Consider the following 57424-nt stretch of genomic DNA (forward strand, 5'->3'; position numbering starts at 1 on the left):
CCTACAGCGCGGTACCCACGGGAGCAAGAACGGAGCGAGGGAACCCCGGAGCGAAGCGTAGGGGCCGGATGAATGGAGCGAGCGGTTTTTGCCTCCTTTTGCCCGCGTGCAAAAGGAGGTCGCCGTAAAGGCGAAAAGGTGACTGTGCGTCGATATAGCCAATAAATGCGCATATAACTTTCAAAACCCACGCTCTGAAATTAAAATTTAAATTCAAAGTCGGTCAACGTGGGTTCCTACAGGTGTAAACTGCGGCGGGTTACTTTGGCCGCAACACGCCGTCCGCGACCAAAGTATCCAAAGCCGTTGGCGCTCCATTCTTCGATCAAGATCAAGATTCAAATCGCGGCGGCATTTAGTTCTTCGCCTTCGAATGCCGCCAGCCCTGGTCAAAGAACGCAAACACCACGACCAACACCCCCGCCACCGCCAGGATCAACGTCACCCCATCGGTGGAGTGGGTCGCCGAACCCGCCACCAACGCCAACCCACCCAACGGCGCCAGTCCGCCCGCCACCGCGGTGCCCACCTCGCGCCCGGTGCCGAACCCGGACGAACGCGTCTGCGTCGGAAACTGCCGGCTGAGGAACGACCCCTGCGGGGCGAACATCATCGGCGCAAGAATCCCTGTGCCCACGGCAATGGCCACATAGATCAACAACGGCTCGCCAGTCGACAGCAAATGCAGGAACGGATACGCAAACAACGCCGACAGCACGCCACCGAGCATCAGCACTGTCTTGCTGCTCCACTTGTCGCACAACCAGCCAAAGAACGGCACGGCAAAGATCGCCACCAGGCTGGCCAAGGTCACCGACAGCGAGGTGACATGCGCCTCGACACCCTTGAACTGGGTCAGGTAGGCCAACGAGAACGTCTTGAAGATATAACTCAGGGCGTTGTAGCCCACGGCCACGAAGAACACCACCGCCAGCCCCTTGAGATCGTTCCTGAACAACAGCTTGAGCGGCGACACCTGCGGCTTGTCATCGGCCTGGCCCAGCTCCTTGAAGTCCGGCGTCTCCGGGATGCTCTTGCGCACCCACAGGCCCACCGCCACCAGGGCGATACTGGCGATGAACGGGATGCGCCAGCCGCCAGCCAGCAGGAACTCGTTGCCGTTCATGGTCAGCAGGTACACCGTCAGCGACGACAACAGCAGGCCCAGGTTCAGCCCCAGCGCCGGCCAGGCACCCTGGCTGCCGCGCTTGCCTTCGCTGGCGTGCTCATACGAGGTAACCGCCGCGCCCGACAGTTCGGCGCCAGCGCCCAGGCCCTGGATGATGCGGATGATCACCAGCAGGATCGGCGCCCAGATGCCGATCGTGGCGTAGCCGGGGATCAAACCGATCAGCATGGTGCACAGGCCCATCATGCAGAAGGTGATCACCAGCACGTGCTTGCGCCCGAAGCGGTCGCCCAGGTAGCCGAACAGCACGCCACCGAACGGACGGGCGATGAAGCCGATGGCGAAGGTGGAGAACGCCAGCAACGAGGCCACCGCCGGGTTGCTCGGGTCGAAGAAGACCTTCGAGAAGACGATCGCCGCCATGGTGGCGTACAAGTAGAAGTCATACCACTCCAGCATCGAGCCGAAGATGGTCGCCGCTGCCACCTTGCGCAGGCGCTTGCGTTGCTGTTCGGGGGTTTCGCTCGCGGCCAGGGCCGCCTCGTGTACCGACATGGGGTTTTCCTTGTTGTCTTTGTAATTGTGGGTGCAGCGGGTGGATCAGCGGGCCTTGAGGATCTTTTCGGCGATCATCTGGCCGATGGGGATGGCCGAGGTGGCGGCAGGTGACGGCGCATTGCACACATGCACCATGCGCGGGGTCTCGGCGAACAGGAAGTCATGCACCAGGCTGCCGTCGCGCATCACCGCCTGGGCGCGGATGCCGGCCTCATAAGGCAGCAGGTCCGCGACCTCGAGCGACGGGCAGTACTTGCGGCACTGCTCCAGGTAGCCGCGCTTGAACAGCGAGTTCTTCATCTCGCGCGTGCCGGAACCCAGGTTGTTCCAGAGGGTTTTCCAGAAGCCTGGGAAGCCTGCGTACTCGGCCACGTCGCGCCAGTTCACCGCGAACTTGCGGTAGTTCTCCCGGCCGAACCCGAGTACCGCGTTGGGGCCGACGGTGACGCTGCCGTCGATCATGCGGGTCAAGTGCACGCCGAGGAACGGCAGCTCAGGGTCGGGGATCGGGTAGATCAAGTGGTTGACGATCTGGTTCTTGCTGGCCGGCAGGCGGTAGTACTCGCCGCGGAAGGGGATGATCTGGTGGTCGATCTGCACCCCGGCCAGGCGCGCCAGGCGGTCGGACTGCAACCCGGCGCAGGCCACCAGCTGGCGAGCGCGCCAAGTGTGGCTGTCGGTGCCGATGGCGACGTGGTCGGCATGCTCCTGGATGGCGCGCACGGCGGTGCACAGCCGCACCTCGCCGCCGGCCTGGCGGATCACCTTGGCCATGGCGTCGCACACCTGGGTGTAGTCGACGATGCCGGTGGCATCGAGGAACAACGCGCCCTTGCCGACGATGTTCGGCTCCCGTTCGCGCAGGGCGCCGGCATCCAGGCGCTCGACTTTCAGGCCATTGTGCTGCGAGCGCTGGTACAGCGCCTGCATGCGCTGCACCTCCAGGTCGTTGGAGGCCACCAGCAGCTTGCCGCAGACCTCGAAGGCGATGCCATGCTCGCGGCAGAAGTCCTTGGTGGCCTGGGCGCCGCGCTTGCACAGCTCGGCCTTGAGGCTGCCCGGGGCGTAGTAGATGCCGGCATGGATCACGCCGCTGTTGTGGCCGGTCTGGTGGCGGCCGAGGCTGGCCTCCTTCTCGAGAATCAGCAACGAGGCGCCGGGACGCTGGGCGAGCAGGGCCATGGCAGTGGCGAGGCCGACGATGCCGCCGCCGATGATGCAGTAGTCGTAGGTCATGCAGTTGTACCTTGGAATTCTTGTCGGTGAATCTGCTTATCAGGTTGTCAGACTAACTAGTGCGCGTGAAAGCCTCGCCAGGCTGCGATGGGGTTTTCTCCGGGGTCAGTCGAGGGCGGGGAGGTCGAGTTTCAGGCGTTGCGCCGAGGCGCGCAGGTGCGCTTCGGCACAGGCCGCCGCCGCCTGGCGGTCGCCGGCGGCGATGGCCTGGTACAGCGCTCGGTGCTCGCGCAGGGCATCGGCCGAACCGCCCACCGCCGCAGTGGCGGAGTTTTCCCAGGCGGTGCGGCGCGCGGCGGCCAGCTGGCCGCCGAGGAAATCATGGAAGGCGACGAAATAGTCGTTCTTGCTGGCTTCGGCAATGGCACGGTGGAAGGCCACATCGGCGGCCGAGGCGCTGGCAAAGTCGCTGCGCGGGTCTTCCATGGTGCCCAGGGCCGCGTCCATGCGCTTGAGGTCGTCGGCGTCGCGGCGGCGGGCGGCGATGGCGGCGGCCTGGGTCTCGATCCACAGGCGCATCTCGAACATCTGCACCAGGTCCGGTGTGCGCCCCTGGCTGCCAGGGAAGCGGAATACCGTGCCGCTGGGGGTCTGTGAGATATACGAGCCGAGCCCGCGGCGGGCGATCAGCACCCCGTCGGCCTTGAGCTGGGCCACCGCCTCGCGTACCACCGAGCGACTGACGTTGAGCTGTTCGGCCAGTTGCTGTTCGGTGGGCAGGCGCGATTCGGCGGCCAGGCGGCCGGAATCGATTTCGGCGCGGATGGCGCCGACGACGCGTTCGACGAGGGTGTCGGGGCGCTGGAGCTCGAGCATGGACAAAGGTTCTTTCAAGTCAGGTTGTCAGACAATGCCTGTGTCGAGAGTGGCCTGTCAATGTCCCGAAGCCTTGCGCGCTCCCTGTAGGAGCGGCCTTGTGTCGCGAAAGGGCCGCATAGCGGCCCCGGTGATATCGGCTTGATGCACAAAATATGGGGGGCGCTACGCACCCCTTTCGCGACACAAGGCCGCTCCTACAAGGGGCGATGTCTTGGCTCAGAGCATGGACACGAACGTGCCGGTGCCGGCAAGGATATTGCGCAAGGTCAGCGCCACTTCCTCCAGGTCGGTCCCGGTACTGGTCAGGACGATTTCCAGCGACTCATCCCCCTTCAGCGCATCGCGATCCCCCGGCGCCACCTCGATCAACAGGCGCTCGGCGCTCAGGGTCACCTTCAGCCCGTCCAGGGTCGACGGCTCGTCGTCCAGGGTCAGGTCGACGGTGTCCTCGTCCGGGTAGCGGGTCAGCAGGAACATCTGCCCCTTGTCGCTGTGGCAGCACAGGGTCGCCATGTTGTCTTCCTCGTCGTCGCAAGGGGTGGCGAAGAGCAGGGCGGTTTTCAGTTGCATGGGGGTCGACCAGTGTCCGGGATGATGCGACGCATGCTACCGCGCTGTCTGGCACGCGGCCAGCGGTGCGTCGATAGAGCGCCCTGATCGGCGCTTCGCTACTTTCGATTGGACGCCCCGCTGCGCGGGCCCTAGGGTGGCGGCGTAGCGGCATGGGGCCGCGGATCGGGAGCGAAGGTGGCACACAGGAAGACGACAGCATCCAGCCAGTCGGACGAGGCCCCGTCGCATGGCGACGAGTTCACCGAGAGCCTGCGGGAACTGATGGGCTGGTACGGCAAGACCTATGTCGAGGTGATCGAGATCGCCGCCGCCGAACTGGCCCGGGGCCGCGCGCCGCTGCCCCAGGCCCCACCCAGCAAGCGCATTCACTGACCGCCACGGCGCAAGGGGAAATCTTGGAAGTCCGTCAGCAACAGCTGGTTCGTCATCTGCGCCAGCGCTTCGTCGCCTTGGTGGCGCTCTCCTGCTGTGCCTGGTTGGGCATGGCCGGGATGCTGGTGTTCGTCTGGCTGCACCGGGCGCAGCTGGGCATCGCTTCGTACGCCTGGTTTGTCGCCGGCGTGGTGCTGAGCCTGGCGTTGCTGCTATGCCTGGTGATCATCGCGGTGCGCCTGAAAACCACCATGCAGGTGCGTTCCAGGCTGCTGTCGCGGTTGGAGCATGCCTCGGGCCACGACGAACTGACCGGGCTGCTCAATCGCCGCGGTTTTGACTGCGCCCTGGCCCAGCAGCTGGAGGGGCGGCGCGCGTTCACCCTGCTGTACCTCGACCTGGACGGCTTCAAGCAGGTCAACGACGGCCACGGCCATGACCTTGGCGACCAGGTGCTGCGGGCCGTGGCCCAGGGCTGGGAGCGCACGTTGCGGGCCGGGGATGTGCTGGCGCGGCTGGGCGGCGATGAGTTCGTGCTGATCACCCAGGCCAGTGGCGCACAGGTCGATGCCTTGTGCGAGCGGCTGATCGCGGTGGCCGGGCTGGCCCTGGCCGAGGAACTGCCGGGGCTGCGCATTGGCGTCAGCATTGGCATCGCCGCCTGCCTGGGGCAGGGCTGTGAAGCCCGGCGCCTGCTGGCCAGCGCCGACAGCGCGATGCTCGCCGCCAAGGCCCAGGGCAAGTCGCGTTATCAGCGGGCGTTGTGCGAATCGTCCTGTTCGGCCAACTGAGGGGACACGTTCTGACCGAATATGTCGCAGGGCTGCAAGCCGTGGTGACCGCTCAGTCGTTAAGCTGCCCAGTCGATGGACACCCGTAAAGCCACCGCCATCCGGCTGTCGGCTTTGCAGATGCCCATCCCTGGAACAGATGGACGTGTCGCCACGTCCAACGCCTGGTTTACCGTCCGGCTGCTACGGGTTGGCTATCGTTGATCCGTACACGGCGCACGTACGCGACGCTTCACCTATAACAAAGCCCAAGCGGAGTACCACAGATGGCGTTCTTCACCGCAGCCAGCAAAGCCGACTTCCAGCATCAACTGCAAGCGGCCCTGGCGCAGCACATCAGCGAGCAGTCCCTGCCACAAGTGGCACTGTTCGCCGAGCAGTTCTTCGGCATCATCTCTCTGGACGAACTTACTCAGCGCAGGCTGTCGGACCTGGCCGGCTGCACGCTGTCCGCCTGGCGCATCATCGAGCGCTTCGACCCCCAGCACCCGCAAGTGCGGGTCTACAACCCCGATTACGAACGCCACGGCTGGCAGTCGACCCACACCGTGGTCGAGGTGCTGCACCACGACCTGCCGTTTTTGGTCGACTCGGTGCGCACCGAGCTCAACCGTCGCGGCTACAGCATCCACACCCTGCAGACCACCGTGCTCAGCGTGCGCCGCGGGGCCAAGGGCGAGCTGGTCGAACTGCTGCCCAAGGGCACCCAGGGCGAGGGCATTGGCCATGAATCGCTGATGTACCTGGAGATCGACCGCTGCGCCAACGCCGCCGAGCTCAGCACCCTGGCCAAGGAACTGGAACAGGTGCTGGCCGAAGTGCGCGGCGTGGTCGCCGACTTCGAGCCGATGAAGGCCAAGATCCGCGAGCTGCTGGAGCTGGTCGAGGGCAACGCCTTCGGCCCGGCGCAAAACGACAAGGCCGAGGTGAAGAGCTTCCTGGCGTGGCTGCTGGACAACCATTTCACCTTCCTCGGCTACGAGGAATTCACCGTCGAGGCCGACGCCGCCGGTGGCCACCTGGTCTACGACGAAGACTCGTTCCTGGGCCTGGCCCGCCTGCTGCGCGCAGGCCTGGGCGCCGACGACCTGCGCATCGAGGACTACGCCGTCGCCTACCTGCGCGAGCCGCGCCTGCTGTCGTTCGCCAAGGCATCGCAGCCGAGCCGCGTGCACCGCCCGGCCTACCCGGACTACGTGTCGATCCGCCAGATCGACCAGGACGGCAAGGTGGTCAAGGAATGCCGCTTCATGGGCCTGTACACCTCGTCGGTGTATGGCGAAAGCGTGCACACCATCCCCTACATCCGCGGCAAGGTCGCCGAGGTCGAGCGCCGCTCGCACTTCGACGCCAAGGCCCACCTGGGCAAGGAGCTGGCCCAGGTGCTCGAGGTGCTGCCGCGCGACGACCTGTTCCAGACCCCGGTCGACGAGCTGTTCAACACCGCCATGTCGATCGTGCAGATCCAGGAGCGCAACAAGATCCGCGTGTTCCTGCGCAAGGACCCGTACGGCCGCTTCTGCTACTGCCTGGCCTACGTGCCGCGCGAGATCTACTCCACCGAAGTGCGGCAGAAGATCCAGCAGGTACTGATGGAGCGGCTGAAGGCCACCGACTGCGAGTTCTGGACCTTCTTCTCCGAATCGGTGCTGGCCCGGGTGCAGCTGATTCTGCGGGTCGACCCGAAAAATCGCATCGACATCGACCCGCAGCAGCTGGAAAACGAAGTGATCCAGGCCTGCCGCTCGTGGCAGGACGACTTCTCGGCGCTGGTGGTGGAGAACTTTGGCGAAGCCCAGGGCACCAACATCCTCGCCGACTTCCCCAAGGGCTTCCCGGCCGGTTACCGCGAGCGTTTCGCCGCCCATTCGGCGGTGGTCGACATGCAGCATGTGCTGGGCTTGTCCGAAGCCAAGCCGCTGGCCATGAGCTTCTACCAGCCGTTGACCCAGCTCGGTGAGCGCCAGTTGCACTGCAAGCTGTACCACGCCGACACGCCGCTGGCGCTGTCGGATGTGCTGCCGATCCTGGAAAACCTTGGCCTGCGCGTGCTCGGCGAGTTCCCGTATCGGCTGCGCCACGCCAGTGGGCGCGAGTTCTGGATCCACGATTTCGCCTTCACCTACAGCGAAGGCCTCAACCTGGATATCCAGCAGCTCAACGACACCTTCCAGGACGCCTTCGTCCATATCGTCAAGGGCGACGCCGAGAACGACGCCTTCAACCGCCTGGTGCTGACCGCCGGCCTGCCATGGCGTGACGTGGCGCTGCTGCGCGCCTACGCCCGCTACCTCAAGCAGATTCGCCTGGGCTTCGACCTGGGCTACATCGCCAGCACCCTGAACAACCACACCGACATCGCCCGCGAGCTGACCCGGTTGTTCAAGACCCGCTTCTACCTGGCGCGCAAGCTCACCCAGGACGACCTCGACGACAAGCAGCAGCGCCTGGAGCAGGCGATCCTCACCGCCCTGGACGACGTCCAGGTGCTCAACGAGGACCGCATCCTGCGTCGCTACCTGGACCTGATCAAGGCCACCCTGCGCACCAACTTCTACCAGCCGGATGCGAACGGCCAGAACAAGTCGTACTTCAGCTTCAAGTTCAACCCCAAGCTGATCCCCGAGCTGCCGAAGCCGGTACCGAAGTTCGAGATCTTCGTCTATTCGCCACGGGTCGAGGGCGTGCACCTGCGCTTCGGCAATGTTGCCCGTGGCGGCCTGCGCTGGTCGGACCGCGAAGAAGACTTCCGCACCGAGGTGCTGGGCCTGGTCAAGGCCCAGCAGGTGAAGAACTCGGTGATCGTGCCGGTCGGCGCCAAGGGCGGCTTCCTGCCGCGACGCCTGCCACTGGGCGGTAGCCGCGACGAGATCGCCGCCGAAGGCGTGGCGTGCTACCGCATCTTCATCAGCGGCCTGCTCGACATCACCGACAACCTCAAGGACGGCGGCGTGGTGCCCCCGGCCAACGTGGTGCGTCACGATGACGACGACCCCTACCTGGTGGTGGCGGCGGACAAGGGCACCGCGACCTTCTCCGACATCGCCAACGGCATCGCCATCGACTACGGCTTCTGGCTGGGCGATGCGTTCGCCTCGGGCGGCTCGGCCGGCTACGACCACAAGAAGATGGGCATCACCGCCCGTGGTGCCTGGGTCGGCGTGCAGCGCCACTTCCGCGAGCGCGGCATCAATGTGCAGGAAGACCCGATCACCGTGGTCGGGGTCGGCGACATGGCCGGCGACGTGTTCGGCAACGGCCTGCTGATGTCCGACAAGCTACAACTGGTGGCCGCATTCAACCACCTGCACATCTTCGTCGACCCGAACCCGGACCCTGCCACCAGCTTCGTCGAGCGCAAGCGCCTGTTCGACCTGCCGCGTTCGGCCTGGAGCGACTACGACACCAGCATCATGTCCGAAGGCGGCGGGATCTTCCCGCGCAGTGCCAAGAGCATCGCCATCAGCCCGCAGATGAAAGAGCGCTTCGCCATCGAGGCCGACCGCCTGACCCCCACCGAGCTGCTGCACGCGTTGTTGCAGGCGCCGGTGGACCTGCTGTGGAACGGCGGTATCGGTACCTACGTCAAGGCCAGCAGCGAAAGCCACGCCGATGTCGGCGACAAGGCCAACGACGCCTTGCGCGTCAACGGCAACGAACTGCGCTGCAAGGTGGTGGGCGAGGGCGGCAACCTCGGCATGACCCAGCTCGGCCGGGTCGAGTTCGGCCTGCATGGCGGCGCCACCAACACCGACTTCATCGACAACGCCGGTGGCGTGGACTGCTCCGACCACGAGGTCAACATCAAGATCCTGCTCAACGAAGTGGTGCAGGGTGGCGACATGACCGAGAAGCAGCGCAACCAGCTGCTGGGCAGCATGACCGACGAAGTCGCCGGCCTGGTGCTGGGCAACAACTACAAGCAGACGCAGGCGTTGTCGCTGGCGGCGCGCCGCGCCCGCGAGCGGATCGCCGAATACAAGCGCCTGATGGCTGACCTCGAGGCCCGTGGCAAGCTGGACCGCGCCATCGAGTTCCTGCCCACCGAGGAGCAGTTGGCCGAGCGCCTGGCCGCCGGCCAGGGCCTGACTCGCGCGGAACTGTCGGTGCTGATCTCCTACAGCAAGATCGACCTCAAGGAGCAACTGCTCAAGTCGCTGGTGCCGGACGACGACTACCTGACCCGCGACATGGAGACTGCCTTCCCGCCGTCGCTGGTCAGCAAGTTCGCCGACGCCATGCGCCGCCACCGCCTCAAGCGCGAGATCGTCAGCACCCAGATCGCCAACGACCTGGTCAACAACATGGGCATCACCTTTGTCCAGCGCCTGAAGGAGTCGACCGGCATGAGCCCGGCCAACGTGGCGGGTGCCTACGTGATCGTGCGCGACATCTTCCACCTGCCGCACTGGTTCCGCCAGATCGAGGCCCTGGACTACCAGGTTCCAGCCGAGATCCAGCTGACCCTGATGGACGAGCTGATGCGCCTGGGCCGCCGTGCGACCCGCTGGTTCCTGCGCAGCCGGCGCAACGAGCAGGATGCCGGGCGTGACGTGGCCCACTTCGGGCCGAAGATCGCCCAGTTGGGCCTGAAGCTCGACGAGCTGCTCGAAGGCCCGACCCGCGAGCGCTGGATGGTTCGCTACCAGGGCTTCGTCGAGGCCGGTGTGCCCGAGCTGTTGGCGCGCATGGTGGCGGGGACTACCCACCTGTACACCCTGCTGCCGATCATCGAGGCCTCGGATGTCACCGGCCACGACCCGGCGCAGGTGGCCAAGGCGTTCTTCGCCGTGGGCAGCTCGCTGGACCTGACCTGGTACCTGCAGGAAATCAGCAACCTGCCGGTGGAGAACAACTGGCAGGCCCTGGCTCGCGAGGCGTTCCGCGACGATATCGACCTGCAGCAAAGGGCGATCACCATCTCGGTGTTGCAGATGGCCGATGCGCCGGACGACATGGACGCTCGCGTGGCCCTGTGGTGCGAGCAGCACCGGGTGATGGTCGAGCGCTGGCGCGCCATGCTCGACGACCTGCGCAACGCCACCGGCACCGACTATGCGATGTACGCGGTGGCCAACCGCGAGCTGGTCGACCTGGCGATGAGCGGGCAGGCGACGGTGGTGCCGTCCTGATCTTCGCGCTGAAATGAAAAAGCCCCGGCAGTAATGCCGGGGCTTTTCATTTGGCGCTTGCGCAGTCTCTGTAGGAGCGGCCTTGTGTCGCGAAAGGGCTGCACAGCAGCCCCGGCAATATCCGATTGAGGCACAAATCATGGGGGCGCTTCGCACCCCTTTCGCGACACAAGGCCGCTCCTACAGGGACCGCGCAGGCCTTGAGGGTTATGCAGGTCTACTTGAACCGCCGCTCCACGCCTTTTTCCACGAGGATCTTCGCCGAAATCTCTTCCACCGAAAAATGCGTGGAATTGATGTTGGGAATGTTCTCGCGGCGGAACAGGTTCTCCACCTCGCGCACTTCGAACTCGCATTGGGCGAAGCTCGAATAGCGGCTGTTGGGCTTGCGCTCGTGGCGAATGGCGGTCAAGCGGTCAGGGTCGATGGTCAGGCCGAACAGCTTGTTGTGGTGCTTCTTCAGCACCGCTGGCAGTTGCAGGCGCTCCATGTCGTCCTCGGTCAGCGGGTAGTTGGCCGCGCGGATGCCGAACTGCATGGCCATGTACAGGCAGGTCGGCGTCTTGCCGCAGCGCGACACGCCCACCAGGATCAGGTCGGCCTTGTCGTAGTAGTGGGTGCGCGCGCCATCGTCGTTGTCCAGGGCGAAGTTGACCGCCTCGATGCGCTCCATGTAGTTGGAGTTGCCGCCGATGGAGTGGGATTTGCCCACGGAATACGACGAATGGGCGGTCAATTCTTGCTCGAGCGGGGATAAAAACGTGGAAAAGATGTCGATCATGAAGCCATTGGACGTGGCCATGACCTCACGGATGTCCTGGTTGACGATGGTGTCGAAAATGATCGGACGCACCCCGTCGCGCTCGGCCGCGGCGTTGATCTGCTGGACCATGGCCCGGGCCTTGTCCAGCGTGTCGATGTAGGGGCGCGTGAATTTATTGAACGGAATGCTCTCGAATTGTGCGAGCAGGCTCTGGCCCAGCGTTTCTGCAGTGATGCCGGTACCGTCGGAGATGAAGAACGCGGTTCGTTTCATTTGCACCTGGGGGCCTTAAGCTGCCGAAGATTTCTGGATATGATAGGTTCGGTTTGCCGAACGCGGTTGCTCGGCATTCTCACTTATTTTCCAGGTCCAGGCCACAAGCGTCCGGCCCAGTCATTCCGGCAGGCGGGCGCCCTTGAGCTTTTCCAATACAGTTAGTGGAGAGATCACCTTGGTAGAGTACGTAGTTTCCCTCGATAAGCTCGGCGTCCATGATGTAGAGCATGTGGGGGGCAAGAACGCATCCCTGGGCGAGATGATCAGCAATCTTGCCGGTGCCGGCGTCTCGGTGCCGGGCGGCTTTGCCACTACGGCTCAGGCGTACCGTGACTTCCTCGAACAGAGTGGCCTGAACGAGCGCATCCACGCCGCGCTCGACGCACTGGACGTCGACGACGTCAACGCCCTGGCCAAGACCGGCGCACAGATCCGCCAGTGGGTGATGGAGGCCGAGTTCCCGGCTCGCCTCGATTCGCAAATCCGTACCGCCTTCGCCGAGATGTCCAAGGGCAACGACAACATGGCCGTTGCCGTGCGCTCGTCGGCCACCGCCGAAGACCTGCCGGACGCCTCCTTCGCCGGCCAGCAGGAGACCTTCCTCAACATCCGCGGCGTCGATAACGTCATCCGCGCGGCCAAGGAAGTCTTCGCCTCCCTCTTCAACGACCGCGCCATCGCCTACCGCGTGCACCAGGGCTTCGACCACAAGCTGGTCGCCCTGTCCGCTGGCGTGCAGCGCATGGTCCGCTCCGAAACCGGCACCGCCGGGGTGATGTTCACCCTCGACACCGAGTCGGGCTTTCGCGACGTGGTGTTCATCACCGGCGCCTACGGCCTGGGCGAAACCGTGGTGCAGGGCGCGGTCAACCCGGACGAATTCTACGTCCACAAGCAGACCCTGCAAGCCGGGCGCCCGGCGATCCTGCGCCGCAACCTGGGCAGCAAGGCGATCAAGATGGTCTACGGCGACGAAGCCAAGGCCGGTCGTTCGGTCAAGACCGTCGAGGTCGACCGCGCCGAGCGCGCGCGCTTCTGCCTGAGCGACGACGAAGTCAACGAGCTGGCCAAGCAGGCGATGATCATCGAGCAGCACTACCAGCGGCCGATGGACATCGAATGGGCCAAGGACGGTGACGATGGCAAGCTGTACATCGTCCAGGCCCGTCCCGAGACCGTGAAGAGCCGCGCCAGCGCCAATGTCATGGAGCGCTACCTGCTCAAGGAAAAGGGCACCGTGCTGGTCGAAGGCCGCGCCATTGGCCAGCGCATCGGTGCTGGCAAGGTCCGCGTGATCAACGACGTATCGGAAATGGACAAGGTCCAGCCCGGCGACGTGCTGGTCTCGGACATGACCGACCCGGACTGGGAGCCGGTGATGAAGCGCGCCAGCGCCATCGTCACCAACCGTGGCGGACGTACCTGCCACGCGGCGATCATCGCCCGTGAGCTGGGCATCCCGGCGGTGGTCGGTTGCGGCAACGCCACCCAGGTGCTCAAGGACGGCCAGGGCGTCACCGTGTCCTGCGCCGAAGGCGACACCGGCTTCATCTTCGAGGGCGAGCTGGGCTTCGACATCAAGCAGAACTCGGTCGATGCCATGCCGGAGCTGCCATTCAAGATCATGATGAACGTCGGCAACCCGGACCGCGCCTTCGACTTCGCCCAGTTGCCCAACGCCGGGGTCGGCCTGGCGCGCCTGGAATTCATCATCAACCGCATGATCGGCGTGCACCCCAAGGCGCTGCTGAACTACGCCGGGCTGCCGCCGGAGCTCAAAGACAGCGTCGACAAGCGCATTGCCGGCTACGACGATCCGGTCGGCTTCTATGTCGAGAAGCTGGTCGAAGGCATCAGCACCCTGGCCGCGGCCTTCTACCCGAAAAAAGTCATCGTGCGCCTGTCGGACTTCAAGTCCAACGAGTACGCCAACCTGATCGGCGGCAAGCTCTACGAGCCGGAAGAAGAAAACCCGATGCTGGGCTTCCGCGGTGCCTCGCGCTACATCAGCGAGTCGTTCCGCGACTGCTTCGAGCTCGAGTGCCGTGCGCTGAAGCGCGTGCGCAACGAGATGGGCCTGACCAACGTCGAGATCATGGTGCCGTTCGTGCGCACCCTGGGCGAGGCCAGCCAGGTCGTCGACCTGCTTGCCGAGAACGGCCTGGCCCGCGGCGATAATGGCCTGCGCGTGATCATGATGTGCGAGCTGCCATCCAACGCGCTGCTGGCCGACGAGTTCCTGGAGTACTTCGACGGCTTCTCCATCGGTTCCAACGACCTGACCCAGCTGACCCTGGGCCTGGACCGCGACTCCGGCATCATCGCCCACCTGTTCGACGAGCGTAACCCGGCGGTCAAGAAGCTGCTGGCCAACGCCATCGCCGCGTGCAACAAGGCCGGCAAGTACATCGGCATCTGCGGCCAGGGCCCGTCGGACCACCCGGACCTGGCCAAGTGGCTGATGGAGCAGGGGATCGAGAGCGTGTCGCTGAACCCGGACTCGGTGCTCGAGACCTGGTTCTTCCTGGCCGAAGGCCAGGGCGCGGCCTGATGTACTGATCAGGGGCGCGTGCAGCGCCCCTGTATCGAATCGTGGGAGCGGGCTTGCCCCGCGATGGCGTCAGCGCTGACACTAGTGTCACCTGGCCTGATGCCATCGCGGGGCAAGCCCGCTCCCACGTTTTTATCTCCTAGAAGTGCGTGACCCATGCAAAGCAGCAGCACCCAATTTCCCGTCGCGTTGCTCAGCGCCGAGCGCCGCGGCGACCTCAGCGAAGACGTCTACCGGATCAAGGCCGGCAACAGCCCGGACCCGAGCGTCGAGTTGGCCGTCACCCGCCTGGGGCTGGCCGACCAGGGCCGCGCCCAGGGCGTGCCGGTCGTTCTTGTGCATGGCAGTTTTTCCAACCGGCGCTTCTGGTATTCGCCCAAGGGCATCGGCCTGGGCGCCTACCTGGCTCGCGCCGGGTTCGATGTCTGGATCCCCGAGATGCGCGGCCACGGCCTGTCGCCGCGCAACCGCGAATGGCGGCAGAACCGTGTGGCCGACTATGCGCGCTACGACCTGCCGGTGATCGCCGCGTTCGTCCAGGAGCAGGCCGGGCAGGCGCCGCACTGGGTTGGCCATTCCCTCGGTGGCACCACCCTGGCGGCAGCCTTGGGCAGCGGTTGCCTGGCGCCCGGGCAGGTGGCCAGCGCGGCCTTCTTCGGTACCCAGGTCAGCCGGGTGTACTGGCCGTTGAAGGTGCCGCCGGTGGAGTGGGGCGCGCGTCTGCTGCTCAAGCGTTTCGCGCAGATTTCCGGTTCGCGGCTCAAGCGCGGCCCCGAGGACGAGCCGATTGGCCTGGCCCTGGAAAGCCTGCGCTGGAATGGCTTGTTCGGTCGCTTCGGCGACAAGGACCGCGACTGGTGGGCGGGGCTCGCCGACGTGGCGCTGCCGGTGCTGGCGGTGGCTGGCGCCGGGGACTTCCAGGACCCGGTGTGGGCCTGCCGCAAACTGTTCGACCAGTTGGGCGGCGACAGCAAGCAGTTCCTGCGCCTGGGGCGCGAGGAGGGCTTCGAGGCTTTCGGGCATGTCGACATGCTGGTCAGCAAGGCCGCCCAGGCCCAGGTCTGGCCGTTGGTGGAGCGCTGGTTGCGCGATCCGCTGTTGCCGGTGCATGCCTCGACCGTGGTGATGGCGCCGGTGCCCGCCAATTGAAGGTGCGTCCCATCGCGGGGGCGGGCGATAAAAATGCCATGACCCACCGGTCTCGGATGACTGCCAGCCCTCCTGCGGTGTAGCCTTGCTGGCACACCCGCTTTCGTTGTGACTGACAGGAGTTTCCCATGCAGCATTACGTAACGCCCGACCTGTGCGACGCCTACCCGGACCTGGTGCAGGTGCTCGAACCCATGTTCAGCAACTTCGGTGGCCGTGATTCGTTCGGCGGCCAGATCGTCACCATCAAGTGCTTCGAGGACAACTCGCGGGTGAAGGAGCAGGTCGAGCTCGACGGCAGGGGCAAGGTCCTGGTGGTCGATGGCGGCGGCTCGCTGCGCCGCGCGCTGCTGGGTGACATGCTCGCCGAAAAGGCCGCCAAGAACGGCTGGGAAGGCCTGCTGATCTACGGCTGCGTGCGTGATGTCGATGTGCTGATCCAGACCGATGTCGGCGTGCAGGCCCTGGCCAGCCACCCGATGAAGACCGACAAGCGCGGCATCGGCGACCTCGACGTGGCGGTGACCTTCGCTGGCGTCACCTTCCGCCCGGGTGAGTACCTGTATGCCGACAACAACGGTGTGATCGTCTCGCCAAGCCCGCTGAAAATGCCTGAATGACGCGTTGCCCGCTGATGGAGCTTTGATGTTCGAGGAAGACAACGCGCAATGGGGGCTGGTGCATGCCCTGGTGCTCGACGGCAAGGGCGGCGCGCGTTCGATCGCCCGTACCGAACTGGACGGCCTGCAATTGCAGGCCGAGGAAAGCCTCTGGCTGCACTGGGACCGCAGTCACCCGCAAACCCGTGGCTGGCTGCTGCATGACAGTGGCCTGAGCGAGTTCGCCTGCGACCTGCTGCTGGAGGAGAACACCCGTCCGCGTCTGTTGCAGATGGCCAACGAACAGATGCTGCTGTTCCTGCGCGGGGTCAACCTCAACCCCGGGGCCGAGCCCGAGGACATGGTCTCTGTGCGTATCTTCGCCGAGGCGCGGCGGGTCATCTCGCTGCGCCTGCGGCCCTTGCGCGCCAGTGACGAGGTGCTCCAGCAGCTAGACGAGGGCAGGGGGCCTAAATCGGCCGCCGAGCTGCTGTTGCTGATGGCCGAGTTGCTCACCGAAAAGGTCCAGGCTCTGGTCAGCGACCTGTCGGAAGCGGTCGATGTAGAGGAAGAGAAGGTAGAGTCCGACGAACGGTATGCCCCGGAACAAGGCAGCCTGCAGCAGATCCGCCGCCGCGCCGCTGGCTTGCGCCGTTTCCTCGCCCCGCAGCGGGATATCTATGCCCAGTTGTCGCGCAACAAGTGCAGCTGGTTCGCCGACCCCGACAGCGACTACTGGAACGAATTGAACAACAGCCTGATCCGTTACCTCGAGGAGCTCGAGCTGGCCCGCGAGCGCGCCGCGCTGGTGCTGGAGAGCGAGGACCGGCGCCGCAGCGAGCGGATGAACCGGACCATGTACCGCTTTGGCATCATCACCTGCATCTTCCTGCCCATGAGCTTCATCACCGGGCTGCTGGGCATCAATGTCGGCGGTATTCCGGGCGCCGACAGCCCCTATGGCTTCTTGTTCGCCAGCTTGATCGTGCTGGGGCTGGCGGTTGGGCAGTGGTTGCTGTTCCGGCGGTTGCGGTGGGTTTGACATCGAAGGGGCTGCTGCGCAGCCCATCGCGACACAAGGCCGCTCCTACAGGGATCGCGCTTGCCTGTGGGAGCGGCCTTGTGTCGCGATGGACTGCGCAGCGGCCCCTGAGTCGTGGCCAGCTGAGGCAATTTGAAACATTCGTCCCAGTGGCAGGTGTGACCCGTCGTCACCAGCCCTCGTCTTTGACTGACATTGCGCGAGGTGCCCATGCACGATCCGTTTGAAGAATCCTTGCGCGACCTGCTCAAGGCGTCGCCGTCCGGCGAGACCCGCGACGACGCCGCCTGCCTGGGTCGCGTGCTCAAGACCGCCAACCGCCAGGTTGGCGCGGGCGATCTGTTCAGCTTGCTTGGCCGTTGGAGCCAGGCGCTGCTGATCGCCGTGAACAATGGCTCGGCGCATGTCGCGCCGGTGCGTCGCAACTCTACCCGCAAGCCTGCCGCCGGCAGCAAAGCAGATAAGGCCGATTGAATATGGAACTCGATCTCTGGACCCAGAGCCTGGTCACCGCCATGACTGCCCTTTGGACCAAGGTGGCGAACTTCATCCCCAACCTGTTCGGCGCGCTGGTCGTGGTGCTGCTCGGTTTCGTCGTGGCCAAGCTGCTCGACACCCTGTTGTCCAAGGTGCTGGCCAAGTTCGGCCTGGACCGCCTGATGAGCGGCACCGGCTTGACCAAGATGCTCGCCCGGGTGGGTATCCAGGTGCCGATCTCGACCCTGATCGGCAAGATCGTATACTGGTTCGTGCTGTTGATCTTCCTGGTCTCGGCCGCGGAATCCCTGGGCCTTGAGCGGGTCTCGGCGACCCTCGACATGCTCGCCCTGTACCTGCCCAAGGTATTCGGCGCGGCGCTGGTGCTGCTGGCTGGCGTGCTGCTGGCGCAGTTGGCCAACGGCCTGGTGCGCGGCGCCGCCGAAGGTATCGGCCTGGAATACGCCGCTGGCGTCGGGCGGATCGTCCAGGGCCTGGTGATCATCATCAGCATCTCGGTGGCGATCAGCCAGCTGGAGGTCAAGACCGACCTGCTGAACCACGTGATCGTCATCGGTTTGATTACCGTTGGTCTGGCCGTTGCCCTGGCGATGGGCCTGGGCAGCCGGGAAATCGCCGGGCAGATCCTGGCCGGGATCTACGTGCGCGAGTTGTACCAGGTCGGCCAGCAAGTGCGCATTGGCGAGGTCGAGGGGCACATCGAGGAGATCGGCACGGTCAAGACCACCGTGCTGACCGATGAGGGTGAACTGGTGTCGCTGGCCAATCGCGAGCTGCTCGAGCAGCGCGTGAATAGCCGCTAACCGCACAAAAGCTGTTAATGTATGCCGCCGCGAAATCGGCCCACGGGGCCGAGCGGCGACATTGACCTGACTGTCGGCCAGATCCGTTTTGAATAAAGTTCATTCGCCGCCCATGCGCTATGACCCCCGAGAGCTCACCGACGAGGAGTTGGTGGCGCGTTCGCATGAGGAGCTGTTTCACGTTACCCGCGCCTATGAGGAGCTCATGCGGCGCTACCAGCGCACGCTGTTCAACGTCTGCGCAAGGTACCTGGGAAACGACCGGGATGCCGATGATGTCTGTCAGGAGGTCATGCTCAAGGTGCTCTACGGGTTGAAGAACTTCGAGGGCAAGTCCAAGTTCAAGACCTGGCTCTACAGCATTACCTACAACGAATGCATCACCCAGTACCGCAAGGAGCGTCGCAAGCGCCGATTGATGGATGCCCTGAGCCTGGACCCTGTCGAAGAGGCGTCCGAGGACAAGGCACCGAAGCCGGAGGAGAAAGGCGGGCTGGACAAGTGGCTCGTGCATGTGAACCCGATCGACCGGGAAATCCTGGTGCTGCGTTTTGTCGCAGAGCTGGAATTCCAGGAGATCGCCGACATCATGCACATGGGCCTGAGCGCCACGAAAATGCGCTACAAGCGTGCGCTCGACAAGCTTAGAGAGAAATTTGCAGGGGTGGCTGAAACTTAGTCGCCTGCAAATACCTCTAACCAACCGGCAAGTTCTGCTAGACTTGCCGTCGAGTTGTCCCCCGGATGTTGGTGGGACCGCTTAACTATCACCAGATGGGGATTTAACGGATGAAATTGAAAAACACCTTGGGCCTGGCCATTGGTTCGCTCGTAGCCGCCACCTCGATTGGCGCTATGGCACAAGGCACCGGCGCTGTAGAAGTCGAAGGCTTCTACAAGAAAGAATTCTTCGACAGCCAGCGTGACTTCAAGAACGACGGCAACCTGTTCGGCGGCTCGATCGGTTACTTCCTGACCGACGACGTTGAACTGCGTCTGGGTTACGACGAAGTCCACAACGCCCGTGGCGACGACGGCAAGAACATCAAGGGCTCGAACACCGCCCTGGACGCTGTCTACCACTTCAACAACCCGTACGACGCCATCCGTCCGTACGTGTCGGCTGGTTTCTCCCACCAGTCGCTGGGCCAGACCGGCCGTGGTGGTCGTAACCAGTCCACCTTCGCCAACGTTGGCGCTGGCGCCAAGTGGTACATCACCGACATGTTCTACGCCCGTGCCGGCGTCGAAGCCCAGTACAACATCGACCAGGGCGACACCGAGTGGGCCCCGAGCGTTGGTATCGGCCTGAACTTCGGCGGTAGCCCGAAGCAAGCCGAAGCCGCTCCGGCTCCTGTTGCCGAAGTCTGCTCCGACAGCGACAACGATGGCGTCTGCGACAACGTCGACAAGTGCCCTGACACCCCAGCCAACGTTACCGTTGACGCTGATGGCTGCCCGGCTGTTGCCGAAGTCGTTCGCGTTGAGCTGGACGTCAAGTTCGACTTCGACAAGTCGGTCGTCAAGCCAAACAGCTACGGCGACATCAAGAACCTGGCTGACTTCATGAAGCAGTACCCACAGACCACCACCACCGTGGAAGGTCACACTGACTCCGTCGGCCCAGACGCTTACAACCAGAAGCTGTCCGAGCGTCGTGCCAACGCTGTCAAGCAGGTCCTGACCCAGCAGTACGGCATCGAATCGAGCCGTGTTGACTCGGTTGGCTACGGTGAGACCCGTCCGGTCGCCGACAACGCCACCGACGCTGGCCGCGCCGTTAACCGTCGCGTAGAAGCTCAGGTAGAAGCCCAGGCCAAGTAATTGGTTTGATGCTTCACGAAAAACCCGGCCTCGGCCGGGTTTTTCTTTGCCTGCGATTTCTCCAGAGAGACCTCACCCCTTTGTAGGAGCGGCTGCTCCTACAGGGCGGGTAGGGGGCTCAGTGCTTGAGCACTATCAGCAGCAACACCAGATTCAACAGCAGCGACAGCAACCCAATCGTGCGCCATACCTTCAACGGCTCGCGCTCCAGCAACGGCCGTGGCCGCTCGGCCAGTTCCTGGCGATCTCCCCGCTCCAGCAACAGCAACCACTGCTCGGCGGTCTCGAAACGCAGTGCGGGGTTGGCGGTTACCGCCTGCTCGAGGTTGCGCTGCAACCATTCCGGCAGGTCGGGACGATAGCGCCCGGCATTGACCGGGTTGCCGAAGCGCGGGCGCTGGAAGGCCTCCACTTCGCCATAGGGGTAATGGCCGGTCAGCAGGTGATAGAGCGTCACGCCGACGGCATACAGGTCCTGGCGCGGGCTCGGCGGCGCGCCGTCGAAGGCTTCCGGCGCCAGGTAGGAAGGTGTGCCAGGCAGGGCGTGGGGTTGGTCTTCGGACAGCCCCGGACAATAGGCCAGGCCGAAGTCCAGCAGGCGCAATTGGCCATCGTCGCCCAGGTGCAGGTTTTCCGGCTTGATGTCGCGGTGCAGCAAGTTGCGCCGGTGCAGTGCGCCAACCGCCTGCAGCAGCTGGCGAGCGATTTCCAGCCATTGCGCCAGGGGCAGTGGGCCATGGGCTTCGAGCTGGGCGGCGAGGGTCGTGCCGGCATATTCGCGCATCAGGTAGTACAGGTACTGGCGCTGGCTGGCCGGATGGGCTTCGGGGAAATGGCGGCCGGCAACCCGGCGCAGGAACCACTCTTCCAATAGCAGGCCCTGGACGGCCCCGGTTTCGTGTTCACGGCCTGGCGGCAAGGTCTTCAGCAACCAGGGCTGGCCTTGCTGATCGCGCACCCGATAGAGCAACGACTGTCGGCTCTGGGCCAGTAGCCCTTGTACGTGCCAGCCATCGATCCGCTGGCCTTCGCGCAGTGCGCCAGGCAGGGGCCACTGCCCCAGTTGCGCCAGGGTATCGCCGAGGTTGCTTGCGCCCAACTGCTCGACCTGCACCAGCAGGGCGCTGGCGTTGTCCTGGCTGCCGCTGTGGTGGGCGGTGGCCACCAGGGTGTCGGCGGCGTCCTGCAGGTCGGCTTGCTCACGCAGGATCGCCTGGATGCGCTGGTCGCCGACACTGGCCCAGACACCATCGCTGAGCAGCAGGTAGCATTCGCCCTCGTGCAGCTCGCCATCCAGGTAGTCGACCAGCAGGTGCTGGTCCAGGCCCAGCGCTCGCTTGAGCACATGCTGCATGCCGGGCTGGTCCCACACGTGGTCTTCGCTCAGGCATTGCAGGTGCCCGGCATGCCAACGGTAGACCCGGCAGTCGCCGACATGGGCGAGGGTAAAGCGTCGTCCACGCAGCACCAGGGCGCTGAGGGTGGTCAACAGTGGCTGGCCGTTGCCCTGGGCGCGCAGCCAACGGTTCTGCGCGCTGAGCAGGCGGTCCAGGGCCTGGGCCACGCCCCAGGTGGCGGGGGTGGCGTAGTAGTCCAGGGCCAGGGCCTGCAAGCTGGCCCGCGCCGCCAGGCCGCCGTCGGCGCACTGGCTGACGCCGTCGGCGAGCGCGCACAGGTAGCCCTTGCTGGCCGCCAGCTCTGGGGCGGGGGTGACCAGGCGCAGGGCGTCCTGGTTCTGCGCGCGCGGCCCGGTGGCGCTGGCCTGGGCGAAGCGCAGGCGCAGGCTCATCAGACCCGCGCCGCGGTGACGGCCGCCGAGCCCCAGGTGGTGCGCCAGCGTTGCTTCACGCCATGCAGGCCGAACCAGGCCAGCAGGCCGAGGCTGGCGAACAGCCACAGGCCGAGCTGGTAGTCGCCGCTGTGTTGCTTGATCGCGCCCAGGCCGGCGGCGAGCAGGAAACCGCCGATACCACCGGCCATGCCGATCAGCCCGGTCATCACGCCGATCTCCTCGCGAAAACGCTGCGGCACCAGCTGGAACACCGCGCCGTTGCCGGCGCCCAGGCCGAGCATGGCGCTGACGAACAGGGCCAGTGCCGCGACCGCGCTGGGCAGGTTGAAGCCGACGGCGGCGATGCACACGGCAGCCACGCCGTACATCGCCAACAGGGTGCGGATGCCGCCGAAGCGATCGGCCAGGGCTCCGCCCAATGGGCGCATCAGGCTGCCGGCGAACACGCAGGCGGCGGTGTAGTAGCCGGCGGTGACCGGGCTTAGGTTGTACTGGTCGCTGAAGTAGCCCGGCAGGGCGCTGGCCAGGCCGATGAAACCGCCGAAGGTGACGCTGTAGAAGAACATGAACCACCAGCTGTCACGGTCGCCCAAGGCCTTCAGGTAATCGGCCATGGCCTTGGGTCTGGGCCGTCGTGGGGCGTTGCGCGCCAGCAGGGCGAACAGCGCCAGGGTCAGCAGCAGCGGCAGCAGGGCGAAACCGAACACGTTGTTCCAGCCAAAGCCTGCGGCCAGGGCCGGGGCCAGCAGGGCGGCGAACACTGTGCCGGAGTTGCCGGCACCGGCGATGCCCATGGCCTTGCCCTGGTGCTGCGGCGGGTACCACTGCGAGGCCAGCGGCAAGGATACGGCGAACGAGGCCCCGGCGAAGCCGAGGAACACCCCCAGCAGCAGCGCCTGTTCGTAGCTGTGCACACCCAGGTACCAGGCGCAGGCCAGGGCAAGGATCACCACCACCTGGCCGAACAGCCCGGCCGTCTTGGGCGACAGGCGATCGACCAGCAGGCCCATGGCAAAGCGCAACAGCGCGCCGGCCAGAATCGGTGTGGCCACCATCAGGCCCCGTTGTTGTGCGCTCAGTTGCAGGTCGGCGGCAATCTGCACCGCCAGGGGGCCGAGCAGGTACCAGACCATGAAGCTCAGGTCGAAGTACAGAAAAGCGGCGAACAGGGTGGGCACATGCCCGGATTTCCAGAAGCTCGTATTCATCGAACACCTCGTTAGGCGCGCAAACGCAAAGACGCCGCTGCCCGGTCCACGGCCGTGGAAGGGCGAGCGACGTCTTTGTCGGGGAGTGGGGCAGCCGCCGTTGGCTACCGAAGTATTCAGAGCAAGAGGCGGGCCAATGTCGCCTGGGCATTCCGCCGGCACGGTGACGTTACCGCTACCCCAGCATCTCGGACATGGCAATGATCTGTTCGGCCACCTGGATGAGCTTTTGCTGGCGACTCATGGCCTGGCGGCGCATCAGGGTGTAGGCCTGCTCTTCGTTGCAGTCCTTGAGCTTCATTAGCAGCCCTTTGGCTTGCTCGATACGCTTGCGCTCCGCCAGTTGCTGGTCGCGGGCCAGCAATTGCGCGCGCAAGGCCTGGTCGGCCTCGAAGCGTGCCATGGCCACCTCGAGGATCGGTCGTAACCGCGTAGCGTGAATACCCTCGACGATATAGGCACTGACCCCGGCCTGGATCGCCTGGCGCATCACTCCGGGGTCGTGTTCGTCGGTGAACAGCACGATGGGCCGCGGGCGGTCGCGGCTGACCAGCACCACTTGCTCCATCACATCGCGGCCAGGTGACTCGGTATCGATCAGTACCACGTCCGGGCGCACCGTTTCGACGCAGGCCGGCAGGTCGATGCTCAGGTTGCCGGCCTCGATCACCTCGAAGCCGGCCTCGCCCAGGGCAGCCTTGAGGCGGCCGACTTTTTTCTCGGTGTCGTCGATCAGCAGGATGCGCAACATGTCCGCGTCCTCAGCGTCCAGCCCGCAGGGCCGGCGTCGTATCCAGTGCGTGCAGGGCGAAACTGCGCGCATAGCCATGGGGGTCGCTGCCGTCCCAGCGGCTGCCATCGATCAGCAGGCTGCTGCGCAGGGGCGGGTCGGCGCAGGGCACGCCCAGGGCCTGGGCGGCTTCGCGGTACAGCACCAGTTGCTGGACCTGGCGTGCCACGCCGAGGTAGTCCGGGTCGTCGCGCAGGATGCCCCAGCGGCGGAACTGGGTCATGAACCACATGCCGTCGGACAAATAAGGCAGGTTGGCCCGGCCCTGGTCGAACAGGCGCAAGCCATGCGGGTCGTGCCAGCGATTGCCCAGGCCATCCTGGTAGTCGCCGAGCAGGCGCGGCTCGATGCTGCCCAGCGGGCTGTCCAGATAGGCGCTGCCACTGAGCAGTTGCGCGGTGCCACGCCGATTGTCCAGGCTCTGCTCGATGAAGCGGGCGGCGGCCAGAACCGCGCGGATCAGCGCACGCGCGGTGTTGGGGTAATGCGTGACGAAGTCCTGGGTGCAGGCCAGGACCTTCTCGGGGTGGCCGGGCCAGATCGCCTGGCTGGTGGTCAGGGTGAATCCCTGGCCCTGGGCGACGGCGTCGGCCGACCACGGTTCGCCCACGCAGAAACCGTCGATGCGCCCGGCCTGCAGGTGGGCGCGCATCTGCGCCGGTGGCACCACCACGCTGTCGATGTCGCGCAGCGGATGCACGCCCAGGCTGGCCAGCCAGTAGTACAGCCACATGGCGTGGGTGCCGGTGGGGAAGGTCTGGGCGAAGGACAGGCGTGCGCCACCCTGGTGCACCCGCCGCGCCAGTGCCTCGGCGCTGGTCACGCCCTGGCGTTGCAGGGTGGGGGAGAGGTTGATGGCCTGGGCGTTCTGGTTCAGCCCCATGAGTACCGCCAGGGCGCAGGCCGGCCCGCCGCCCACGCCAAGGTGCACGGCGTAGACCAGCCCATACAGGCAATGGGCGGCGTCCAGCTCGCCGCTGTGCAGGCGGTCGCGCAGGCCGGCCCAGGAGGCCTGGCGGCGCAGGTTGAGGGTCAGCCCCTGTTGCTGGGCGAAGCCCTGGGTGGCGGCGACCACCACCGAGGCGCAGTCGGTCAGGGCCATGAAGCCGATGTCCAGGCAGGGCTTTTCCGGTGCATCGCTGCCGTTGACCCAGGCCAGCGGCAGTGTCGGGAGGGGTGTGTTCAAGGCATTCCTCGGGCGTTGACAGGTGGCGACACGAGGTTGGCTTTGCAACCCATGTGCCATGGCCCTGTCGCCGTGGCGACGCGCTGGCTATAATCGCCCCCTCACACACCGCGAGTCCGCCCGCCCATGTATACCCTGGCCCGCCAGCTGCTGTTCAAGCTCTCCCCGGAAACCTCCCACGACCTGTCGCTGGACCTGATCGGCGCCGGTGGCCGGCTGGGCCTCAATGGCTTGCTGTGCAAGCAGCCGGCGGCGGCACCGGTGACCGTCATGGGCCTGAATTTCGCCAACCCGGTGGGCCTGGCCGCGGGCCTGGACAAGAACGGCGCGGCCATCGACGGCTTCGCCCAGCTGGGCTTCGGTTTCGTCGAGATCGGCACCGTGACTCCGCGTCCGCAGCCGGGCAACCCCAAGCCACGGCTGTTCCGCCTGCCGGAAGCGACCGCGATCATCAACCGCATGGGCTTCAACAACCTGGGGGTCGACCACCTGCTGGCACGGGTCCGCGCGGCGAAATACACCGGTGTGCTGGGTATCAACATCGGCAAGAACTTCGACACCCCGGTCGAGCGCGCCCAGGACGATTACCTGATCTGCCTGGAGAAGGTCTACAACGACGCCAGCTACATCACGGTCAACGTCAGCTCGCCCAATACCCCGGGCCTGCGCTCGCTGCAGTTCGGCGACTCGCTCAAGCAACTGCTCGATGCCCTGGCCGAGCGACGCGAGCAACTGGCCACGGCCAACGGCAAGCGCGTGCCATTGGCGATCAAGATCGCCCCGGACATGAGTGACGAAGAGACCGCCCTGGTCGCCGCGGCGCTGCGCGAGTCGGGCATGGACGCGGTGATCGCCACCAACACCACCTTGGGGCGCGAAGGGGTCGAAGGGCTGCCGTTCGGTGGCGAGGCCGGTGGTTTGTCAGGCGCTCCGGTGTTGGCCAAGAGCACCCATACGGTCAAGGTGCTGGCGGGTGAGCTGGGCGGTAAGTTGCCGATCATCGCTGCCGGCGGCATTACCGAAGGGCGCCATGCCGCAGAGAAGATCGCTGCCGGGGCCAGCCTGGTGCAGATTTATTCGGGCTTCATCTATAAGGGGCCAGCGCTGATTCGCGAGGCGGTTGACGCGATTGCGGCGATGCCGCGGTCGTAACCGGCAGGTAATAAAAAAGGGGTCCCTCAAGGGACCCCCTGGGCCGCAGCCCGCCGCCCGGATGGGGCGCGCATGGTGACTCGAATTCAGTGTCCTCGTTCAGCCAACGGCGTGATTTTCGTTGAGTCTATGGATGCCAGCGGTGCCGGTCATGCCGTCCCAGTTATCGCCGCGGCCCTCGCGCCAGCCGTTGATCCAGGCTTGGCGAACGGACGGCAGATTGAACGGGCAGAGTTCGCGAGATTTGCCGGTGACGCCATACTGGTAGCCACGTGAATATGCTCTTTCCAACGGATCACGCTTAAGTCTTCTCATAGGGTGTTGCCCTCACTTGTTGACTGTAATGTCCCGTCGGCCTCTCCGAGGCCGGGCAGAATCGTTCTGCCGGTATGCGCCCGCTGCCGGCGTGGCGGGCTGAAAGTGCCGCCCCGTTGCGGGACGACCTGAGATCAGTTCTATCGAATGCGAGTCACAGTGTGAATGATCGATTTGTCATAAGGACGTAACCTTTCAGAGGGTGAAAGGATAAGTAAATAAATGCGACTCAACCTTGTTTGCCGCTGAGCCCGCTATGATCAGGGTTTAGTCCGCGTTGACGTCATATGGCCAGTGTTGCTGGTTGATGACTGAAATATTTGGTAATGCGACGAAGGGTCACATGCGTCCCCGCCGTCGAGGAAATTTTCATACTGCTCAGCGATCAAAGCCACTTTCGCCCTCGGCGAAGGCGCGATCTGCCGAGCGGCCCGGCCCGGCGAGAGGTCTCGCCAGGCCACCCGGGCGCCTGCTGGAAGGGCGTGCGGGAAAACATCGGTCGCCGATGCGTCGGCGGCCATCTACCTAGCCCAAGGCTCTGGATTGCACATGTCGGACCGTTTCGAACTTTACCTTACCTGCCCCAAGGGCCTTGAAGGCCTGCTCGCCGAAGAGGCTCGCCAACTGGGCCTGAACGAGGTGCGTGAGCACACCTCGGCCATTCGCGGCGATGCCGACATGGAAACCGCCTACCGCCTGTGCCTCTGGTCGCGCCTGGCCAACCGCGTGCTGTTGGTGCTCAAGCGCTTCCCGATGAAGAACGCCGACGACCTGTATGACGGCGTGCACGCGGTCGACTGGGCCGATCACTTGGCCGCCGATGGCACCCTGGCCGTGGAATTCAGTGGCCATGGCTCGGGCATCGACAATACCCACTTCGGCGCGCTCAAGGTCAAGGACGCCATCGTCGACAAGCTGCGCAACCGCGAGGGCCTGCGCCCGTCGGTAGAGAAGCTCGACCCGGATGTGCGCGTGCACCTGCGCCTGGACCGTGGCGAGGCGATCCTGTCCCTGGACCTGTCCGGCCACAGCCTGCACCAGCGGGGCTACCGCCTGCAGCAGGGCGCCGCGCCGTTGAAGGAAAACCTGGCGGCGGCGGTGCTGATCCGTGCCGGCTGGCCGCGTATCGCCGCCGAGGGCGGCGCCCTGGCCGACCCGATGTGTGGCGTGGGCACGTTCCTGGTCGAGGCGGCGATGATCGCCGCCGACATGGCCCCCAACCTCAAGCGCGAGCGCTGGGGCTTCAGCGCCTGGCTCGGCCACGTGCCGGCGCTGTGGCGCAAGGTGCATGACGAGGCCCGGGCCCGTGCCGAGGCTGGCCTTGCCAAGCCGGCACTGTGGATCCGTGGCTACGAGGCCGACCCACGGCTGATCCAGCCGGGTCGCAACAACGTCGAGCGCGCAGGCCTGGGTGACTGGGTGAAGATCTACCAAGGCGAGGTGGCCAGCTTCGAGCCGCGGCCGGACCAGAACCAGAAGGGCCTGGTGATCAGCAACCCGCCGTACGGCGAGCGCCTGGGTGACGAGGCCAGCCTGCTGTACCTCTACCAGAACCTCGGCGAGCGCCTGCGCCAGGCCTGCATGGGCTGGGAGGCGGCGGTCTTCACCGGCGCGCCGGAGCTGGGCAAGCGCATGGGCATTCGCAGCCACAAGCAGTACGCCTTCTGGAACGGCGCGCTGCCGTGCAAGCTGCTGTTGTTCAAGGTTCAGCCCGACCAGTTCGTCACCGGCGAGCGCCGCCAGGGCCAGGTCGAAGTGGCCGATGGCGAACCGCGTCGCCCGCTGCCGGTGGCCAGCGAGCCGGCCCGCCTGTCCGAGGGCGCGCAGATGTTCGCCAACCGTCTGCAGAAGAACTTCAAGCAGTTGGGCAAGTGGGCTCGCCGCGAGAAGGTCGATTGCTACCGGGTCTACGATGCCGACATGCCTGAATACGCCCTGGCGGTCGACCTGTACCAGGACTGGGTGCATGTGCAGGAATACGCAGCGCCTCGCTCGGTCGACCCGGACAAGGCCCAGGCGCGCCTGCTCGATGCCCTGACGGCGATTCCCCAGGCCCTGGGTGTCGACCCGCAGCGCGTGGTGCTCAAGCGCCGCGAGCGCCAGAGCGGTACCCGCCAGTACGAGCGCCAGGCTACCGAAGGGCGCTTCATGGAGGTCGCCGAGGGCGGTGTCAAGCTGCTGGTCAACCTCACCGACTACCTGGACACTGGCCTGTTCCTCGACCACCGGCCGATGCGCCTGCGTATCCAGCGCGAGGCCGCCGGCAAGCACTTCCTCAACCTGTTCTGCTACACCGCCACGGCCAGCGTGCACGCGGCCAAGGGCGGCGCGCGCAGCACCACCAGCGTCGACCTGTCCAAGACTTACCTGGACTGGGCACGGCGCAACCTGTCGCTGAACGGCTTCTCCGAGCGCAACCGCCTGGAGCAGGGTGATGTGATGGCCTGGCTGCAGGGCGCGACGCAGAGCTACGACCTGATCTTCATCGACCCGCCGACGTTCTCCAACTCCAAGCGCATGGAAGGGGTGTTCGATGTGCAGCGCGACCATGTCGAGCTGCTCGACCTGGCCATGGCCCGCCTGGCGCCGGGCGGCGTGCTGTATTTCTCCAACAACTTCCGCAAGTTCCAGCTCGACGAGCACCTGGTCGCGCGCTATGCCGTGGAGGAAATCAGCGCCCAGACCCTGGATCCGGATTTCGCCCGCAACAGCCGTATCCACCGTGCCTGGCAGTTGCGGTTGAAGTAAGCCGACGAGGTACATGGCGCGGCTGCTGGCCAGTGGCTATAAAGCACTACAGGGCAGGACAATTCGCAGGACGCTGACGTTGGTGAGAGTCCTCTATGTCGAACCCAGGCGTACCTGCGAAGCTGCTGGGCCTGCTCGGCGACCCGCTGTCGGCCTGGGGCGTGGCCCTGGCGGCGCTGGTCGCCGGGTGCCTGCTCACGGCTGCGCTGGCCACCGCCACCCACGCCTTCCACAAGCAGCAACTGCGCCAGCGCTTCGAGCTACTGGCGGGTGAGCGCTACAGCCGGATCGCCGAGCGATTCGAGGAGCAGGAGCAGCGCCTCGATGGCTTGCGCCGGTTCTTCAGCTATTCGAGCCAGGTCACCCCCCGCGAATTCGACGGCTATGCCCGGCCGCTGTTGCACCGTACCCAGGCCTATTCGTGGGCGCCCCGGGTCGAGGCGGCGCAGCGCGAAGCCTTCGAGCAGCATGCCAGTGCCTGGCTGGGGCAGCCTTACCTGATCCGCGACCGCGACGCCCAAGGTGCGTGGCACCCCGCGCCTGCGCGTGACTATTACTACCCAGTGCTGTTCACCCAGGCCGCCAGCCGGCAGGGCCAACCCTACGGCCTGGACCTGCGCGGCCAGCCGCTGCGCGAGGCAACCCTGGCCAGGGCCTTGAGCCCCGGCAGCATGGCGGTGTCGGCACCGCTGGACATGCTCAATGTCGAGCCGGCCTACAGCCGTGGCCTACTGATGGTCGCACCGGTGTTCGCCGACACGGCGTTCGCCGATGCGCCCCCCAGCGGTTATGTCATGGCATTGCTGAGCCTGCGCCAGCTGATCGCCGAAAGCCTGCCGGCCGTGGCCGACGGCAACCTGGTGGTGCGTATCCACGACCTGCCCAGCGAAGGTGCGCGCGAAGTGCTGTTCGATTCGGGCAACGCGCCGGCGCGCATGGCCCTGGCCAGCAGCTACCTGCTGCATCTGGCCGACCATCACTATCAGCTGGACATCCGTCCCAGCCTGGATTTCCTGGCGGCCAACCGCTCTTCGGCGGTGGGCGTGGTGAGTGTGCTGGGCGGGCTGCTCAGCCTGCTCTTGGCGGCCTTGCTGTACAGCCTGTTCAGCCAGCGCCAGCGCGCCCTTGGCCTGGTCGCGCGGCGCACGGCGGAACTGCGTGTCAGCGAGCAGTCCTTGCGTGAGACCCACAACCAGTTGCGCAGCGTGCTCGATGCCGCGACCCAGGTGGCAATCATCGCCACCAGCCTGCGCGGGGTGATCGGCACGTTCAACGCCGGCGCCGAGCGCATGCTTGGCTACTCGGCCAGCGAAGCCTTGGGGCAACTGACCCTGGAAGACCTGGTACAGCCCGACGAGCTGCACCGACGCGCCCATGCCTTGAGCCAGCGCCATGGTCGCGAGGTGGGAGCGGGCCAGGCGATGTTCGCCGAAACGCTGCAGGAGGGGGCGGGCGAGCCGGCCGACTGGACCCTGGTGCGCAAGGATGGCAGCCACCTGCTGGCCAACATGCTGGTGACGGCGGTGCTCGACGAGCAGGGGCTGTGGGTGGGGTACCTGGCGATCTGCATCGACGTCACCGAACGCCGCCGGGTGCATGAAGCACTGGCCGCCCGTGACCGCCTGCTGGAGAAACTCAGCGACGAGGTGCCGGGGGGGATCTACCAGTACCGTCTGGATGTCGATGGCCATTCCTGCTTTCCCTACGCCAGCCGGGGCTTGCACGATATCTACGAGGTCGACCTGGCGCTGCTGCGCCAGGACGCCTCGGCGGTATTCGAGCGCATTCACCCTGACGACCTGGAGCGGGTGCGGCGCTCGGTGCGCTATTCCGCCGAACAGCTGACGCCTTGGCGAGAGGAGTACCGGGTGTGCCTGCCGCGCGCCGGGCTGCGTTGGGTTCGGGGCGAGGCGACGCCAGAGATCGGCGAGCAGGGCTGTACGCTCTGGCATGGCTATCTCACCGATATCTCCGACCTCAAGCGGGTGGAGGAGGAACTGCGCACGCTGTCGATCACCGATGCCCTGACCGGGGTTTTCAACCGTCGCTATTTCCAGGAGCGCCTGCGCACCGAACTGGACCGGGCGCAGCGCGATGGGCTGGACCTGGCGGTGATCATGCTCGATATCGATCATTTCAAGCGGATCAACGATCAGTTCGGGCACGCGGTGGGGGACCATGTGCTGCGCAGCCTGTGCCAGCGCATCGGGCGGCGGCTGCGGCGTACGGATGTGTTCTGCCGGTTGGGCGGCGAGGAGTTCATGGTGCTGTGCCCAGGCAGTCAGGCAGGTCAGGCGCAGGTGCTGGCGCAGGAGTTGTGGCAGGGGTTGCGCAGTGTGCCGGTGGAGGGGGTGGGGCGGGTGACGGCGAGCTTTGGCGTGGCCGGGTGGCGGCCTGGGGAGGGCGCGGATGCACTGTTGTTGCGGGCGGATGCGGGGGTGTATGCGGCCAAGCAGGCGGGGCGGGATCGGGTGGAGGGGGAGTTGCCTTGAGGGGATGCAGGTGGCCGGCGACAGTCTTGCCGCGCCATGAGATCGACCGCCGCCCGCGCGGCGCTCGATCTCATGGCGCGGCAAAACCCACGGATTAAGGCATCACCCCAACCGTGCCATTACCCACCTTCGGCTGCCGGTAAAGGTCCAGCAACACCTGGTCCAGCACCTGCGAAGCGCCCCATGGCTTGGGGTCGTTGAGAATGGCCGCCACCGCCCAGGTGTGGCCGTTGCTGTCACGGCTGAACCCGGCAATCGCCCGCACGGTGTTCAGGGTGCCGGTCTTGATATGCCCCTCGCCGGTCATGGCGGTGCGCTTGAGCCGCTTGCGCATGGTGCCGTCCATGCCCACCAGCGGCATCGAGCTGATGAACTCGGCCGCATAGGGGCTTTTCCACGCCGCCTGCAGCAATGCCGCCATCTCCCGGGTGCTGACCCGCTCGGCACGGGACAGCCCCGAGCCGTTTTCCATCACCAGGTGTGGCGAGGTGATGCCCTTCTTGGCCATCCATTGGCGGACCACGCGCTGGGCGGCGCGGGCATCGTCGCCGTCGGCATCGGTGCGGAACTGCGCGCCGAGGCTGAGGAACAGCTGCTGGGCCATGGTGTTGTTGCTGTACTTGTTGATGTCGCGGATCACTTCCACCAGGTCCGGCGAGAAGGCCCGGGCCAGCAGGCGCGCGCTCTTGGGCACGTTCTCGAAGCGGTCGCGGCCCTGGATGCTGCCGCCGAGCTCATTCCAGATGGCCCGTACCGCGCCTGCCGCATAAGTCGGGTGGTCGAGCAGTGCCAGGTAGGTCTGCGAGTTGCAGCCATCGGCCAGTTGCCCGCTGACCGTCACGCTGACGCCGTCGGGCTGCACCACCGGGTTGTAGCGCACCTCGCCGCTGCATTGCTTGCCCGACAAGGCCTTGACCTGGTTGTCGATGCGGATGCTGGCGATGGGCGGTTCGGCCGAGACCGTCACCTTGCCGCCGTCGTTGCGGGCCACGAAGCGCAGGGCCTTGAGGTTGACCAGCAGCGAGTCCGGCTTGACCAGGAACGGCTTGTTGTCGTCGCCGCCGTCGTCGTTGAACTGCGGCAGGTTGGGCTGCACGAAGTGGCTGCGGTCCAGCACCAGGTCACCGGTCACGGTGCGCACGCCGTTGGCGCGCAGGTCGCGCATCAGCAGCCAGAGCTTTTCCATGTTCAGCTTGGGGTCGCCGCCGCCCTTGAGGTAGAGGTTGCCGTTGAGCACGCCATTGTTCAGGGTGCCATCGGTGTAGAACTCGGTCTTCCACTGAAAGGTCGGCCCCAGCAGCTCGAGGGCGGCATAGGTGGTGACCAGCTTCATGGTCGAGGCCGGGTTCACCGACACATCGGCGTTGAACACGGTCGCGGCCCCTGGGCCGTCGAGCGGCAGCATCACCAGGGACAGGGCCGAGTCCTGCAGTTTGTTGGTCTTGAGTGCCTGCTGCACTTTAGGTGGCAGGCTGGTGTTGACGGCGGCGGCCTGGACCGACACGGACAAGGGCAGGAACAGGCCGGCGAACAGGAGTGGGCGGAGCGTCTTGATCATAAGTGCACGAACCCTGCGGGCGAGGGGAAAGACAACGGGGCTGTAAGAAATGATGGCCCCAGGACGAAATATAGTGCGCATTATGCCCCAAGCGTGGCGCGCATGGGCTGCGTTTGACGGAAAAGCGCCGTTACCCTGCGGAAACTGGTAAAGTGCCGCGCGTAATTAATTGAGAGGATTGTTTCATGGCTACCAACCGTTCCCGTCGCCTGCGCAAGAAACTGTGCGTTGACGAATTCCAGGAGCTGGGTTTCGAACTGAACCTGGGCTTCAAGGAAGACCTGTCCGATGAAGCCATCGATGCCTTCCTCGACGCCTTCCTGGCTGAAGCCATGGATGCCAACGGCCTGGACTATGTCGGCGGCGACGACTTCGGCCTGGTCTGCAAGGCTACCCGTGGCTCGGTCAGCGAAGAGCAGCGCGCTGCTGTCGAGGCCTGGCTCAAAGGCCGTAGCGAGCTGACCGAGATCGAAGTCAGCCCGCTGCTGGACGCCTGGTATCCGGAAAAACCGGTCAACCCGGCTTCCTGATCGGCGCAGGCGGCGCGCGCCTCAGTGCGCCGCCTCAGCCGCCAGGCCCAAGTGCCTGGCCAGGGCCTTCTCCGCGCGCCGCATGTGCCGCGCCAACGCCTGTCGGCGTATCTTCTGCTCGTCCACGGGCAATGCTGCCTCCTCCAGTGCCTCGCACGCCTGCATCAATGCCCTTGCCTCCAGCATCCGCGCCGCGCTGAGGATCTTGTGTGCCTGCGCCGATAGCGCCGTGGGTTCCTGCTTCGGGTCGATGGCCATGAGCATGCCCAGGTCCTGGCACAGGCTCTGGTGCAGGGCATTGAGCAGCCGCTCGCGGTCGGCAGCGTTGTCGCCCACGATCACGGACAGGCCTGCGAGGGTAAAGGGTGGCGCCGATGCCGGGCAATGGCCGCATTGGCGTGGCAGGCGGGTAGCCTGGGCAAGATGTTGGCCGAGGACCTGCAGACCGATGGGTTTGAGCAGGCAGTCGTCCATGCCGGCATCGAGGCACTGCTGGCGAACCTCGGGCTGTGCATTGGCGGTATAACCGAGCAGGCAACAGGGCGCACGGCCTTGTTGGCGCTCTTCGGCGCGCACGGCCCTGGCCAGTTCGTAGCCATTCATCAGCGGCATGTTGCAGTCGATGATCACGACGTCGAAACAGCCCTCGCGCCATTTGCGCAGCCCGTCGCGGCCATCGCTGGCGGACTCCTGGCCCAGGCCCAGGTAGCTCAACTGCTGGGCCATCAGCAACAGGTTGGCTGGGTGGTCGTCGACGACCAGGATGCGCAGGTGCGGATCGGGGCGGGCGATAGCGCTATCGTGCAATGGCACGCTTGCGGCTGGGTCGATGCAGTGCAGCGGCATCACCAGGCGAACCCGGGTGCCTACGCCTTGCAGGCTCTGCAGATCGAGCTCGCCGCCCATCATCGTGCACAGGTTGCGGCTGATGACCAGGCCCAGCCCCGTGCCGGCCCGCGCCCCATCGCTGTAGGGGTTGGCCTGCACGAAGGGCGAGAACAGGCGTTGCAGGTCCTGCGCATGGATGCCGATGCCGCTGTCACGTACTTCCAGGTCGAGCATGGGGGTATCGGACCCGGTGTCCAGGCGCAGGTCGACGGTAATGCGTACCTGGCCTTGTTCGGTGAACTTGATGGCATTGCTGACCAGGTTCGACAACACCTGCTTGAACCGAACCGGGTCGAGCATTGCATGGCAGCGCGCGCGTTCATTGATCACCACGTCCAGCGCCAGGCCCTTGTGCCGGGCCAGGCCTTCGAATACCCGCCCGACCGACTCGACCAGGGCCGCCAGGTCCACCGGCTCGGGCGCCAGCGACAGGTGTCCGGACTCGATCCGGGCGATATCCAGGATGTCGCCGATCAGCCCTAGCAGGTCATTGGCCGAATGATGGGCGACCTCCAGCGCCGGGCGGTCGAGCTGGCCCTGGTCGGCGCGCCTGAGGGCCAGTTCGAGCATGCCGATCAGGGCGTTCATCGGCGTGCGTATTTCATGGCTGATGGTGGCCAGGAAGGTGCTCTTGGCGCGGTTGGCGTCATCGGCTTGCTGCTTGGCCAGGCGCAGGTCCTGAACCAGCGCGCGGCGTTCGCTGATGTCGATCCAGCCGCCGATGATACCTTGCATCTCGCCCAGCGAGTCGCGGTAGGGCAGGATCCAGTGATAGATCGTCAGTTGCTTGCCATTCAGGCGCAAGGGGCGATCGAGGATCAACGGGCCACCCTGGGCCATGACCTGACGATAGTCGTCCTGAACCTGCCGGGCATACTCGTCATCGCTGAACGGGCTGTCTTCGAGGCGTTTGCCGATGACCTGGTCGAGGTCCGCGCCAAGCGCCTGCAAGTAGCTATCGTTGCAGCTTTTCAGGCGTCCTTCGCGGTCGCGCACGTACATGGGGTGGGGGGTGCCGTTGAGCAGTGCGCCCATGAACTCCAGTTGGTCGTTGAGGGCCCGTTCGGCGCGTTGGCGTTGCTTGATCTGACGGCGTAGGCGGGCGTTCCAGATCAAGGCGATCACCAGCAGGACGCCAATCACCCCCACCACTTGCAAGATGACGCGGCGGAAACTGCGCCAGTAAGCATCGTCGCGCACGCTGTGGTCGCGCCAACGGCTGTTGATGACGCCCAGTTCTTCGGGGGAGATGCTCAGCAGCGCCTTGTCGAGTATCGACGCCAGCTCACGGGCTTGGGAGGTGGTCGCCATCGAGAAGGTGGCAGGCTCGGTGCCCACGGTGCTGCGTATGACCAGGCCGGTGCTGCTGGCGAGCATGTGGTTGGCGTCGATCAAAGTGGCGATCGCGGCGTCCACCGCACCGCTGTTGAGCAGGGCCAAGGAGTAGTAGGTGCTTTCGGTGGCCACTTGATGAACCTGCGGGTGGCGGGCGCTGAGTAACGTGGTCACGGCGCTGTCGCGGGGCACGGCGACACGCTTGCCTTTGAGTTGCTTTAGGCTGGCCGGTTGATTGCTACCTGAGTGGCTGACCAGCACATAGGCGCTTTCCAGGTAGGGCCTGCTGACCTGTAGCGGATCTGCCTGGCGGTTATCGGTGGACAGGCTGGCGATGATGTCGGCGCGCCCGGCGTCCAGCTGTTCGAGCATGTCGCTGTCACCGCTGGCGCGGCGGATCTCGAAGCGCAGGCCGGTCCGCAGGCGAATCAGTTCGAGCAGGTCGGCGACGATGCCGCGCAGGCGGTCATTGCTGTCGAAGAACGTCAGCGGCGCGGCAGTCTCGTTGACGACCACGCGCATGATCGGATGGTTGCGTAGCCAGTTTTCTTCCCGTGGCGACAATTGCAGCTTGCGGTCGGTCAACAGGCTGCCGCTGCTGGCGCTCCAGCGCTTGAAGATATCGTTGCGGGTGGGCAGGGTTTGGGCATCGAGTGCGGCATCGACCAGTGTGCGCAGCATGAGGTCGTCCTCACGCAAGGCAAAGCTGAAGCCCACGACCTCATGCTTGCCGAAATTGGCCATGCGCAGGTGGGGCAGGTGGCCCTGGCTGATCAGGTAGTGCGTGGACACGGTGTCGCCGATGAACACATCGGCCTGCTCGAAAGCCACCGCATTCAAGGCCTGTGTCGACGACTCGAACGTCAGCAGTTCGGCCTTGGGGTAGTTGGCGTGTATCTCTTCGGGTGGCAAGTAATGATAGAGCATGCTCAAACGCATGCCTTCCAGGCCGGTATCCAGCGCTCGGGTCTCGTCTTCGCGGGTTACCAGCACGGGTTGGTCGATGGCATAGGGGCGGGACAGCGCCAGCCCTTCGGTGGTCGCCTCATAGCCGTTGGCGCTGCCGAGCAGGTCGATCTGCCCGCTCTTCAGGGCGGCCACCGCCGCTGGCCGGCTGGGGAAGCGCTGCACCCGTACCGCCAGCCCTAGGGCGTTGCCGATCAGGCCGGCGTAGTCGGCGGTCAGGCCCTGGTACTCGCGGCCACCGGTGGCGATGTCGAAAGGCGGGTAATCGGGGGCCGAGGTGCCCAGGACCAGTTCACGGCGAGTCGATAGCCACTGGTACTGTTCAGGGGTCAGGCTCGGGCGGATTACCGCCGGCGATGACCGGCTGAGCAAGGTGTAGGTGCGCCCGTGGTCCACGGTGACGCAGGCACCTTGCAAGGGCGTGCCCAGGCTCAGGCACAGCATTGATGTTGCCAGATACCTCCACATACCGACCTCAGACCAGTGCGTTGCGCTTGGCGACTTCGATCAATTCCACCAAGGTGTTGGCCCGCAACTTGTGCATCAGGCGCTTCTTGTAGGTGCTGACGGTTTTGCTGCTCAGGAACATGCCGGTGGCAATTTCCTTGTTGCTGCGCCCTTGGGCAAAAAGTTGCAGTACCATCAACTCGCGGTCGTTGACCTGACGGAACAGTTCGAGCTCTTGGCTGCTGCTTGCCGACACGGGGGTGAGTGCCTGGCTGGGGAAATAGTTGTAACCGGATAAAACCGCCTTGATGGCGCTGAGCAGTTCGCTGAGGTCCTCCTGTTTGCATACATAACCGGCGGCGCCGGAATGCATGCAGCGAATGGCGAACAGCGCGGGTGACTGCGCCGTCAGCACCAGGATCTTCAAGGGGGTGGCCATGGCCTGGAAGCGCGACAGCACTTCCAGGCCATCGAGCTTGGGGATGCTGATATCGAGGATAACCAGGTCGGGCAAGGTTTCGCGGATCATCTGCATGGCATCCACGCCATTGTCCGACTCGCCTGCGACTGTATACCCCTGGGTTTCCAGCAGCATCCGTATCGCCAGGCGAATAACGGGATGATCATCGACAATAAAGACTGTTTGCATATTCAACATTCCATGCTGCACGGTGAAGTCAGCAGGCACATTAGCGCAGTTGAATGAGCATCGGCAGGCGAGTGGCTGCCAAAACAGGGATATAGGAATTGACTTACAAGATAACAGAGAGATTGCTACGCACTATGTGGAAGTTGGTGGGGGAATATCGGAATCTTGTAGTTATTTGCCGTGCGTTAGGTGGTCGAGTTTATGTAAAGCCTTTTGCTGTAGGAAGTTTCCTCGTTATCGAGGATGTTACCACTGTCGTGAGGTGTCGGCCTTGCCGGCGAGTACCCGTGCTGAGGGTGTCTGGTTTGCCGGCAAGGCTGGCTCCTGCGGGTTGTGCGCTTGGCTGGGCATCCCTTACTTCGGGCTGGAGCGCCCCGTCATCTCCAGGGCCATTTCACTGGCGAAGCTATCGGTCATGCCTGCGATGAAGTCGATCATCCGCAGGAATGCCCCGTGCAACGAACCGTGGGGGTCGGGTGCATTGTTGCCGATCAGGTCGAGCACCCGTCGACTCTTGAATGACGGCGTGCGCCCGCCATGTTGTTCCAAGGCCGCGCCACAGAAGGTGTTGAGGAGAATTTCCAGGGTGGTGTAGGCGCCGATCTCATGCAGGGTCTTGCGCTTGTCCTGGAAGATCTTCTTGCGCGCCATGTCCTTGGCCTGGAGGACGCAGCGCTGGGCCGGACCGTGCATGTGCTCGACCAGGTCGCCGGGCAGGCGCCCGGCCAGCAGTGCTGTCTGCTGCTCGACGAAGGCCTGGGCGGCGGCATTGGTCAGGTGTTCGATGGCCTTGCCACGCAGGATCGCCAGCTTGCGCCGGCGCGAATCGCCCGGCCCGAGCAGCCGGTAGCTGTCCGGCAGGTCATCGCCCACCAGGTCCAGCAGCAGCGCCTCGACTTCGGCGTACTGCAGCAGGTCCATCTCCAGCCCATCCTCGAGGTCGATCAGGGCGTAGCAGATGTCGTCGGCGGCCTCCATCAGGTACACCAGCGGGTGGCGAGCCCAACGCTGGTGCTCGAGTTGCGGCAGGCCGAGCTTGCCGGCGATCTGCTCAAGCAGGCCCAGTTCGCTCTGGTAACAGCCGAACTTGTGTTTCTTGTAGCCCAGGGCATCGGCATGGCGTGCGGCCCAGGGATACTTGAGGTAGGCGCCGAGGGTGGCGTAGGTCAGGCGCATGCCACCGTCGAACTGGTGGTATTCCAGTTGGGTGAGTACGCGAAAGCCCTGGGCATTGCCCTCGAAGTTGAGGAAGTCGGCGCGCTGATCGTCGCTCATGTCGTCCAGCCAGCCGCGTCCGGCGGCCTGCTGGAACCAGTGGCGGATGGCGTCTTCGCCAGAGTGGCCGAACGGTGGATTGCCGATGTCATGGGCCAGGCAGGCCGACTGCACGATCATGCCCAGGTCGCTGGGCTCGCACCAGTCCGGCAGGCTGGCGCGCAGGGTCTCGCCGACGCGCATGCCGAGCGAGCGGCCGACGCAACTGACCTCCAGGGAATGGGTGAGGCGGGTGTGGATATGGTCGTTGCTGGAGACCGGGTGCACCTGGGTCTTGCGCCCCAGGCGGCGGAAGGCGCCCGAGAAGATCACCCGGTCATGGTCCTTGTGGAAGGGGCTGCGGCCAAGCTCCTCGGGGCTGTAGAGGGCTTTGCCGAGGCGTTCGCGGGTCAGCAGGGTGTGCCAGTCCAAGGCGTGTTCTCCCGTCGTTGAATCGGCATAGCTTCGGGCGTGCGAGGCGCGCGCGCAAGGGCGGCGCGCATCGTGTTTCAGCGGCGACGGCCGTTGAGGAACAGGCGAACCAAGGGCACCAGGCTGGTACCCACGCGGATCAGCCGCGCCAGGTTGCCGCTACGCACGCCCTTGCCGGTGAGAAAGCCCAGTGCGACCACGGCGCCGATGCCCCACAGCGAGCCGTGCTTGACCCCGAGGCCGTCGCCGAACGAGCCGCCCATGCCGCGCAGGCGCCGCACCGGTTCGAGCAGTTGGCCGGATTCGTGGCGAATCTGCTGGCGGTGCATCTCCATGCGCAGGCGCAGCAGGGCCTTGCGCAGCTCCCGTGGGTTACGGGTATTGGGAAGTTCAGGCAGGCTCATGGCAGCAGGCGCTCCCGATCCTTGGCCAGCTCTTCGAGCGTGGCGTTGAATGGCGAGGATTCGTCGAACACCGCAGCCTTCAGGCGCAGCCCGCAGTACAGCGCGGCAACGCCGTAGAACACGCACAGGCCGATGATCCCGGCCAGGCGGTAGCTGTCCCACAGCAGCACCAGCACCAGGCCGGACAGGGCGGTCAGCAGCAGCAGGGCGAACACCAGCGCCAATCCGGCGAACAGCAGCAGGCTGAGGGTGCGCGCCTTCTGCTCCTGCAACTCGATGCCGAACAGCTCGATATGGCTGTGCAGCAACCCGAGGATGGCCGCGCCCAGGCGCCTGCCGGAGGCGCCGGCGCCGATGGCGTCGTTATCCATGAAGACTCCTCAGCGCTTGGCCAGCAGGCCGATCAGCAGGCCGACACCGGCGGCGATGCCGATCGCCTGCCAGGGGTTTTCCTGCACGTACTGCTCGGCGCTGCCCAGGGCCGCCTGGCCGCGCTGGCGCGCCGAATCCTGGGTCAGTTGCAGGGTTTCGCGGGCCTGCATCAGGCGGTCGTGGATCTGCTCGCGCAGCTCGTCGGCCTGGTCGCCGGCCAGGTTGGCGGTGTCGGCGAGCAGCTTCTCGGTATCGCGGACCAGGGCCTGGAAGTCAGCCATCAAAATGTCTTGTGCAGTCTTTGCCGATTTACTGGCCATGGATGGGCCTCTCCCTGTGGATGTGTGTGGCTATTTCGAGTGGGCGCAGGCGCCGAAGGTTCAGCGTGATGTGCTGGTACAGCGCTTGCTAAGACCTTTGCCGGAAAAGCGCGGCGTGCGCGCCGAAAGCGTGCGTGCTCGAGCGGATACCGATAAACCTTAACCCAATCCACGACAAACCCAAGAAAAAACCACGCAGGCGCCGCCCGGATCATCGCAACAGGGCAGGGGCCTGGCACCGATTCGGTGCAGGGATGCCGGCTCTTGAACTGTCCTGGTGCCTTTTTGCAGGTCTGCCTTCCATGCAAAGCTCGCTCAGCGCGATGGACACTTTGGTCCATGGCTCCAACACCCGGTTCATCCTCATGGGCGCGATCCTGGTCCTGGCCATGCACGCCGGCTTCGCCTTTCTCGAAGTCGGCACCGTGCGCCACAAGAACCAGGTCAATGCGTTGTCCAAGATCCTCAGCGACTTCGCCGTCTCGGCGCTGGTGTACTTCTTCATCGGCTATTGGATCGCCTACGGCGTGAGCTTTCTACAGCCGGCCGCGGTGTTGGCCGAGGACCATGGCTATGCCCTGGTCAAGTGTTTCTTCCTGCTGACCTTTGCCGCGGCGATCCCGGCGATCATTTCCGGCGGTATCGCCGAGCGGGCGCGTTTCGTGCCGCAGTTGTGCGCGACGGCGCTGATCGTGGCGTTCGTCTACCCGTTTTTCGAGGGCGTGGTGTGGAATGGCAACCTCGGCTTGCAAGCCTGGTTGCAGGCACGCTTCGGCGCGCCGTTCCATGACTTTGCAGGCTCCGTGGTGGTGCACGCCATGGACGGCTGGCTGGCGCTGGCGGCGGTGCTGCTGCTGGGCGCGCGGCGCGGCCGTTACCGCGACGGCCGGCTGGTGGCGCTGGCCGGCGGCTTTGCCGTGTACGGCCTGGTCAAGGTGCTGCATGGCTTGCGCCTGAGTCACGAGCAGGAGTTCCAGGGCGCGGACCTGGCGTTGCACCGCATTGGCGCCACCAGCCAGGATTGAGGCAGGTCAGGTGCGCGATGGCGGAGGCGGGCCTAGAATGAGCATCCATTCCTGCGATTGGCGGATGTTTGCATGCTCCCCGAAACCCAACTGTTCGGCACCCTCGGGTGCCACCTGTGCGAAGTGGCCGAGGCCGTGCTGATGCCGTTCGTCGAGCATGGCCTGCTGGTCGAACTGGTCGATATCGCCGACAGCGAGGCCTGGTTCGAGCGCTACAGCCTGAGCATCCCGGTATTGCGCCGTTGCGACACTGGCGCCGAGCTGGGCTGGCCGTTCGATGCCGAGCAGGTGGTGGCCTTCCTGCGCTGAAGCGCGCATTGACGGCAGGGCGGCTGGCTCCGTATGCTGTATATAAATACAGTATCGAGGTAACGCCATGCTCAATGTCGAGCAACTCAAGTACAGCATCAACCACATGTCCCCCGAGCGTGTGTGCGACGCCGTGCTGGAACTGCGCCTCGACGGCATCGTCACCGACGAGCGCACGCCATTCGGCAAGGTCCACTTCAACACCTGCTTCGCGGAAATCGAGGCGTTGTTCCAGCGCGCCGGGTTCCACCGTCCGCTGGATGTAGTGGGCTACCAGGGCCTGAGCTATGCCCTCTATGATCCCGGCCGCTGGGACGCGGTGCAGGTGCTGCGCTGGCTCAAGGCGCGCTGCGAGCCGGCCTGCGAGGCTGGTTGAGGCGCGCGGGGTAGGGGATAATGCCCGCCCCTGAAGAGCCGAGCCCACCCATGACCACGCCTTTCGACCCTGCCCGCCAGCAAGCCAGCACCGTATGCCTGCCGCCAGGGCCCTGGGCGACCGTGCTCGATTGCCTGTGCGATCACTTCAAGGGCATCACCCGCGAGCAGTGGCTCGACCGATTTGCCCGGGGGCGTGTGCTCGATGCCCAAGGCCAGGCCATCGCTGCCGAACTACCGTATCGGCGTGGCATGCGCCTGCATTATTTCCGTGAAGTGGCCAACGAGAAGGCGATACCGGTGCAGGAGCAGATCCTGCACGTCGACGAGCACCTGGTGGTGGCGGACAAGCCGCATTTCCTGCCGGTTACACCGACGGGCGAATACGTCGAGCAGACCCTGCTGCGTCGCCTGATCCGGCGCCTGGACAACCCCCACCTGGTGCCGCTGCACCGTATCGACCGGCACACCGCCGGGCTGGTGTTGTTCTCTGCCAACCCCCACAGCCGTGGCGCCTACCAGCGCCTGTTCCCGGAGCGACGCATCGACAAGCGCTACCAGGCCATTGCCGCGGCCATGCCGAACGTGGCGTTCCCATTGGTGCACCGCAGCCGACTGGTGCATGGCGAGCCGTTCTTTCGCATGCATGAGGTCGAGGGCGCTGACAACAGCGAGACCCACGCCTGCGTGCTGGAGAAAAATGGCGAGCTGTGGCGCTATGGCTTGTCGCCGATCACCGGCAAGACCCATCAGCTGCGGGTGCACATGGCGGCGTTGGGGGCGGGTATCTGCAACGACCCGTTCTATCCGCAGTTGCTCGATGAACAGGACGATTATGCCAAGCCGTTGAAGCTGCTGGCCCAGAGCCTGCGTTTCACGGACCCGTTGACGGGTGAGGCGCGCTATTTCGAAAGCCGGTTGCAGCTGGGCTGGTAAAGGCCGGCCGCACACCCCTTGGCCAGGCGCTGGGATGGTCTTCGCAGGCGTAGCTGCTAGGCACCGCGGCGCCTGCTTCGCCAGCAAGGCTGGCTCCTACGCAGAGCGGGGAAGTCGCGAACGTCGTAGGAGCCGGCTTGCCGGCGAACACCGGCATGGCCGGTGCCAAGCACTGCGGCGCTTAAGTCACCAGCAAGGCTCCTACGGTCCTTCTGCGCGGCTCAGCGGTTGAAGCGCTCCACCAGCGAATACTGCGAACCGGCGGTGCTGGTCAGTTCTTCGCTGAGCAGCGCCGAACGCTGGGCCTGGCCGGACGTCTGGTCGGCCAGGTCGGCGATGGTGCTGATGTTGCGGCTGATTTCCTCGGCCACCGCGGACTGCTCCTCGGTGGCGGCAGCGATCTGCGTGGCCATGTCGGTGATATTGGCCACGGCTTCACTGATACCGACCAGTGCCTGGTCGGCCTCCATCACCCGCTCGACGCCCTCCTGGGCCTGGCGGTGGCCGGTTTCCATGGTCTGCACGGCGTTGTTGGCGGTTTGTTGCAGCTTGGCGATCAGGGTGTGGATCTGCCCGGTGGACTCGGCGGTGCGCTGGGCCAGTTGACGCACCTCATCGGCGACCACGGCGAAGCCTCGACCCATCTCGCCGGCCCGTGCCGCCTCGATGGCGGCGTTGAGCGCCAGCAGGTTGGTCTGGTCGGCGATGCCCTTGATCACATCGACCACGCCGCCGATCTCGTCGCTGTCCTTGGCCAGCTGGGTGACGGTCAGCCCGGTTTCGCCCACGGCGGCGGACAACCGCTCGATGGCGTCGCGGGTTTCGCCGGCAATGTTGCGACCCTGGCTGGTCAGGCGGTTGGCTTCCTGGGTGGCGTCGGCAGTGCGCTGCACGTGGTTGGCCACTTCCTGGGTGGTGGCCGCCATCTGGTTGACCGCAGCGGCCACTTGTTCGGTTTCCACGCGCTGGCGCTCCAGGCCCGAGGAGCTCTGGTGGGCCAGGGCATCGGACTGGCGTGCCTGGTCGCTGAGCTGCTCGGCGCTGTCCTGCAGGCGGGTCAGGCAGGTCTTCATCCGCGCGTCCTGGCTGAGCATGGCCATTTCCAGGCGCGCCTGCACGCCGCGGCTGTCGGTGTACATCTGTGCGATCAACGGGTCGGAGGTGGTCTGCTCGGCCAGGCGCAGCAGGCGCTTGAGGCCGCGTTGCTGCCAGCTCAGGCCCAGCAGGCCGAGCGGTACCGACAGGCCGGCGGCCAGGGCGAAGCCCCAGGAGTGGCCCAGCCAGTTGCCGATCAGGAAGCCGATCTGGCTGACCAGGATGAACGGCAGCCAGTCCTGCAGCACCGGCAGCCATTTGTCGCGCTTGGGAATGGCCGAATGGCCCTGGTTGATGCGTTGGTACAACGCCTCGGCGCGGCGGATCTGTTCGGCGGTGGGCTTGACCCGCACCGACTCGTAGCCGACCACCTGGTTGCTGTCGAAGATCGGCGTGACGTAGGCATTGACCCAGTAGTGGTCGCCCGACTTGCAGCGGTTCTTGACGATGCCCATCCACGGCAGGCCCTGCTTGAGGGTCTGCCACATGTGGGCGAACACCGCCGGCGGCACATCGGGGTGGCGCACCAGGTTGTGTGGCGCGCCCATCAGGTCCTCGCGGGAAAAACCGCTGATCTCGATGAAGGCATCGTTGCAGTAGGTGATCACGCCCTTGGCGTTGGTGGTCGAGATCAACCGCTGCTGGGCAGGGAAAGTCCGTTCTCTCTGGGTAATCGGCTGGTTGTTACGCATTGGCTGTTCAATCCGCGAGGCTTTCCACAGGTATCGGCAAGCCTCTGGTTTTATTGAATGAATAATTAACTGCCGTTGATCTGGCGCAACATGCGCGGGCTACGCCTGGGGTAGCGCGAAGATCGCGTAAGTTGCTGCCAATGTTGCAGTATTCTTTACAAATGATGACGAATAGGTCTGATCATGACCTATTGTTCAATGCAGGGCCAGCATCGGGTAGCTGAATGCGGCGAAGTGCGCCAGGTTGACGCAGGCATGGCACAGCACCGCGGCGCCGAGGCCGCCATGGCGATACGCCAGACCATAACCCACCCCGGCCAGGGTCGCCAGGTAGAACCATTGCCAGCCACCGGCCAGGTGCGCCAGGCCGAACAGCAGCGCGGCCACCAGCAACGCCAGCCCTTCATGCTTGAACAGACGTTGCAGACCGCCCTGGATATAGCCCCGGAACAGCAATTCCTCGGTCAGGCTCACCAGCAGCAGGTTGTTCGCCAGCCACAGCCAGGCCTGCGCTGGCCATTTCGGTGCCCATGCCACCAGGCCCAGGGCCCAGGCGCCGCCGAGGCAGGCGAGCAAGGTCAGCGGCAACACCAGCGCCAGGCTCAGGGCCAGGCCGCGCGCGCGCAGCATCACCAGCCAGGGGCAGGCCAGTAGCAGCCACAGGCCAATCAGCGGTTTGTCCAGGTTCAGGTACAGGGAGAACGGCACCGCGCCCTCGCTGAGCACGGCCTTGTCGAAGACGCGGGCGCCATGGAAGCCGGGCAGCCAGTGCAGCGCCAGGGCGATGGCGAGGGCGATGAACAGCAGGTGGCCGAGGGTCTGTTGCCAGCGTACCCGGCGCCGTGCGAGCAGCCCGCTGCAGAGCAGGGCGAGCAAGGCGGGCAGGGCGATCAGGCCGAGGCTGCCGTGGGTCAGTGCGAGGGTGTAGCCAAGGCCGAGCAGGAGCAGGGCGATCCAGTGGGAAAGAGGCATGAGGGGTCCTTGTGCCGGTGAGTCCGTGGAGGGTAGGACTTACCCCATGGCCTTCAGGACACTTGGATGCTTGCGCGCTTGGACAGTAATGCCGGGACCGCGTTGCGGTCCTTTCGCGGCACAAGGCCGCTCCTACAGGGGACCGCGCCGTCCTGTAGGAGCGGCCTTGCCGAGGCGTCGGACCGGTCGGAAAGGGTCGCAAAGCGACCCCGGCAATCTTGAATGGGGAAGGGATGGGCCCAGCCTTACCCTGCGATCAATTGCCGCAGCACATAATGCAGGATCCCCCCCGACTTGAAGTACTCCACCTCATTGAGGGTGTCGATCCGGCACAACACCTCGATCTGCTCCTGGCGCCCGTCCTCGCGGGTGATACGTACCGGCAGGCTCATGCCCGGGCGGATCTGCGCGCCGCCAAGGCCCAGCACATCGATGCGTTCCTTGCCAGTCAGCCCCAGGCGCTTGCGGTCGTCCCCAGCCTTGAACTGCAAGGGCAGCACGCCCATGCCCACCAGGTTGGAGCGGTGGATGCGCTCGAAGCTCTCCGCCAGCACCGCCTTGACCCCCAGCAGGTTGGTGCCCTTGGCCGCCCAGTCGCGGCTGGAGCCGGTGCCGTACTCCTGCCCGGCGATCACCACCAGCGGCGTGCCATCCTGCTGGTAGCGCATGGCGGCATCGTAGATCGACAGTTTCTCGCCCGTGGGGACGTACAGGGTATTGCCACCTTCCTCGCCGCCGAGCATCTCGTTGCGGATGCGGATGTTGGCGAAGGTGCCGCGCATCATCACTTCGTGGTTGCCGCGGCGCGAGCCATAGGAGTTGAAGTCGCGTGGCTCCACGCCTTTTTCGCGCAGGTAGCGCCCGGCTGGGCTGTCGGCCTTGATGTTGCCGGCCGGGGAGATATGGTCGGTGGTCACCGAATCACCGAGCAGGGCGAGGATGCGCGCGCCCTGGATATCGGTGATCTCCGGCAATGGCCCGGCGATGTCGTCGAAGAACGGCGGATGCTGGATATAGGTGGAATCGTCCTGCCAGACATAGGTGGCGGCCTGCGGCACCTCGATGGCCTGCCACTGGGCGTCACCGGCGAAGACCTCGGCGTATTCCTTGTGGAACATCCGCGTGTCGACCTTGGCCACGGCCTCGGCGATTTCCTGCTGGCTCGGCCAGATGTCGCGCAGGTACACCGGCTGGCCGTCCTTGCCGGTGCCCAGCGGGTCCTGGCCGAGGTCGACGCGCACGCTGCCGGCCAGGGCATAGGCCACCACCAGCGGTGGCGAGGCCAGCCAGTTGGTCTTGACCAGTGGGTGCACCCGGCCTTCGAAGTTGCGGTTGCCCGACAGCACCGAGGCGACGGTCAGGTCGGCGCTGCCGATGGCTTGCTCGATGGCCTCGTCCAGGGGGCCGGAGTTGCCGATGCAGGTGGTGCAGCCATAACCGACCAGGTCGAAACCGAGCTGGTCGAGGTAGGGGGTGAGGCCCGCGGCCTTGTAGTAGTCGGTGACCACCTTGGAGCCGGGGGCGAGCGAACTCTTCACCCAGGGCTTGCGCTGCAAACCTTTCTCCACGGCTTTCTTCGCCACCAGCCCGGCGGCCATCATCACGCTGGGGTTGGAGGTGTTGGTGCAGGAGGTGATGGCAGCGATCACCACGGCGCCGTCGCGCAGGGTGTGGGTCTGGTTTTCGTGGGTGTAGGCGATCTCGCCGGCCTGGTCGGCATTACCCACCGCCACGCCACCACCGCCTTCGCTTTCCAGGCGGCCGACTTCCTTGGCCAGGGGCTTGGGCTGCAGCTCGATGAAGTGGTCGAAGGCCTGGCGTACCTGGCCGAGGGCGACCCGGTCCTGTGGCCGCTTGGGCCCGGCCAGGCTGGCTTCGACCTCGTGCATGTCCAGCGCCAGGGTGTCGCTGAACAGCGGCTCCTGGCCGGGCAGGCGCCACAGCCCCTGCGCCTTGCAGTAGGCCTCGACCAGTTGCACGGTCTGTTCGGGGCGGCCGGACAGGCGCAGGTAGTCGAGGGTCACCTGGTCCACCGGGAAGAAGCCGCAGGTGGCGCCATATTCGGGTGCCATGTTGGCGATGGTGGCGCGGTCGGCCAGCGGCAGGTCGGCCAGGCCGTCGCCGTAGAACTCGACGAACTTGCCCACCACGCCCTTCTTGCGCAGCATCTGGGTGACGGTCAGCACCAGGTCGGTGGCGGTGATGCCTTCGCGCAGCTTGCCGGTGAGCTTGAAACCGATCACCTCGGGGATCAGCATCGACACCGGCTGGCCGAGCATCGCCGCCTCGGCCTCGATGCCGCCGACGCCCCAGCCGAGCACGCCGAGGCCGTTGATCATGGTGGTGTGCGAGTCGGTGCCGACCAGGGTGTCGGGGAAGGCGTAGGTGCGGCCGTCTTCTTCGCGAGTCCACACCGTGCGCCCCAGGTACTCGAGGTTGACCTGGTGGCAGATGCCGGTGCCCGGTGGCACCACGCGGAAGTTGTCGAAGGCACTCTGGCCCCAGCGCAGGAAGGCATAACGCTCGCCATTGCGCTGCATCTCGATGTCGACGTTCTGGGCGAAGGCGCTGGGGCTGGCGTAGCGGTCGACCATCACCGAGTGGTCGATCACCAGGTCCACCGGCGACAGCGGGTTGATCCGCTGCGGGTCGCCGCCAGCCTTGGCCATGGCCGCGCGCATGGCGGCCAGGTCGACCACCGCCGGCACGCCGGTGAAGTCCTGCATCAGCACCCGCGCCGGGCGGTACTGGATCTCACGGTCGCTGCGGCGCTCCTGCAGCCATTTGGCCAGGGCGCGTAGGTCGTCGCCGGTGACGGTCTTGCCGTCCTCCCAGCGCAGCAGGTTTTCCAGCAGCACTTTCAGCGACATCGGCAGGCGCTGCAGGTCGCCGAGTTGGCGGGCGGCTTCGGTGAGGCTGAAATAGTGGTAGGCGCGGTCGGCCACCTGCAGGGTCTTGAGGGTTTTCAGGCTATCGAGCGAGGGCATTTACAACTCCTTGTGCTCCGGTGCCCGGCGGCTGCCAATGGCTCGCCGGTGTCACCGCTCTGGATCGGTCCGCACGGCACGGACCTGGCTGAACAGTCAGGTTAGACCGGTTTGCCCGACCTGACCCTTTTCTGGACAGATGGGGCGTGTCGCAGGTTCCGATCTTCCTTTATCATTCGCCGCCCTGGCGCCACCTGCGCCAGTGATGTGGAGTGAGAAATGAATACCCTGTTCATGCATTGCCGGCCCGGCTTCGAGGGCGAGGTCTGCGCCGAAATCAGCGAACACGCCGCCCACCTGGGCGTGGCCGGCTATGCCAAGGGCAAGCCGCAGAGCGCTTGCGCCGAATTCGTCTGCACCGAGCCTGGCGGCGCCGAACGCATGATGCGGGAGCTGCGCTTCGCCCAGCTGATCTTCCCGCGCCAGTGGGCGCGTGGCGCCTTCGTCGAACTGCCTGAGACCGACCGCATCAGCGTGCTGCTCGAACACCTGGCCGAACTGCCGGTGTGCGGCAGCCTGTGGCTGGAGGTGCTCGACAGCAATGACGGCAAGGCGTTGTCGACCTTTTGCCGCAAGTTCGAGGTGCCGCTGCGCAAGGCCCTGGAGAAGGCCGGCCGGCTGGTGGACGACGCCCGCCGCCCACGCTTGCTGCTGAGCTTCATCAGCGGCCGCCAGGTTTTCCTGGGCCTGGCCGAGGCCGACAATTCGGCGTTGTGGCCGATGGGCATCCCGCGTCTGAAGTTCCCCCGCGAGGCGCCCAGCCGCTCGACCCTCAAGCTCGAGGAGGCCTGGCACCAGTTCATTCCCCGCGAGCAGTGGGATGCGCGCCTGAACGACGACATGACCGGCGTCGACCTGGGCGCCTCCCCCGGTGGCTGGACCTACCAACTGGTCAAGCGCGGCATGCTGGTGACCGCCATCGACAACGGCCCGATGGCCGAGAGCCTGATGGACACCGGCCTGGTCACCCACCTGATGGCCGACGGTTTCACCTGGCAGCCGAAGCGCACCGTGGACTGGATGGTCTGCGACATCGTCGAGAAGCCAGCGCGTACCGCGTCGCTGATCGAGACCTGGCTGGGCGAGGGGTTGTGCCGTGAAGCGGTGGTCAACCTGAAGCTGCCGATGAAGCAGCGCCATGCCGAGGTGCGCAAGCTGCTGGAGCGTATCGAGGCGGGGTTCAAGGCGCGCAAGGTCAAGGTGTCGATTGCCTGCAAGCAGCTGTACCACGATCGCGAGGAAGTGACCTGCCACCTGCGTCGGCTCGACCTGAAGTAGCCCCTGCAGGGAGACGTGGGCTTGCTTCTGCGCCACAATGACGATCATTTTGCGGAGTCTTTCATGACCGATTTCCCCCACGACGCGATCCTCGATGCCAGCGGCCTGAACTGCCCTGAGCCGGTGATGCTGCTGCATACCCACGTGCGCAACCTGGCCGGCGGCGGTGTGCTCAAGGTCATTGCCACCGACCCCTCGACCCGCCGCGACATCCCCAAGTTCTGCAACTTCCTCGGCCACGAACTGCTCGGCCAGCAGGAAGGGGCCGGCATCTACCTGTACTGGATCCGCAAGAAGGCCGACTGAGCCCTGGCGATCGCGCTACACTGCGCTCCCCAGACAGGAGAGCGCCATGCTGATAGTTGCCGACGAGAATATCCCGCTGCTCGATGCCTTCTTCGCCGGTTTCGGCGAGATCCGCCGTTATCCCGGCCGGGCCATCGATGCCGCCTGCGTGAAGGATGCCGACGTGCTGCTGGTGCGTTCGGTGACCCGCGTCGATCGGCAACTGCTCGAAGGCAGCCGGGTGCGTTTTGTCGGCACCTGCACCATTGGCACCGACCATCTCGACCTCGAGTATTTCGCCCAGGCCGGCATCCACTGGAGCAGCGCGCCGGGCTGCAATGCCCGTGGCGTGGTCGACTACGTGCTGGGCAGCCTGTTGACCCTGGCCGAGCTCGAAGGCGCCGACCTGAGCGGCAAGGTGTATGGCGTGGTCGGTGCAGGCGAAGTGGGAGGGCGCCTGGTACGGGTGCTGCGGGGCCTGGGCTGGCAGGTGCTGGTCTGCGACCCGGTGCGCCAGGCCAGCGAGGGCGGTGCCTTCGTCGACCTGGAGACGATCCTTGCACAGTGCGATGTGATCAGCCTGCACACGCCGCTGCAACGCGGCGGCGATCACCCGACCTGGCACCTGCTCGACCAGCCACGCCTGGCGCGGTTGCGCGTCGGTGCCTGGTTGATCAACGCCAGCCGCGGTCCGGTGGTGGACAACGCGGCGTTGCGCGAACTGCTGCTCGACCGTGAAGACCTGCACGCGGTGCTCGATGTGTGGGAGGGCGAGCCGCAGGTCGACCTGCAACTGGCCGACCTGTGCACCCTGGCCACCCCGCATATCGCCGGCTACAGCCTGGATGGCAAGCAGCGCGGCACGGCGCAGATCTACCAGGCGTTCTGCCGCTGGCGGGGCGAGGCCGAACAGGTGCGCCTGGTCGATTTGCTGCCGGCGCCAGCGCTGGCACAGCTCGAATTCGATGCCAGCGCGGAGCCGGCCTGGGCGCTGGCCACCTTGTGCCGGGCAGTGTATGACCCACGCCGTGACGATGCGGATTTTCGGCGCAGCCTGAGTGAGCAGGTGGCCGAGCAGCGTGCCGCGTTCGACTTGCTGCGCAAGCATTATCCAGTGCGACGAGAGATCGAGGGGCTGGCGGTGCGGGTGCGCGGCGAAGCACCGCAGCTGGCGCAGATGGTCAGCGCCTTGGGCGCGATACTGGTGTAGCAGCCGGCCAGCCGGCGGCTACCGCTATCAAGGGTCAATAAAAACCCGGCGCCTGGCCGGGTTTTGGTGAATACCTGGGCTCAACCCTGCTTGACCTTCTCGACCCGGCTCTGCTCCAGGTCCTTGCAGGCCTTCTGGATCATCTGCTCGGTAATCGGGATCTCGCGCCCCTGTGCGTCGATGATCGAGCCGCATACCTGAGGTTGCTGTGGGGTCTTGGGCTGATTGGTGCTGTGCTGCAAGCTCATGTCCTGTCTCCTCATCAGGTTCAAGCTCAAGGGTATCGCCGCGCCGTGACTGGCCTGTGACAACGCCTGCGGCATCACGACAGGCACAGTCCAACAGAAAGTGCGGCAAAGCTCCAGTGACGCATTAGACCGAATGGGCATAGGGCCTGTGGCACTGGCCTTAGCTGCGACGGCGTCTTATTCACGGGAGTTCCGCTGCGGTGCACCAGTGGTAGGCTTGCAGAGTCTTCCTGCCGAAAGCTGCCCGTCATGCCTGATCCGATGTCGTCCCGCCAGCGCCGTGCCCTGCACCTGGGCTGGCAGTTCATCCGTCCGTATCGCCGGCGGGCGTTGCTGGCCCTGTTGGCCCTGATGGTCACCGCCGCCATCACCTTGTCCATGGGCCAGGGCATCCGCCTGCTGGTCGACCAGGGTTTCATGACCGGTTCGGCGCACCAGCTCAACCAGACCATCGGCTTGTTCCTGTTGCTGGTCATGGCCCTGGCGGTGGGCACTTTCGCCCGTTTCTACCTGGTTTCGTGGATCGGCGAGCGCTGCGTGGCCGATATCCGCCGCGCGGTGTTCGACCATCTGATCGGCCTGCACCCGGGTTTTTTCGAGGACAACCGCAGCTCGGAGATCCAGTCGCGGCTGACCGCCGACACCACCTTGTTGCAGTCGGTGATCGGCTCTTCGTTGTCGATGTTCCTGCGCAACGCACTGATGGTGATCGGCGGGGTGATCGTGTTGTTCGTCACCAACCCCAAGCTGACCAGTATCGTGGTGTTGGCGCTGCCATTGGTGCTGGCGCCGATCCTGTTGTTCGGGCGGCGGGTGCGCAGCCTGTCGCGGCAAAGCCAGGACCGGGTGGCCGATGTCGGCAGCTATGTGGCCGAGACCTTGGGCCAGATCAAGACGGTGCAGGCCTACAACCATGAGGCGCGCGACCGGGCGCTGTTCGGCGAGACGGTCGAGGCGGCGTTCACCGTGGCGCGCCGGCGTATCGCCCAGCGGGCGTGGCTGATCACCCTGGTGATCATGCTGGTGCTCGGTGCAGTGGGGGTGATGCTGTGGGTCGGCGGCATGGATGTGATCGCGGGGCGTATCTCCGGTGGCGAGCTGGCCGCGTTCGTGTTCTACAGCCTGATCGTCGGCAGTGCCTTCGGTACCCTGAGCGAAGTGATCGGCGAATTGCAGCGGGCCGCCGGCGCCGCCGAGCGTATCGCCGAGCTGTTGGCGGCGCGCACGGCGATCCTGCCGCCGGAGCAGCCGCAGCCGCTGCCGGGCGCGCGGGCCCGGGGCGCGATCGAACTGCGCGAGGTGCGCTTTGCCTATCCGTCACGGCCGGGCACGGCGGCCATCGATGGCTTGAGCCTGCAGGTGCAGCCAGGGCAGACCGTGGCGCTGGTCGGGCCTTCGGGCGCAGGCAAGTCGACCTTGTTCGACCTGCTGCTGCGCTTTCACGACCCGCAGGCGGGGGAAATCTTGCTCGACGGCCAGGCGATCACCGGGCTCGAGCCTGCCGAGCTGCGCCGCCAGTTCGCCCTGGTGGCGCAGCAGCCGGCGCTGTTTCGCGGCACGGTGGCGGCCAATATCCGCTATGGCCGGCCCGAAGCCAGCCAGGCCGAGGTCGAGGCGGCGGCGCGCAGCGCTTATGCCCATGAGTTCATCGTGCAATTACCCCAGGGCTATGAAACACCGTTGGGCGAGGGCGGTGTCGGCCTGTCCGGCGGCCAGCGCCAGCGCCTGGCGATTGCCCGGGCGTTGCTGCTGGATGCGCCGATCCTGTTGCTCGACGAAGCCACCAGCGCCCTCGATGCACAGAGCGAGCACCTGATCCAGCAGGCATTGCCGCCGTTGATGGCCGGGCGCACCACCCTGGTGATCGCCCACCGCCTGGCGACCGTGCAGCATGCCGAGCGCATCGCCGTGATCGACCAGGGGCGCCTGGTCGCGGTAGGCACGCACCGTCAGTTGATCGAAGAAAGCCCGTTGTACGCACGCTTGGCGGCGTTGCAGTTCACCAGCGCCTGAGCGTGTAGCCAGCTTGCTGGCGAACCAGGCACCGCTGTTCGCGGGCAAGTCCGCTGCCACAGGGCCCGCGCCAAGGGTTCAGCGACCGAAGCGCATCGGCCAGCCCAGCACCTGCTTCGCCCGTGGCGTGGCATAGGTGCGCACCTTGGAGGTGCTCAGGCCCAGGCGCACCAGCGACTCGGCGATGGTCACCGCCGCACTCACCCCATCCACCACCGGCACCCCGGTGCGCTGGCGGATCTGCTCATCGAGCCCGGCCATGCCGCCGCAGCCCAGGCAGATCACCTCGGCCTTGTCCTCGCGTACCGCGCGCTCGGCTTGCTCGACGATGGCCTGCACCGCGCGTTGCGGGTCTTGTTCGAGCTCCAGCACCGCCAGGCCACTGGCGCGTACCGAAGCGCAGCGCTGGTACAGGCCGGACAGCTTCAGGCGGTCCTCGATCAGCGGCACCGTGCGATCCAAGGTGGTGACCACCGAATAGGCATGGCCCAGGTACATCGCGGTGCTGGCCGCGGCGTCGGTGATGTCCACCACCGGCACGTTCAGCAGTTCCTGCAAACCCTCCCGGCCATGCTCGCCGTAGCCGGCCTGGATGACCGCGTCATAGGGCTGGTCGTAGGCCAGCACCCGGTCCATCACGGCGATGGCGGCCAGGTAGCTCTCGAAATTGCCCTCCACCGATTCGGCGCCGAACCAGGGGGTCAGGCCGACGATCTCGGTGCCCGGGGCGGCGACGCTGCGCGCTTGCGCGGCGATGGCCTCGGTGATGGCGCTGGTGGTGTTGACGTTGGCGATCAGGATGCGCATGGCGGATTTCCTTGCAATCAATGGCTGCTGTGGTCGACGGCGATGCATTCGCCGCTGACGTCGTGGTAGTGGCCGTGGCGCGGTGCGACCAGCAGGTACACGGCGGCGGCGATGCCGGCACCGATCAGCCAGGAGAACGGCGCGACGCTGTGGAAGTTGGGCACCAGGGCCAGGACGATGGCCAGCAGCGCGGCGGGGATGAACGCCGCCACCGCGCGCAGGTTGATGCCGCGGCTGTAGTGGTAGGCGCCGGCGGGGTGCTCGCTGTACAGCTGCGGAACGTTGATACGGCCCTTACGCAGCAGCCAGTAGTCGGCCATGATCACGCCGTACAGCGGGCCGAGCAGGGCGCCCAGGCCGGAGAGGAAGTACACGATCACCAAGGGGCTGTTGTAGAGGTTCCACGGCAGGATCACCACGGCCAGCGTGGCGCTGATCAGCCCGGCGCGGCGGAAGTTCAGGTGGCGTGGCGCCAGGTTGCTGAGCACGAAGGCCGGGGCGACGAAGTTGGCCATGATGTTCACCGCCACGGTGACGATCAGGAAGGCCAGGCAGCCCAGCACCAGGAACGCGGTGTTGGGGATGCTGGCGACGATCTGGGTTGGGCTGTCGATGATCTGGCCGTTGATCTGGAACTGCGCGCCGCACAGCACCACGGTGATCGCGGCGAACACCAGGATGTTCACCGGCAGGCCCCAGAAGTTGCCGACGCGGATGGTCTTGCGGCATGGCGCGCTGCGGGCGAAGTCGCAGAAGTTCAGCACCAGGGTGCCGTAGATCGCCAGCCACAGGGCGCCGCCGGCGAAGATGTTGCGCCACATCTCGTAGCCGCTCAGCGGTGCCGCCACCGACCAGGCGATGCGCGCGTCGGCCTTGAAGTACATGAACACCGCCAGGCTCGCCACGGTCAGCAGGATCACCGGGCCGGCGAAGGCCTCGTAGCGGCGCACCATCTCCATGCCGTAGGCGAGGATCACCAGCTGCACCAGCCAGATCGCCACGAAGCACGCCCAGCCCAGGCTCGACAGGCCGAGGATGCTGTCCTGGTCGTAGGCCACCACCTGCGGCCACACGGCGCTGAGCAGCACCCGCAGCACCACCGAGGCCAGGTAGGTCTGGATGCCGAACCAGGCGATGGCGATCACCGCGCGGATCAGCGCCGGCAGTTGCGCGCCATGGATGCCGAAGGCGATGCGGCTGATCACCGGGAAGGGAACCCCGGTCTTCTGGCCCATGTAGCCGGACAGGTTCATGAAGAAGTACACCAGCGCCGCGCCGATCGCCAGCGACAGGAGGATCTGCCAGCCGCCCAGGCCGAGGGCGAACAACCCCATGGCAAAGGAGTAGTTGGCGATGTTGTGCACGTCGTTGGTCCATAGCGCGAAGATGCTGTAGCCACCCCAGCGGCGCCCGGCGAGCTTGGTCGGGGCCAGGTCGCGGTTGTGCAGGCGCGGGCTCAGCTCAAGGTCGGCCGGATGGCCTTCGAGGGGGGTGCTGGAAGGGCTGGTGCTGGCAACGGAAAGTTCAGGGGCAAGGGGGAGGCTGCTACTCATTCCGGCGGCTCCTGATGCGCGTGACTGCGATGAGCGGGCGCTGGCGCACGGGCTCGCCATCTCGTCGGTGCAGGCGTTGGCATCACTGGGTTCTGGGCGCAACGGTCGCCGCTGGGGCGACGCTGCGGGTTCTTGTGTATTTATGTTTCGATAAATTTGTATACAAAACACAGGCACACAAAAGCCAGTTCCGTGCCAGCGGGAAAACAACTTCTACGGAGCCATTACTTTGAATCTATCTTGTTGAAAGCTAAGTAGATGAAACTCATTAATTATAAGTTGACCGAATGAACAGGTTATATTTTGTTCTGCTGTTGTTAGTTGATCACTTGGTCAGATTTATGTGCGGTAAATGTGTAACGGATTGGGGCGTTACCTGGGGTAATTGCACACAAAAATGGCACTTTAGGTGACATTTATGTATACACATGCGGACGCTGTGAAGGTCGTGAGCGCAACGCTGGGAGCGGGCGTGCCGGTGCCAGGTATCGCGTCGCCGGGTTCGCTAGCCAGGCAGGCTCCAGCAGGGGGAGCGCATGGCTTGGGCGCAGCTCGATCCCTGCGCGCGCTCAGGCCATCGGCGGCAGCCGCCGCTTCACCGGGGTCTTCTTGATGATCGCGGTGTTGGTCTCGGCCAGTACATTGAGCCGGTCGAGCAGGGTATCGAGCTGTTCCATCGAGCGCAC

At 65.4% G+C, this 57424-nt stretch carries 47 protein-coding genes (1 of these 47 cut by a window edge); 23 read left to right on the forward strand and 24 right to left on the reverse strand.

Annotation, left to right across the window (positions count from 1 at the left end):
• Nucleotides 1-355: 355 nt before the first annotated feature.
• From NJG22_RS18630 to NJG22_RS18645, 4 genes are all read right to left on the reverse strand, one after another.
• A complete protein-coding gene (locus NJG22_RS18630; protein ID WP_253096536.1) occupies nucleotides 356-1684 on the reverse strand; it encodes an MFS transporter in 1329 nt (442 codons plus the stop codon).
• Nucleotides 1685-1729: 45 nt separating this feature from the next.
• Nucleotides 1730-2923, reverse strand: coding sequence for an L-2-hydroxyglutarate oxidase (lhgO, locus tag NJG22_RS18635; RefSeq protein WP_253096537.1), 1194 nt, complete (start codon nucleotides 2921-2923; stop codon nucleotides 1730-1732).
• Nucleotides 2924-3028: 105 nt separating this feature from the next.
• Nucleotides 3029-3739 (reverse strand): FCD domain-containing protein, encoded by a 711-nt coding sequence (locus tag NJG22_RS18640; protein ID WP_253096538.1) that lies wholly within the window; start codon nucleotides 3737-3739, stop codon nucleotides 3029-3031.
• Between the two features lie 219 nt (nucleotides 3740-3958).
• A complete protein-coding gene (locus NJG22_RS18645) occupies nucleotides 3959-4312 on the reverse strand; it encodes a hypothetical protein (RefSeq protein ID WP_253096539.1) in 354 nt (117 codons plus the stop codon).
• Between the two features lie 177 nt (nucleotides 4313-4489).
• Between NJG22_RS18645 and NJG22_RS18650 the strand changes: the two genes are divergently transcribed.
• The 3 genes from NJG22_RS18650 (at nucleotide 4490) to NJG22_RS18660 (ending at nucleotide 10610) form a co-directional block, all read left to right on the forward strand.
• Entirely contained in the window at nucleotides 4490-4687 is a 198-nt protein-coding gene (locus tag NJG22_RS18650; RefSeq protein ID WP_217853632.1) for a hypothetical protein, read from the forward strand.
• Between the two features lie 23 nt (nucleotides 4688-4710).
• Nucleotides 4711-5478 carry a GGDEF domain-containing protein gene (locus tag NJG22_RS18655; RefSeq protein WP_253096540.1) on the forward strand — a complete coding sequence of 256 codons (768 nt, stop codon included), beginning with the start codon at nucleotides 4711-4713 and terminating at the stop codon, nucleotides 5476-5478.
• Between the two features lie 266 nt (nucleotides 5479-5744).
• On the forward strand, nucleotides 5745-10610 hold the full coding sequence (locus NJG22_RS18660; protein WP_253096541.1) for an NAD-glutamate dehydrogenase: 4866 nt from the start codon (nucleotides 5745-5747) through the stop codon (nucleotides 10608-10610).
• A 217-nt stretch (nucleotides 10611-10827) separates the two neighbouring features.
• Here NJG22_RS18660 and NJG22_RS18665 read toward each other — a convergent pair whose 3' ends face one another.
• On the reverse strand, nucleotides 10828-11646 hold the full coding sequence (locus NJG22_RS18665) for a pyruvate, water dikinase regulatory protein (protein WP_232882849.1): 819 nt from the start codon (nucleotides 11644-11646) through the stop codon (nucleotides 10828-10830).
• Between the two features lie 178 nt (nucleotides 11647-11824).
• Between NJG22_RS18665 and ppsA the strand changes: the two genes are divergently transcribed.
• The 8 genes from ppsA (at nucleotide 11825) to NJG22_RS18705 (ending at nucleotide 20115) form a co-directional block, all read left to right on the forward strand.
• Entirely contained in the window at nucleotides 11825-14200 is a 2376-nt protein-coding gene (ppsA, locus tag NJG22_RS18670; protein ID WP_217853635.1) for a phosphoenolpyruvate synthase, read from the forward strand.
• A gap of 156 nt (nucleotides 14201-14356) precedes the next feature.
• Nucleotides 14357-15349 (forward strand): alpha/beta fold hydrolase, encoded by a 993-nt coding sequence (locus NJG22_RS18675; protein WP_253096542.1) that lies wholly within the window; start codon nucleotides 14357-14359, stop codon nucleotides 15347-15349.
• A gap of 128 nt (nucleotides 15350-15477) precedes the next feature.
• Nucleotides 15478-15969, forward strand: a complete 492-nt coding sequence (rraA, locus tag NJG22_RS18680; RefSeq protein ID WP_253096543.1) for a ribonuclease E activity regulator RraA — start codon at nucleotides 15478-15480, stop codon at nucleotides 15967-15969.
• 25 nt (nucleotides 15970-15994) lie between these two features.
• Nucleotides 15995-16990, forward strand: a complete 996-nt coding sequence (locus tag NJG22_RS18685) for a zinc transporter ZntB (RefSeq protein WP_217853638.1) — start codon at nucleotides 15995-15997, stop codon at nucleotides 16988-16990.
• 210 nt (nucleotides 16991-17200) lie between these two features.
• Nucleotides 17201-17464 (forward strand): CrfX protein, encoded by a 264-nt coding sequence (locus NJG22_RS18690; protein ID WP_253096544.1) that lies wholly within the window; start codon nucleotides 17201-17203, stop codon nucleotides 17462-17464.
• Between the two features lie 2 nt (nucleotides 17465-17466).
• Nucleotides 17467-18291, forward strand: a complete 825-nt coding sequence (locus tag NJG22_RS18695; protein WP_217853640.1) for a mechanosensitive ion channel domain-containing protein — start codon at nucleotides 17467-17469, stop codon at nucleotides 18289-18291.
• 112 nt (nucleotides 18292-18403) lie between these two features.
• On the forward strand, nucleotides 18404-18970 hold the full coding sequence (gene sigX, locus NJG22_RS18700) for an RNA polymerase sigma factor SigX (RefSeq protein ID WP_046854750.1): 567 nt from the start codon (nucleotides 18404-18406) through the stop codon (nucleotides 18968-18970).
• Between the two features lie 110 nt (nucleotides 18971-19080).
• On the forward strand, nucleotides 19081-20115 hold the full coding sequence (locus tag NJG22_RS18705) for an OmpA family protein (RefSeq protein ID WP_253096545.1): 1035 nt from the start codon (nucleotides 19081-19083) through the stop codon (nucleotides 20113-20115).
• A gap of 118 nt (nucleotides 20116-20233) precedes the next feature.
• Here the strand turns inward: NJG22_RS18705 and NJG22_RS18710 are convergent, their stop codons facing one another.
• The 4 genes from NJG22_RS18710 to NJG22_RS18725 all read right to left on the reverse strand — a co-directional run bounded on the left by NJG22_RS18710 (nucleotide 20234) and on the right by NJG22_RS18725 (nucleotide 25091).
• On the reverse strand, nucleotides 20234-21904 hold the full coding sequence (locus NJG22_RS18710; RefSeq protein WP_253096546.1) for a bifunctional protein-serine/threonine kinase/phosphatase: 1671 nt from the start codon (nucleotides 21902-21904) through the stop codon (nucleotides 20234-20236).
• On the reverse strand, nucleotides 21904-23115 hold the full coding sequence (locus NJG22_RS18715; protein WP_253096547.1) for a nitrate/nitrite transporter: 1212 nt from the start codon (nucleotides 23113-23115) through the stop codon (nucleotides 21904-21906). The genes NJG22_RS18710 and NJG22_RS18715 overlap by 1 nt, the downstream gene beginning before the upstream one ends.
• A 175-nt stretch (nucleotides 23116-23290) precedes the next feature.
• Nucleotides 23291-23866 carry an ANTAR domain-containing protein gene (locus NJG22_RS18720; protein ID WP_253096548.1) on the reverse strand — a complete coding sequence of 192 codons (576 nt, stop codon included), beginning with the start codon at nucleotides 23864-23866 and terminating at the stop codon, nucleotides 23291-23293.
• 10 nt (nucleotides 23867-23876) lie between these two features.
• The gene (locus NJG22_RS18725) at nucleotides 23877-25091 is read right to left on the reverse strand and encodes a CmpA/NrtA family ABC transporter substrate-binding protein (protein ID WP_253096551.1); all 1215 of its coding nucleotides are present in this window, start codon (nucleotides 25089-25091) and stop codon (nucleotides 23877-23879) included.
• 126 nt (nucleotides 25092-25217) lie between these two features.
• Here NJG22_RS18725 and NJG22_RS18730 point away from each other — a divergent pair, with 126 nt between their 5' ends.
• Complete coding sequence (locus tag NJG22_RS18730) at nucleotides 25218-26243, forward strand: quinone-dependent dihydroorotate dehydrogenase (protein WP_253096553.1); 1026 nt, start codon at nucleotides 25218-25220, stop codon at nucleotides 26241-26243.
• A 99-nt stretch (nucleotides 26244-26342) separates the two neighbouring features.
• Here NJG22_RS18730 and NJG22_RS18735 read toward each other — a convergent pair whose 3' ends face one another.
• A complete protein-coding gene (locus tag NJG22_RS18735; RefSeq protein ID WP_003248687.1) occupies nucleotides 26343-26558 on the reverse strand; it encodes a ribosome modulation factor in 216 nt (71 codons plus the stop codon).
• A 549-nt stretch (nucleotides 26559-27107) separates the two neighbouring features.
• Here NJG22_RS18735 and rlmKL point away from each other — a divergent pair.
• Nucleotides 27108-29306, forward strand: coding sequence for a bifunctional 23S rRNA (guanine(2069)-N(7))-methyltransferase RlmK/23S rRNA (guanine(2445)-N(2))-methyltransferase RlmL (gene rlmKL, locus NJG22_RS18740; RefSeq protein WP_253096556.1), 2199 nt, complete (start codon nucleotides 27108-27110; stop codon nucleotides 29304-29306).
• Nucleotides 29307-29401: 95 nt separating this feature from the next.
• The gene (locus NJG22_RS18745; protein ID WP_253096558.1) at nucleotides 29402-31798 is read left to right on the forward strand and encodes a diguanylate cyclase; all 2397 of its coding nucleotides are present in this window, start codon (nucleotides 29402-29404) and stop codon (nucleotides 31796-31798) included.
• 94 nt (nucleotides 31799-31892) lie between these two features.
• Here NJG22_RS18745 and dacB read toward each other — a convergent pair whose 3' ends face one another.
• Entirely contained in the window at nucleotides 31893-33356 is a 1464-nt protein-coding gene (gene dacB, locus NJG22_RS18750; protein ID WP_253096560.1) for a D-alanyl-D-alanine carboxypeptidase/D-alanyl-D-alanine-endopeptidase, read from the reverse strand.
• A gap of 185 nt (nucleotides 33357-33541) precedes the next feature.
• On the opposite strand from dacB, the gene NJG22_RS18755 reads away from it, so the two are divergent.
• The gene (locus NJG22_RS18755) at nucleotides 33542-33886 is read left to right on the forward strand and encodes a YggL family protein (RefSeq protein WP_253096562.1); all 345 of its coding nucleotides are present in this window, start codon (nucleotides 33542-33544) and stop codon (nucleotides 33884-33886) included.
• Nucleotides 33887-33907: 21 nt separating this feature from the next.
• Here NJG22_RS18755 and NJG22_RS18760 read toward each other — a convergent pair whose 3' ends face one another.
• The 6 genes from NJG22_RS18760 to NJG22_RS18785 form a co-directional block, all read right to left on the reverse strand.
• The gene (locus tag NJG22_RS18760) at nucleotides 33908-37543 is read right to left on the reverse strand and encodes a transporter substrate-binding domain-containing protein (RefSeq protein WP_253096564.1); all 3636 of its coding nucleotides are present in this window, start codon (nucleotides 37541-37543) and stop codon (nucleotides 33908-33910) included.
• A gap of 7 nt (nucleotides 37544-37550) precedes the next feature.
• Nucleotides 37551-38171, reverse strand: a complete 621-nt coding sequence (locus NJG22_RS18765; protein ID WP_253096565.1) for a response regulator transcription factor — start codon at nucleotides 38169-38171, stop codon at nucleotides 37551-37553.
• A 354-nt stretch (nucleotides 38172-38525) separates the two neighbouring features.
• The gene (locus NJG22_RS18770) at nucleotides 38526-39857 is read right to left on the reverse strand and encodes a deoxyguanosinetriphosphate triphosphohydrolase (RefSeq protein ID WP_253096567.1); all 1332 of its coding nucleotides are present in this window, start codon (nucleotides 39855-39857) and stop codon (nucleotides 38526-38528) included.
• 77 nt (nucleotides 39858-39934) lie between these two features.
• Nucleotides 39935-40261: a hypothetical protein gene (locus NJG22_RS18775; RefSeq protein WP_253096569.1), complete on the reverse strand. Its 327-nt coding sequence runs from the start codon at nucleotides 40259-40261 to the stop codon at nucleotides 39935-39937.
• A complete protein-coding gene (locus NJG22_RS18780; RefSeq protein WP_217853655.1) occupies nucleotides 40258-40632 on the reverse strand; it encodes a phage holin family protein in 375 nt (124 codons plus the stop codon). The genes NJG22_RS18775 and NJG22_RS18780 overlap by 4 nt, the downstream gene beginning before the upstream one ends.
• A gap of 9 nt (nucleotides 40633-40641) precedes the next feature.
• Nucleotides 40642-40953, reverse strand: a complete 312-nt coding sequence (locus NJG22_RS18785) for a YqjD family protein (RefSeq protein WP_253096572.1) — start codon at nucleotides 40951-40953, stop codon at nucleotides 40642-40644.
• A 302-nt stretch (nucleotides 40954-41255) separates the two neighbouring features.
• Here NJG22_RS18785 and NJG22_RS18790 point away from each other — a divergent pair, with 302 nt between their 5' ends.
• The 4 genes from NJG22_RS18790 to NJG22_RS18805 all read left to right on the forward strand — a co-directional run bounded on the left by NJG22_RS18790 (nucleotide 41256) and on the right by NJG22_RS18805 (nucleotide 43598).
• Nucleotides 41256-41978 (forward strand): hypothetical protein, encoded by a 723-nt coding sequence (locus tag NJG22_RS18790; protein WP_253096574.1) that lies wholly within the window; start codon nucleotides 41256-41258, stop codon nucleotides 41976-41978.
• Between the two features lie 72 nt (nucleotides 41979-42050).
• The gene (locus NJG22_RS18795) at nucleotides 42051-42287 is read left to right on the forward strand and encodes a glutaredoxin family protein (protein ID WP_253096576.1); all 237 of its coding nucleotides are present in this window, start codon (nucleotides 42051-42053) and stop codon (nucleotides 42285-42287) included.
• A 67-nt stretch (nucleotides 42288-42354) separates the two neighbouring features.
• Nucleotides 42355-42663 carry a transcriptional regulator gene (locus NJG22_RS18800; protein ID WP_186661874.1) on the forward strand — a complete coding sequence of 103 codons (309 nt, stop codon included), beginning with the start codon at nucleotides 42355-42357 and terminating at the stop codon, nucleotides 42661-42663.
• Nucleotides 42664-42713: 50 nt separating this feature from the next.
• Nucleotides 42714-43598, forward strand: a complete 885-nt coding sequence (locus NJG22_RS18805) for a pseudouridine synthase (protein WP_253096577.1) — start codon at nucleotides 42714-42716, stop codon at nucleotides 43596-43598.
• Between the two features lie 221 nt (nucleotides 43599-43819).
• Here NJG22_RS18805 and NJG22_RS18810 read toward each other — a convergent pair whose 3' ends face one another.
• The 3 genes from NJG22_RS18810 to acnA form a co-directional block, all read right to left on the reverse strand.
• Nucleotides 43820-45385 (reverse strand): PAS domain-containing methyl-accepting chemotaxis protein, encoded by a 1566-nt coding sequence (locus tag NJG22_RS18810; protein WP_217853660.1) that lies wholly within the window; start codon nucleotides 45383-45385, stop codon nucleotides 43820-43822.
• Nucleotides 45386-45580: 195 nt separating this feature from the next.
• A complete protein-coding gene (locus NJG22_RS18815; protein WP_253096579.1) occupies nucleotides 45581-46357 on the reverse strand; it encodes a CPBP family intramembrane glutamic endopeptidase in 777 nt (258 codons plus the stop codon).
• A 245-nt stretch (nucleotides 46358-46602) separates the two neighbouring features.
• A complete protein-coding gene (acnA, locus tag NJG22_RS18820) occupies nucleotides 46603-49344 on the reverse strand; it encodes an aconitate hydratase AcnA (protein WP_253096581.1) in 2742 nt (913 codons plus the stop codon).
• Nucleotides 49345-49563: 219 nt separating this feature from the next.
• Here acnA and rlmM point away from each other — a divergent pair, with 219 nt between their 5' ends.
• The 3 genes from rlmM (at nucleotide 49564) to pdxB (ending at nucleotide 52117) form a co-directional block, all read left to right on the forward strand.
• A complete protein-coding gene (gene rlmM, locus NJG22_RS18825; protein ID WP_253096583.1) occupies nucleotides 49564-50622 on the forward strand; it encodes a 23S rRNA (cytidine(2498)-2'-O)-methyltransferase RlmM in 1059 nt (352 codons plus the stop codon).
• Nucleotides 50623-50685: 63 nt separating this feature from the next.
• A complete protein-coding gene (gene tusA / locus NJG22_RS18830) occupies nucleotides 50686-50928 on the forward strand; it encodes a sulfurtransferase TusA (protein ID WP_253096585.1) in 243 nt (80 codons plus the stop codon).
• A 46-nt stretch (nucleotides 50929-50974) separates the two neighbouring features.
• Nucleotides 50975-52117 (forward strand): 4-phosphoerythronate dehydrogenase PdxB, encoded by a 1143-nt coding sequence (pdxB, locus tag NJG22_RS18835; RefSeq protein WP_253096587.1) that lies wholly within the window; start codon nucleotides 50975-50977, stop codon nucleotides 52115-52117.
• A gap of 80 nt (nucleotides 52118-52197) precedes the next feature.
• On the opposite strand, the gene NJG22_RS18840 is transcribed toward pdxB, so the two are convergent.
• On the reverse strand, nucleotides 52198-52365 hold the full coding sequence (locus NJG22_RS18840) for a PA1571 family protein (RefSeq protein WP_217853666.1): 168 nt from the start codon (nucleotides 52363-52365) through the stop codon (nucleotides 52198-52200).
• A 249-nt stretch (nucleotides 52366-52614) separates the two neighbouring features.
• Here NJG22_RS18840 and NJG22_RS18845 point away from each other — a divergent pair, with 249 nt between their 5' ends.
• Nucleotides 52615-54378: an ABC transporter transmembrane domain-containing protein gene (locus NJG22_RS18845; protein WP_253096589.1), complete on the forward strand. Its 1764-nt coding sequence runs from the start codon at nucleotides 52615-52617 to the stop codon at nucleotides 54376-54378.
• Between the two features lie 78 nt (nucleotides 54379-54456).
• On the opposite strand, the gene NJG22_RS18850 is transcribed toward NJG22_RS18845, so the two are convergent.
• The 3 genes from NJG22_RS18850 to NJG22_RS18860 all read right to left on the reverse strand — a co-directional run.
• Nucleotides 54457-55185 carry an aspartate/glutamate racemase family protein gene (locus NJG22_RS18850; RefSeq protein WP_253096591.1) on the reverse strand — a complete coding sequence of 243 codons (729 nt, stop codon included), beginning with the start codon at nucleotides 55183-55185 and terminating at the stop codon, nucleotides 54457-54459.
• Between the two features lie 17 nt (nucleotides 55186-55202).
• Entirely contained in the window at nucleotides 55203-56738 is a 1536-nt protein-coding gene (locus NJG22_RS18855; RefSeq protein WP_253096593.1) for an NCS1 family nucleobase:cation symporter-1, read from the reverse strand.
• 569 nt (nucleotides 56739-57307) lie between these two features.
• Nucleotides 57308-57424 carry the end of an Lrp/AsnC family transcriptional regulator gene (locus NJG22_RS18860; protein WP_253096595.1) on the reverse strand. It continues 321 nt past the right edge of the window, so only the last 117 of its 438 coding nucleotides appear in the window; the start codon falls outside the window, past its right edge; its stop codon occupies nucleotides 57308-57310.

Origin of the sequence: Pseudomonas sp. VA159-2, assembly GCF_024126635.1 — a bacterium.
GTDB lineage: Bacteria > Pseudomonadota > Gammaproteobacteria > Pseudomonadales > Pseudomonadaceae > Aquipseudomonas > Aquipseudomonas muyukensis.

Coding starts and splice junctions, on each gene's coding strand:
- NJG22_RS18815 (WP_253096579.1), bottom strand. CDS start 46,357: ATGCCTCTTTCCCACTGGATCGCCCTGCTCCTGCTCGGCCTTGGCTAC.
- NJG22_RS18705 (WP_253096545.1), top strand. CDS start 19,081: ATGAAATTGAAAAACACCTTGGGCCTGGCCATTGGTTCGCTCGTAGCC.
- NJG22_RS18850 (WP_253096591.1), bottom strand. CDS start 55,185: ATGCGCATCCTGATCGCCAACGTCAACACCACCAGCGCCATCACCGAG.
- NJG22_RS18715 (WP_253096547.1), bottom strand. CDS start 23,115: ATGAATACGAGCTTCTGGAAATCCGGGCATGTGCCCACCCTGTTCGCC.
- NJG22_RS18695 (WP_217853640.1), top strand. CDS start 17,467: ATGGAACTCGATCTCTGGACCCAGAGCCTGGTCACCGCCATGACTGCC.
- NJG22_RS18665 (WP_232882849.1), bottom strand. CDS start 11,646: ATGAAACGAACCGCGTTCTTCATCTCCGACGGTACCGGCATCACTGCA.
- rraA (WP_253096543.1), top strand. CDS start 15,478: ATGCAGCATTACGTAACGCCCGACCTGTGCGACGCCTACCCGGACCTG.
- NJG22_RS18645 (WP_253096539.1), bottom strand. CDS start 4,312: ATGCAACTGAAAACCGCCCTGCTCTTCGCCACCCCTTGCGACGACGAG.
- NJG22_RS18775 (WP_253096569.1), bottom strand. CDS start 40,261: ATGAGCCTGCCTGAACTTCCCAATACCCGTAACCCACGGGAGCTGCGC.
- NJG22_RS18685 (WP_217853638.1), top strand. CDS start 15,995: ATGTTCGAGGAAGACAACGCGCAATGGGGGCTGGTGCATGCCCTGGTG.
- acnA (WP_253096581.1), bottom strand. CDS start 49,344: ATGCCCTCGCTCGATAGCCTGAAAACCCTCAAGACCCTGCAGGTGGCC.
- NJG22_RS18765 (WP_253096565.1), bottom strand. CDS start 38,171: ATGCAAACAGTCTTTATTGTCGATGATCATCCCGTTATTCGCCTGGCG.
- NJG22_RS18660 (WP_253096541.1), top strand. CDS start 5,745: ATGGCGTTCTTCACCGCAGCCAGCAAAGCCGACTTCCAGCATCAACTG.
- NJG22_RS18840 (WP_217853666.1), bottom strand. CDS start 52,365: ATGAGCTTGCAGCACAGCACCAATCAGCCCAAGACCCCACAGCAACCT.
- NJG22_RS18790 (WP_253096574.1), top strand. CDS start 41,256: ATGCAAAGCTCGCTCAGCGCGATGGACACTTTGGTCCATGGCTCCAAC.
- NJG22_RS18845 (WP_253096589.1), top strand. CDS start 52,615: ATGCCTGATCCGATGTCGTCCCGCCAGCGCCGTGCCCTGCACCTGGGC.
- rlmM (WP_253096583.1), top strand. CDS start 49,564: ATGAATACCCTGTTCATGCATTGCCGGCCCGGCTTCGAGGGCGAGGTC.
- NJG22_RS18720 (WP_253096548.1), bottom strand. CDS start 23,866: ATGTTGCGCATCCTGCTGATCGACGACACCGAGAAAAAAGTCGGCCGC.
- NJG22_RS18760 (WP_253096564.1), bottom strand. CDS start 37,543: ATGTGGAGGTATCTGGCAACATCAATGCTGTGCCTGAGCCTGGGCACG.
- NJG22_RS18745 (WP_253096558.1), top strand. CDS start 29,402: ATGTCGAACCCAGGCGTACCTGCGAAGCTGCTGGGCCTGCTCGGCGAC.
- NJG22_RS18690 (WP_253096544.1), top strand. CDS start 17,201: ATGCACGATCCGTTTGAAGAATCCTTGCGCGACCTGCTCAAGGCGTCG.
- NJG22_RS18800 (WP_186661874.1), top strand. CDS start 42,355: ATGCTCAATGTCGAGCAACTCAAGTACAGCATCAACCACATGTCCCCC.
- pdxB (WP_253096587.1), top strand. CDS start 50,975: ATGCTGATAGTTGCCGACGAGAATATCCCGCTGCTCGATGCCTTCTTC.
- NJG22_RS18710 (WP_253096546.1), bottom strand. CDS start 21,904: ATGAGCCTGCGCCTGCGCTTCGCCCAGGCCAGCGCCACCGGGCCGCGC.
- NJG22_RS18810 (WP_217853660.1), bottom strand. CDS start 45,385: ATGCGTAACAACCAGCCGATTACCCAGAGAGAACGGACTTTCCCTGCC.
- NJG22_RS18730 (WP_253096553.1), top strand. CDS start 25,218: ATGTATACCCTGGCCCGCCAGCTGCTGTTCAAGCTCTCCCCGGAAACC.
- sigX (WP_046854750.1), top strand. CDS start 18,404: ATGCGCTATGACCCCCGAGAGCTCACCGACGAGGAGTTGGTGGCGCGT.
- rlmKL (WP_253096556.1), top strand. CDS start 27,108: ATGTCGGACCGTTTCGAACTTTACCTTACCTGCCCCAAGGGCCTTGAA.
- lhgO (WP_253096537.1), bottom strand. CDS start 2,923: ATGACCTACGACTACTGCATCATCGGCGGCGGCATCGTCGGCCTCGCC.
- NJG22_RS18630 (WP_253096536.1), bottom strand. CDS start 1,684: ATGTCGGTACACGAGGCGGCCCTGGCCGCGAGCGAAACCCCCGAACAG.
- NJG22_RS18785 (WP_253096572.1), bottom strand. CDS start 40,953: ATGGCCAGTAAATCGGCAAAGACTGCACAAGACATTTTGATGGCTGAC.
- NJG22_RS18675 (WP_253096542.1), top strand. CDS start 14,357: ATGCAAAGCAGCAGCACCCAATTTCCCGTCGCGTTGCTCAGCGCCGAG.
- NJG22_RS18855 (WP_253096593.1), bottom strand. CDS start 56,738: ATGAGTAGCAGCCTCCCCCTTGCCCCTGAACTTTCCGTTGCCAGCACC.
- NJG22_RS18735 (WP_003248687.1), bottom strand. CDS start 26,558: ATGAGAAGACTTAAGCGTGATCCGTTGGAAAGAGCATATTCACGTGGC.
- NJG22_RS18640 (WP_253096538.1), bottom strand. CDS start 3,739: ATGCTCGAGCTCCAGCGCCCCGACACCCTCGTCGAACGCGTCGTCGGC.
- NJG22_RS18805 (WP_253096577.1), top strand. CDS start 42,714: ATGACCACGCCTTTCGACCCTGCCCGCCAGCAAGCCAGCACCGTATGC.
- dacB (WP_253096560.1), bottom strand. CDS start 33,356: ATGATCAAGACGCTCCGCCCACTCCTGTTCGCCGGCCTGTTCCTGCCC.
- NJG22_RS18795 (WP_253096576.1), top strand. CDS start 42,051: ATGCTCCCCGAAACCCAACTGTTCGGCACCCTCGGGTGCCACCTGTGC.
- NJG22_RS18755 (WP_253096562.1), top strand. CDS start 33,542: ATGGCTACCAACCGTTCCCGTCGCCTGCGCAAGAAACTGTGCGTTGAC.
- NJG22_RS18780 (WP_217853655.1), bottom strand. CDS start 40,632: ATGGATAACGACGCCATCGGCGCCGGCGCCTCCGGCAGGCGCCTGGGC.
- tusA (WP_253096585.1), top strand. CDS start 50,686: ATGACCGATTTCCCCCACGACGCGATCCTCGATGCCAGCGGCCTGAAC.